44 protein-coding genes, 1 pseudogene and 2 riboswitches are annotated in these 57,671 nt (G+C 59.7%); of the genes and pseudogenes, 28 read left to right on the forward strand and 17 right to left on the reverse strand.

What is annotated here, in order from left to right; all coding sequences use genetic code 11:
* From L6966_RS04520 to L6966_RS04550, 7 genes and pseudogenes are all read left to right on the forward strand, one after another.
* Nucleotides 1–731, forward strand: a pseudogene (locus L6966_RS04520) (hypothetical protein); the annotation flags it as partial.
* A gap of 52 nt (nucleotides 732–783) precedes the next feature.
* The gene (gene recR / locus L6966_RS04525) at nucleotides 784–1,857 is read left to right on the forward strand and encodes a recombination mediator RecR (protein ID WP_237232943.1); all 1,074 of its coding nucleotides are present in this window, start codon (nucleotides 784–786) and stop codon (nucleotides 1,855–1,857) included.
* 119 nt (nucleotides 1,858–1,976) lie between these two features.
* Nucleotides 1,977–3,266 (forward strand): aspartate kinase, encoded by a 1,290-nt coding sequence (locus L6966_RS04530; protein ID WP_083090965.1) that lies wholly within the window; start codon nucleotides 1,977–1,979, stop codon nucleotides 3,264–3,266.
* 576 nt (nucleotides 3,267–3,842) lie between these two features.
* Entirely contained in the window at nucleotides 3,843–5,231 is a 1,389-nt protein-coding gene (locus tag L6966_RS04535; RefSeq protein ID WP_237232944.1) for a CoA transferase, read from the forward strand.
* Nucleotides 5,232–5,778: 547 nt separating this feature from the next.
* Nucleotides 5,779–6,702: a 3-methyladenine DNA glycosylase gene (locus tag L6966_RS04540; protein WP_237224265.1), complete on the forward strand. Its 924-nt coding sequence runs from the start codon at nucleotides 5,779–5,781 to the stop codon at nucleotides 6,700–6,702.
* Nucleotides 6,703–6,822: 120 nt separating this feature from the next.
* Nucleotides 6,823–7,953 (forward strand): C4-dicarboxylate ABC transporter substrate-binding protein, encoded by a 1,131-nt coding sequence (locus L6966_RS04545; RefSeq protein WP_237232945.1) that lies wholly within the window; start codon nucleotides 6,823–6,825, stop codon nucleotides 7,951–7,953.
* Between the two features lie 190 nt (nucleotides 7,954–8,143).
* Complete coding sequence (locus tag L6966_RS04550) at nucleotides 8,144–9,247, forward strand: zinc-dependent metalloprotease family protein (RefSeq protein ID WP_237232946.1); 1,104 nt, start codon at nucleotides 8,144–8,146, stop codon at nucleotides 9,245–9,247.
* 87 nt (nucleotides 9,248–9,334) lie between these two features.
* Here L6966_RS04550 and L6966_RS04555 read toward each other — a convergent pair whose 3' ends face one another.
* The 3 genes from L6966_RS04555 to L6966_RS04565 form a co-directional block, all read right to left on the reverse strand.
* Nucleotides 9,335–9,718 (reverse strand): DUF1304 domain-containing protein, encoded by a 384-nt coding sequence (locus tag L6966_RS04555; RefSeq protein WP_083092755.1) that lies wholly within the window; start codon nucleotides 9,716–9,718, stop codon nucleotides 9,335–9,337.
* 81 nt (nucleotides 9,719–9,799) lie between these two features.
* A complete protein-coding gene (locus L6966_RS04560) occupies nucleotides 9,800–11,194 on the reverse strand; it encodes a PepSY-associated TM helix domain-containing protein (RefSeq protein ID WP_237232947.1) in 1,395 nt (464 codons plus the stop codon).
* A gap of 50 nt (nucleotides 11,195–11,244) precedes the next feature.
* Complete coding sequence (locus L6966_RS04565) at nucleotides 11,245–11,628, reverse strand: DUF1304 domain-containing protein (RefSeq protein WP_083092753.1); 384 nt, start codon at nucleotides 11,626–11,628, stop codon at nucleotides 11,245–11,247.
* A 94-nt stretch (nucleotides 11,629–11,722) separates the two neighbouring features.
* Here L6966_RS04565 and L6966_RS04570 point away from each other — a divergent pair, with 94 nt between their 5' ends.
* From L6966_RS04570 to purL, 4 genes are all read left to right on the forward strand, one after another.
* Entirely contained in the window at nucleotides 11,723–12,289 is a 567-nt protein-coding gene (locus L6966_RS04570) for a TetR/AcrR family transcriptional regulator (protein WP_237232948.1), read from the forward strand.
* A 390-nt stretch (nucleotides 12,290–12,679) separates the two neighbouring features.
* Entirely contained in the window at nucleotides 12,680–12,931 is a 252-nt protein-coding gene (gene purS / locus L6966_RS04575; RefSeq protein ID WP_237224259.1) for a phosphoribosylformylglycinamidine synthase subunit PurS, read from the forward strand.
* Nucleotides 12,932–12,936: 5 nt separating this feature from the next.
* Nucleotides 12,937–13,746: a phosphoribosylformylglycinamidine synthase subunit PurQ gene (gene purQ, locus L6966_RS04580; protein WP_237232949.1), complete on the forward strand. Its 810-nt coding sequence runs from the start codon at nucleotides 12,937–12,939 to the stop codon at nucleotides 13,744–13,746.
* 26 nt (nucleotides 13,747–13,772) lie between these two features.
* Entirely contained in the window at nucleotides 13,773–16,097 is a 2,325-nt protein-coding gene (gene purL / locus L6966_RS04585; RefSeq protein WP_237232950.1) for a phosphoribosylformylglycinamidine synthase subunit PurL, read from the forward strand.
* A gap of 137 nt (nucleotides 16,098–16,234) precedes the next feature.
* On the opposite strand, the gene L6966_RS04590 is transcribed toward purL, so the two are convergent.
* Nucleotides 16,235–16,855: a TetR/AcrR family transcriptional regulator gene (locus L6966_RS04590; RefSeq protein ID WP_237224256.1), complete on the reverse strand. Its 621-nt coding sequence runs from the start codon at nucleotides 16,853–16,855 to the stop codon at nucleotides 16,235–16,237.
* Nucleotides 16,856–16,963: 108 nt separating this feature from the next.
* On the opposite strand from L6966_RS04590, the gene L6966_RS04595 reads away from it, so the two are divergent.
* On the forward strand, nucleotides 16,964–18,070 hold the full coding sequence (locus L6966_RS04595) for a YhgE/Pip domain-containing protein (protein ID WP_237224255.1): 1,107 nt from the start codon (nucleotides 16,964–16,966) through the stop codon (nucleotides 18,068–18,070).
* 188 nt (nucleotides 18,071–18,258) lie between these two features.
* Here L6966_RS04595 and L6966_RS04600 read toward each other — a convergent pair whose 3' ends face one another.
* Entirely contained in the window at nucleotides 18,259–18,930 is a 672-nt protein-coding gene (locus tag L6966_RS04600) for a biliverdin-producing heme oxygenase (RefSeq protein ID WP_237224254.1), read from the reverse strand.
* Between the two features lie 159 nt (nucleotides 18,931–19,089).
* Here L6966_RS04600 and L6966_RS04605 point away from each other — a divergent pair, with 159 nt between their 5' ends.
* From L6966_RS04605 to L6966_RS04630, 6 genes are all read left to right on the forward strand, one after another.
* Complete coding sequence (locus tag L6966_RS04605) at nucleotides 19,090–21,585, forward strand: HAD-IC family P-type ATPase (protein WP_237224253.1); 2,496 nt, start codon at nucleotides 19,090–19,092, stop codon at nucleotides 21,583–21,585.
* Nucleotides 21,586–21,924: 339 nt separating this feature from the next.
* The gene (locus L6966_RS04610) at nucleotides 21,925–24,045 is read left to right on the forward strand and encodes a glucose PTS transporter subunit IIA (protein ID WP_237232951.1); all 2,121 of its coding nucleotides are present in this window, start codon (nucleotides 21,925–21,927) and stop codon (nucleotides 24,043–24,045) included.
* A 148-nt stretch (nucleotides 24,046–24,193) separates the two neighbouring features.
* Nucleotides 24,194–24,673, forward strand: a complete 480-nt coding sequence (locus L6966_RS04615) for a GNAT family N-acetyltransferase (protein ID WP_237232952.1) — start codon at nucleotides 24,194–24,196, stop codon at nucleotides 24,671–24,673.
* A gap of 241 nt (nucleotides 24,674–24,914) precedes the next feature.
* Nucleotides 24,915–26,681 carry an ABC transporter family substrate-binding protein gene (locus L6966_RS04620; protein ID WP_237232953.1) on the forward strand — a complete coding sequence of 589 codons (1,767 nt, stop codon included), beginning with the start codon at nucleotides 24,915–24,917 and terminating at the stop codon, nucleotides 26,679–26,681.
* Between the two features lie 148 nt (nucleotides 26,682–26,829).
* Nucleotides 26,830–28,365 carry an ABC transporter permease subunit gene (locus L6966_RS04625; protein WP_237232954.1) on the forward strand — a complete coding sequence of 512 codons (1,536 nt, stop codon included), beginning with the start codon at nucleotides 26,830–26,832 and terminating at the stop codon, nucleotides 28,363–28,365.
* Complete coding sequence (locus tag L6966_RS04630) at nucleotides 28,362–29,588, forward strand: ABC transporter permease (protein WP_237232955.1); 1,227 nt, start codon at nucleotides 28,362–28,364, stop codon at nucleotides 29,586–29,588. The genes L6966_RS04625 and L6966_RS04630 overlap by 4 nt, the downstream gene beginning before the upstream one ends.
* 94 nt (nucleotides 29,589–29,682) lie before the next feature.
* Here L6966_RS04630 and L6966_RS04635 read toward each other — a convergent pair whose 3' ends face one another.
* Nucleotides 29,683–30,303 (reverse strand): PH domain-containing protein, encoded by a 621-nt coding sequence (locus tag L6966_RS04635; RefSeq protein WP_237224249.1) that lies wholly within the window; start codon nucleotides 30,301–30,303, stop codon nucleotides 29,683–29,685.
* An 18-nt stretch (nucleotides 30,304–30,321) separates the two neighbouring features.
* On the opposite strand from L6966_RS04635, the gene L6966_RS04640 reads away from it, so the two are divergent.
* Nucleotides 30,322–32,127 (forward strand): ABC transporter ATP-binding protein, encoded by a 1,806-nt coding sequence (locus L6966_RS04640; RefSeq protein ID WP_419721881.1) that lies wholly within the window; start codon nucleotides 30,322–30,324, stop codon nucleotides 32,125–32,127.
* Between the two features lie 187 nt (nucleotides 32,128–32,314).
* Nucleotides 32,315–33,544, forward strand: coding sequence for an MFS transporter (locus tag L6966_RS04645; protein WP_237224247.1), 1,230 nt, complete (start codon nucleotides 32,315–32,317; stop codon nucleotides 33,542–33,544).
* A 229-nt stretch (nucleotides 33,545–33,773) separates the two neighbouring features.
* Here L6966_RS04645 and L6966_RS04650 read toward each other — a convergent pair whose 3' ends face one another.
* Nucleotides 33,774–34,736 (reverse strand): NAD(P)-dependent oxidoreductase, encoded by a 963-nt coding sequence (locus L6966_RS04650; protein WP_237232956.1) that lies wholly within the window; start codon nucleotides 34,734–34,736, stop codon nucleotides 33,774–33,776.
* 114 nt (nucleotides 34,737–34,850) lie between these two features.
* A complete protein-coding gene (locus tag L6966_RS04655; protein ID WP_237232957.1) occupies nucleotides 34,851–35,507 on the reverse strand; it encodes a TetR/AcrR family transcriptional regulator in 657 nt (218 codons plus the stop codon).
* A 105-nt stretch (nucleotides 35,508–35,612) separates the two neighbouring features.
* Here L6966_RS04655 and cls point away from each other — a divergent pair, with 105 nt between their 5' ends.
* On the forward strand, nucleotides 35,613–37,115 hold the full coding sequence (cls, locus tag L6966_RS04660) for a cardiolipin synthase (protein WP_237232958.1): 1,503 nt from the start codon (nucleotides 35,613–35,615) through the stop codon (nucleotides 37,113–37,115).
* Here the strand turns inward: cls and L6966_RS04665 are convergent.
* From L6966_RS04665 to L6966_RS04680, 4 genes are all read right to left on the reverse strand, one after another.
* The gene (locus tag L6966_RS04665) at nucleotides 37,112–38,323 is read right to left on the reverse strand and encodes a glucose-1-phosphate adenylyltransferase family protein (protein WP_237232959.1); all 1,212 of its coding nucleotides are present in this window, start codon (nucleotides 38,321–38,323) and stop codon (nucleotides 37,112–37,114) included. The genes cls and L6966_RS04665 overlap by 4 nt on opposite strands.
* A gap of 2 nt (nucleotides 38,324–38,325) precedes the next feature.
* On the reverse strand, nucleotides 38,326–39,060 hold the full coding sequence (locus L6966_RS04670) for a hypothetical protein (RefSeq protein WP_237232960.1): 735 nt from the start codon (nucleotides 39,058–39,060) through the stop codon (nucleotides 38,326–38,328).
* Nucleotides 39,061–39,250: 190 nt separating this feature from the next.
* Nucleotides 39,251–40,678 carry an LLM class flavin-dependent oxidoreductase gene (locus L6966_RS04675; RefSeq protein WP_237233041.1) on the reverse strand — a complete coding sequence of 476 codons (1,428 nt, stop codon included), beginning with the start codon at nucleotides 40,676–40,678 and terminating at the stop codon, nucleotides 39,251–39,253.
* A 138-nt stretch (nucleotides 40,679–40,816) separates the two neighbouring features.
* A riboswitch (SAM riboswitch) is annotated at nucleotides 40,817–40,917 on the reverse strand.
* 100 nt (nucleotides 40,918–41,017) lie between these two features.
* Nucleotides 41,018–41,623, reverse strand: a complete 606-nt coding sequence (locus tag L6966_RS04680; RefSeq protein ID WP_237232961.1) for a hypothetical protein — start codon at nucleotides 41,621–41,623, stop codon at nucleotides 41,018–41,020.
* Nucleotides 41,624–41,792: 169 nt separating this feature from the next.
* A riboswitch (SAM riboswitch) is annotated at nucleotides 41,793–41,887 on the forward strand.
* 5 nt (nucleotides 41,888–41,892) lie between these two features.
* Between L6966_RS04680 and L6966_RS04685 the strand changes: the two genes are divergently transcribed.
* Genes L6966_RS04685 through L6966_RS04695 form a run of 3 tightly spaced genes read left to right on the forward strand, consistent with a single transcriptional unit; the run spans nucleotide 41,893 to nucleotide 44,608 of the window.
* Nucleotides 41,893–42,699 (forward strand): ABC transporter ATP-binding protein, encoded by an 807-nt coding sequence (locus L6966_RS04685; RefSeq protein ID WP_237232962.1) that lies wholly within the window; start codon nucleotides 41,893–41,895, stop codon nucleotides 42,697–42,699.
* 8 nt (nucleotides 42,700–42,707) lie between these two features.
* Nucleotides 42,708–43,748 carry an aliphatic sulfonate ABC transporter substrate-binding protein gene (locus L6966_RS04690; RefSeq protein WP_237232963.1) on the forward strand — a complete coding sequence of 347 codons (1,041 nt, stop codon included), beginning with the start codon at nucleotides 42,708–42,710 and terminating at the stop codon, nucleotides 43,746–43,748.
* A 2-nt stretch (nucleotides 43,749–43,750) separates the two neighbouring features.
* A complete protein-coding gene (locus tag L6966_RS04695; RefSeq protein ID WP_237232964.1) occupies nucleotides 43,751–44,608 on the forward strand; it encodes an ABC transporter permease in 858 nt (285 codons plus the stop codon).
* Nucleotides 44,609–44,734: 126 nt separating this feature from the next.
* Here L6966_RS04695 and L6966_RS04700 read toward each other — a convergent pair whose 3' ends face one another.
* The gene (locus L6966_RS04700) at nucleotides 44,735–45,319 is read right to left on the reverse strand and encodes a TetR/AcrR family transcriptional regulator (protein WP_237224239.1); all 585 of its coding nucleotides are present in this window, start codon (nucleotides 45,317–45,319) and stop codon (nucleotides 44,735–44,737) included.
* 89 nt (nucleotides 45,320–45,408) lie between these two features.
* Here L6966_RS04700 and L6966_RS04705 point away from each other — a divergent pair, with 89 nt between their 5' ends.
* From L6966_RS04705 to L6966_RS04715, 3 genes are all read left to right on the forward strand, one after another.
* On the forward strand, nucleotides 45,409–46,743 hold the full coding sequence (locus L6966_RS04705; protein ID WP_237232965.1) for an NtaA/DmoA family FMN-dependent monooxygenase: 1,335 nt from the start codon (nucleotides 45,409–45,411) through the stop codon (nucleotides 46,741–46,743).
* A 238-nt stretch (nucleotides 46,744–46,981) separates the two neighbouring features.
* Entirely contained in the window at nucleotides 46,982–47,878 is an 897-nt protein-coding gene (locus tag L6966_RS04710; protein ID WP_237232966.1) for a DUF559 domain-containing protein, read from the forward strand.
* A 424-nt stretch (nucleotides 47,879–48,302) separates the two neighbouring features.
* Nucleotides 48,303–50,411: an AMP-binding protein gene (locus L6966_RS04715; RefSeq protein ID WP_237232967.1), complete on the forward strand. Its 2,109-nt coding sequence runs from the start codon at nucleotides 48,303–48,305 to the stop codon at nucleotides 50,409–50,411.
* A gap of 488 nt (nucleotides 50,412–50,899) precedes the next feature.
* Here L6966_RS04715 and L6966_RS04720 read toward each other — a convergent pair whose 3' ends face one another.
* Nucleotides 50,900–52,255, reverse strand: a complete 1,356-nt coding sequence (locus L6966_RS04720) for an aminotransferase class III-fold pyridoxal phosphate-dependent enzyme (protein ID WP_237232968.1) — start codon at nucleotides 52,253–52,255, stop codon at nucleotides 50,900–50,902.
* Nucleotides 52,256–52,334: 79 nt separating this feature from the next.
* Between L6966_RS04720 and L6966_RS04725 the strand changes: the two genes are divergently transcribed.
* Complete coding sequence (locus L6966_RS04725; RefSeq protein ID WP_237224233.1) at nucleotides 52,335–53,834, forward strand: PucR family transcriptional regulator; 1,500 nt, start codon at nucleotides 52,335–52,337, stop codon at nucleotides 53,832–53,834.
* Here L6966_RS04725 and L6966_RS04730 read toward each other — a convergent pair.
* The 3 genes from L6966_RS04730 to L6966_RS04740 all read right to left on the reverse strand — a co-directional run bounded on the left by L6966_RS04730 (nucleotide 53,831) and on the right by L6966_RS04740 (nucleotide 57,506).
* Complete coding sequence (locus L6966_RS04730; RefSeq protein WP_237232969.1) at nucleotides 53,831–54,769, reverse strand: alpha/beta hydrolase; 939 nt, start codon at nucleotides 54,767–54,769, stop codon at nucleotides 53,831–53,833. The two genes, L6966_RS04725 and L6966_RS04730, sit on opposite strands and share 4 nt — an antisense overlap.
* A 106-nt stretch (nucleotides 54,770–54,875) precedes the next feature.
* Complete coding sequence (locus tag L6966_RS04735; protein WP_237232970.1) at nucleotides 54,876–56,333, reverse strand: flavin-containing monooxygenase; 1,458 nt, start codon at nucleotides 56,331–56,333, stop codon at nucleotides 54,876–54,878.
* Between the two features lie 36 nt (nucleotides 56,334–56,369).
* Entirely contained in the window at nucleotides 56,370–57,506 is a 1,137-nt protein-coding gene (locus tag L6966_RS04740) for a zinc-binding dehydrogenase (RefSeq protein WP_237232971.1), read from the reverse strand.
* Nucleotides 57,507–57,671 lie beyond the last annotated feature (165 nt).

Genomic DNA, 57,671 nt, shown 5'->3' on the forward strand with positions numbered 1-57,671 from the left:
CAGCTGTGTATAAGAGACAGCATCTACGCGTCATTGAAGGCGAGGCAGACCCGGTCGAAATCGCAAAGGCCCAGCACCCGTCCAGTGGCTCACAAGAGCAACAAAACATCTCGCTGGCCAGTGAACACCCCGAACAGGGGGGTAGCGCGGGCCAGCATGAGCAGAGCCCTCACGCGGTCTCACTAGAGCCTGTGCCCACCACGCAGGGCCTGGCCGAGCAGGGTCACAAAGGTGCCGACAACGCGGCAATTAACTCCGAGCATCAGGGAGGTGAGGCCTCCGGGCAGGCATCAGAAGAGACCGCAGAGAATTCCGCCACCGGCGGCACCACCGGACCAGCCTCTGAGTATGCCAACGGCGAGGGTGGCTACTTTGACGAGACCCCCGAGACTGCGCCCGAGCACCGTGCGGAGCCGGGTTCTGCATCACCCGAGCAGGAGGCACCGGCTGCGCTCCAACGTCCTAGTACCCCAGCAGACCCGGCCCCAGAAAAAAGTAAACCGGGCGGTAAACTGTCTTTCCGTGAACGCCACGCTGCACAGATTGCGGCAGGTCAACAGGCTGTACAGCGGGGCCAAGCCCCGGCCCCAGAAGCACCCGAGGCCCCCGAAGATTTCACCCCCAGCGACGACGATGCTGCCCTCGAATCGTCCGTACTCATCGGTCAGAAGGCCGTAGAAAAGATTCTGGGTGGCAAGGTCATTGACGAGCGGCCCCTCCACCAGGGCTAGTCAACAAAAAATAAGCACCGGCACCCAAACCTGCCGGGCTCAAGGAGTATAAGTGTACGAGAGCGCCGTCCAGAATCTCATCGACGAGCTAGGCCGCCTACCCGGAGTGGGTCCCAAGTCCGCCCAGCGCATCGCCTTCTACATTCTGAATTCTGAGCCCGATGAGATGACTAAACTGACGGACGCAATTGCCCGCGTGAAGAAGACCGTGAGCTTCTGTGAAATTTGCGGCAACGTGTCTGAGACCAAGCTGTGCGCAATTTGCCGTGACGAGCAACGCGACCCGTCGGTGCTGTGTGTGGTCGAGGAGTCTAAGGATGTAGTGGCTGTTGAACGCACTCGTTCTTTCACCGGCCGCTACCACGTGCTGGGCGGGTCCATCAATCCGCTGGGTGGTGTGGGCCCTGAGCAGCTACGCATCCGTGAACTGGTGGCCCGTCTGTCTGATGAGCGCATTACCGAGTTGATTCTGGCCATGGACCCCAACCTTGAAGGAGAAGCCACAGCCACCTACCTGTCGCGTCTGCTGGTGCCAATTGGTATCCGGGTGTCGCGCCTGGCTTCCGGCCTGCCTGTAGGTGGCGATCTGGAATACGCCGATGAGATTACCCTGGGGCGAGCGCTTGAGGGCCGCCGCGTGATTAGCGAGGGCACCCGCGCCGAGAGCGCCAACCCCGCTGCGGATTTCGAGGAGGCCGCCCGGGCAGAAGCACAGGAAAAGGCCCAGCAGGCTGCCGCGGACGAGGCGGCGCGGTCACCGCGCGCCCGCTGGTCTGGCTCCATGTTCGGCGAGATTGAGGGGCAGGACGCCACCCCCTCCCCTGCACCTAGCCAGGTAGCACCCGAGCAGGGCGACCTCAACGAGGAACTACTGAATCAAGAACTGGCCTCCCAAGAAAGCACCAGCATCCCCGGTGACCTTTCAGCCGAAGAGAGGGCCGAACAGGCTGCCGTTGCCGCCTTTGAAGCTGAGCAGCTAGACGAGAGCGAAACTGATTCCCAGGAGGGCGAGCGCCGCGAAGCCTACGAGAGCACTCTCAAAGAGCTGAAGAAGACCCCGCTACGCACGGTTGCTCCAGAGATTCCTCCGATTCCGGGTAAGACCTACGTCAACCCCTGGACGTAATACACGTTATATTCCCGTCATGTGAGCAAAAATCGTTCATAAAGGCGCGCCACCCCTACGATAGGTTTAGGCCGGCAAATGCCCGGCACCTTCAACACCTTTGTACTGGAGAAGTTTCAATGAGCCTGATTGTCCAAAAGTTCGGTGGGTCCTCGGTTTCTGATGCCGAGGGTATTAAGCGTGTGGCCCGCCGTATTGTGGACACGCAGAAGGCTGGCAACGAGGTCGTCGTGGTGGTCTCAGCAATGGGCGATACCACCGATGAACTGCTCGACCTTGCGGCTGAAGTAACCCCCAATGCCGGCCCCTCGCGTGAACTCGATATGTTGTTGAGCGCTGGCGAGCGAATCTCTATGGCCGTGTTGGCCCTGGCTATTAACAGCATGGGTGGCCGAGCCCAGTCCTTCACCGGCTCCCAGGCCGGCATGATTACCGACGGTGTGCACGGCTCTGCCCGCCTGGTTGAGGTCAAGCCTGACCGTATTCGCACCGCCCTTGATGAGGGCAATGTGGCGATTGTTGCGGGCTTTCAGGGGATGAACCGGCAGACCCGTGACATCACCACCCTGGGCCGTGGCGGCTCCGATACTACCGCCGTTGCCCTGGCTGCTGCGCTGGGTGCCGACGTCTGTGAGATTTACTCAGACGTCGACGGTGTGTTCACCGCTGACCCGCGTATCGTGCCGTCCGCCCACAAGCTCGATACCGTCACGAGCGAAGAAATGCTGGAGATGGCTGCTAACGGCGCCAAGATTCTTCACCTGCGCTCGGTGGAGTACGCGCGCCGTTTCAACCTGAAGCTGCATGTTCGCTCTTCGTTCTCACAGCTTGAAGGCACTCTCGTTATCCCCGACAATGAGGGTATGGAAACTAATTTGAAGGAGATCCCCTTGGAACAGCCCCTCGTCTCGGGCGTCGCCCACGACCGTAGCCAGGCTAAGGTCACCGTTATCGGTGTGCCCGATGTGCCCGGCTCTGCGGCCAAGGTGTTCGGTATTCTCAATGAGACCAACGTGAACCTCGACATGATTGTTCAGAACGTCTCAACCGACCGCCCCGACGTCACCGATATCTCCTTCACTCTGCCTCAGGATCAGGGCGCTGCCGCTCTGGCTGCCCTTGAGGCGAAAAAGGACGAGCTGGGCTTCGAAGAGGTGGAGTACAAGGAGCATATCGGTAAGCTGTCGCTGGTGGGTGCGGGTATGAAGTCCAACCCCGGTGTGTCCTTTAAGTTCTTTGACGCGCTGAGCACCGCCGGTGTGAACATCGAGATGATTTCTACCTCTGAGATCCGCATTTCGGTTATCACCGATATTGAGAAGCTTGATGAGGCTGTGCGCGCTGTGCACTCAGCTTTTGACCTTGATACCGAGGGTGAGGCTACCGTGTACGGTGGTACCGGCCGCTAGGTTGTGAACTAGGTTTTTCCGCGAGGACGCCCGGGCCCCGGGCTGGTAGCGCCACGCTGCTGGCCCGGGGCTTGGCTTTTGCTCATGTCAGTGAGCATCTGAAAAAAATTTAGGCAGCTTTTGGCACAGGGCCTTGACGAAAGGAATTGACCCGACATAATTTTGTTGTACGTCACATCTTCTTTACCCCCCCCCAAAAAAAATTCAGCCAACCGGCTGGTCAAGCACTAAAGGAGCATGCCGTGAACCCTTTGAACATTATTCTCACCAGCTGAGCTCCATCAGGTCCTTACGAATATGATCATCCTGGAGTTTGTAAGGGCCAATTTTGAATATATTACCTATTCATAATGTGTCCCAAGCAACACCTTGATGTAGAATCTAGCATACAGGGAGAGAACAGATTCTGGCCTGGCTTGCTATTACGTGAATATTACACTTATTACTCGCACACCAGGACACACAGCTTCACTAGTCTGATAGCTGGCGAGAATGACTTTAACAGGTTGGCTGAGATGACAGCTCATTTCGAGTAGTTCTTTCCTGTGTGTATCTAGCAACCGTTCGGATAGCTAGGTGCCTGAAGCTGAACTTACGGATTGGTTCCTTTTACAGGCAAGTCTGTTATTTGGGTTGGAAAGGTGGTATCAACTAGATATGCAGGTAGATTCTCATACGTATACATATCGATTTGATGAATGGCGACACTGCCCTTTGGATGTTTCGGCCCTGGCGCTGTACTCTGTGACATCAGCAGTAGAGGCTGCTCAGTGTCTTGCTGACGCAAGAGGCGTTGAGAGCACTTTTACGCTAGATATACCCCAAATACCATTTTCATTTTCCAGTTTAGAAAATCTAGAAGTCCAGAACCGAAAAACCGTACCATGGAGCCCTCTTTCAGGATTCTTTAAGACACTAGATGGGTGGGTCAGGCTACATGGCAATTACCCACATCACGCCAAAGCGTTAACAGAATGTTTTGGGACTAATGATAGAGAAAATTTAACCAAATTGTTTTTATCTTTGCCAAAACATGAAATTGAAGAATCAATAATTCTCAACGGCGGTATTGCGTCAGCAGTTCGAAGCTCAGATGAGTGGAATCAGACTGACCAATCTAAAGAAATGATTGAAACTGCCTGGATTAAAACGGAGGTATCACAAAAAGATAATGCACCACCTAATCTGACTGATTACTATCTACCTGCGTCAGGAATTAGAGTGCTTGATTTAACTAGAGTTGTTGCTGGCCCTACTTGTACTCAAATCCTCGCTTGTTTGGGCGCAGACGTTCTACGAATAGATCCACCTTCCATGCCTGAGTTAGAAGATCAATATATTTCAAATGGCATGGGTAAAAATACAGCTATTGTTGATTTTTCACATAATAAAAAAATGATCAATAGTCTTATCTCTCAAGCGCATGTTGTCATACTCGGGTATAGTCCACATTCCTTAGATAAATTTGGTCTCAGTCTTTCAAAATTGCGGAATAAATATCCAGACCTCCTTATCGCTAGTCTATCAGCCTGGGGAGAGTCGGGCCCTTGGGCTACGCGTGCAGGTTTTGATTCAATTGTGCAAGCCGCAACCGGTATATCTCACTTATGCAGTACGGTGAATTCAGATGGTGAGCTAGTCCCGGGAGCCCTTCCTGTCCAAGCTCTTGATCATTCCACCGGATTTATCTTAGCTGCACGTATTCTTGAATCACTTGCTTATAATCAGTCTGGTGTTGTGCATATTAGCCTTTTAGGTGCAGCCCAAGAGCTATTCAAAATTTCTAATACAAAAGACAGTGATAGAAAATATTCATATCTTGCAACGCATCATAATATTTCTAATGTTGATTCACCATACGGTCAAATATCAGTCCCTGCTATACCTATTAAAATTGACGGAATGCACTTAGAGGGAAAAATCAAAAGATACGGTACTAGTTATCCTAACTGGTTTAGTCTATAAAAATTACCTAATCTTAAGTGCAATTGCTTATAAGCAGCTTGTCGAAAATGGCGAAAGAGATAAGAAAAAAGACGGTGCCGATACGGCTCTTACCTGTGGAACTTGCAGGGGCAATGCCTGGCTAAAGCATACCTCGGGTGCAATTTCTTACCCTATTTTTGCGGCTCACCATGACCCTAAGGACTGCCCTGAATGCTCTATTGCTGCCCAGCGCCTTGATGGAGTTATTAATCGTGCCCGGATAGGGGCTGATGGTGTTGTAGGGGAAACTGAGGCTTATTCATAAGGGCAGAGGTGCCCCGGGCTCGCAGCGAAGCTGCTGGCTCGGTGGCTGGCGTGAATCGCCTTGTGAGCGAAGCGAACCGGGCGAGAGGGTCGGCAGCGAGTGCGAGCCCAGGGGTGCCTCGAGACAGACCTTATGAATAAGCCTCTATATTAGTTTCGAGAATATGGGGCCATTTCTCATGTGCAAGCCTTCAATTCATTTATGCCCTATGAGCTGGCCAGAAATCAGGTTAGCGTATGGGGGCGAGCTAGAATAGACCCCATGCCCCTCACCCTCCTTGCCCCGGACGATTGGCGCGCCCAAGCGTCCGCCCATAAACAGCGCTCCGGCCGCTACGCCCTGCCCTTTGCAGGGCGGCGCGAGCGCGGCCAGGCCCACCCCGTTGAGGACTTCCTCTTCACCTACTACACCCTCAAGCCCGGGCAGTTTATGCGCTGGCACCCCGGTGCGGGGGTCATTCTGCAGGACGCCGGTGAGCGGGCAGACTGGAAGTTCTACCGGGCCGCTACCCGGCAGGAGCTAGAAGAGGCAGGCCTGCCACCTGCCGAAGCCGCCGCGGCGGCGCAGGCGGGCACCAGCGTCCTTGTCGATACCGAAAAGTTTGCTGAGGACCGCGCGTCAGCCATTGATTTTGCGCGAATTATCCTGGGCAAAACCGCGGCCAAACCCGGTTTCTTTGGCTGCTTTGGCCTACACGAGTGGGCGATGACTTATAAGTCGGTGGAGAATAACATCCGCCACGACTACCTAGAACTGCGCCTAGGGGCTGAGGGTACCGACCGAGTGGTGGAGGGCCACAAGATTCACTGCACCCATTTTGATGCCTTCCGTTTCTTCATGCCGCAGGCGGTTCCCTTGAATGAGGTGCAGCCGACGCGGGAGCAACAGCGCAACCTGGAGCAGCCCGCCTGCCTGCATGCCAACATGGATATCTATAAGTGGGCCTACAAGCTTCTGCCCCTCATCCCGTCGAGCCTGGTCATGGACTGCTTCGAACTGGCTTGGGACGTGCGCGAACTCGATATGAAGGCTGCCCCCTACGACCTGCAAGACTGGGGTTACGAGCCGGTCAAGATCGAGACCCCCGAGGGTAAGGCCGAGTACGTGCGCCAGCAACGGGCCTTTGCTGGGCGCTCGGCGACTCTACGGCAGTGTTTGCTTGATGAACTTGATAAGACTCTCTAAACCGTGGCGAAGCCAAAAGAATATGTTCTAAGCCACACCTGCCTTTAGTATAGACCCAATCACCGCACCCGAGAGCCCCCGCGTAAAACCCCTTTTACACCTCTTTGGAACGGACTACACATGCGTTTTTTACGAAAGCTCGCCACCACAGCGGTGGCGGTTCTAGCCCTTACAGGCCTGGCAATACCTGCCGCAGAGGCCACCCCCTCTGACACCGACGGCGATAAGATTCTCGACGTTTGGGAGACCCAAGGCTACGACTTCGACGGGGACGGAACCATCGACATTGACTTCCCCGCGCTCGGTGCCAACCCCTATCAGAAGGATCTCTTTGTTGAGATGGACTATATGCCAGGTGAGCTCGCCACCGAAGCCGAGCTCGACGTCATCGTGCAGACCTTTGCCGATATGCCCGTCAAGAACCCTGATGGCACCACAGGCATTAACCTGCACCTTGACGCGGGCAGCATCTACCCTAAATACGACCTAGGTGGCGGTAACGAGATTCCCCACCAGGGCTTAGCTGAAGGCGCCTACGACGCCTGGCTCCTGCGCGGTGAGCACTCTGACCCCGCCCGTGAACCCATTTTTCATTACATGATTTGGGGCGACTACTACGGAGATACGGCTTCCTCCGGTCAAGGATATTACAACTGGCGCGTATTTATTGTGACCGTAGGTGATACCTACTGGGGCGAGGCCAGCAGCTCCATCCGTATTGGCGTGTTTATTCACGAGCTGGGGCATAACCTGGGTCTCGGCCACGGTGGAGCCGATGAAATCAACTACAAGCCCAACTATATGAGCGTGATGAATTACCTCTACACGCTGGATGGCATCAAGAAGACTGATGGAACAACCTCCTTTGGTTATTCCTACCGGGCGATTACCACCCTCAATGAGAAGGTCGTGATGGAGACAAAGGGCCTGAGCAAGAAAGCTCAGGGGTTCTTTGCCACCGTCAACGGCCAGCAGTGGGTTGCTGACCAGGGCATAGATTTCAACGGTGACGGCACGATTACCCACAAGCCGCAGACTATTGACGTGAACGGCGACGGGGTTATCGGCAAGCTGACTGCCCCAAATGACCTAGACCTGCTCAATTTCCAGGTGGAACCCCACCCTCTAGGCAGCAGTACCGAGGTGTCGCAAGCGCCCCAGCCCCGCCAGCCGGGCGCTCTGCCCGAGGTAGTTTCCAGCGAGCTGACTGCCGAGGTAGCACGCGATTTAGGCCATCTGCCCGCTGAGTAGTCACTCTATCTCGTGAGGTATTCACGCCGCCGGGTGCGGCCCGAGAAGCTTTATGCCGCGACACGCCCCTTGCACACCATCTTTTGAGTTGGTAGCGTGCTCGGATATCCCCTTATATAGAGATCAAGCGTCCCCCTATCAAGCGCCAACCATGACAACATCAACGCTTTATAGAACGGATTTATATCTCATGCATTTTTCTCGCAAATTAGCCACCATTGCCATTACCGCGCTAGCAGTCAGTGGTCTGCCACTACCAGCGGCCTCGGCCTCCGTGGATGCTGATGGAGACAAGCTTCTCGATACCTGGGAAACCGAAGGCTACGACTACAACAATGACGGAGTCATCGACATTGACTTCCCTGCCCTGGGCGCTGACCCCAACCACAAAGATATTTTCGTGGAAATGGACTACATGCCCGGTGAAATCGCAAGTGAGGCCGAGCTAGACACCATCGTCCAGACTTTCGCAGAACTCCCCCTTGATAACCCTGACGGCAGTAATGGTATCAACCTGCATCTCGACGCTGGCAGCATCTACCCCAAGTACGACCTTGGAGGCGGTAACGAGATTCCCCACAAGGCTTTAACCGGGGTAGACGAAGCGGTGACCCTGCGTGGCACCGAGTCAGACCCTGCCCGCACCAGCGTATTTCACTATATGATTTGGGGTGACTACTACGGTAACAGCAGCTCGTCAGGCCAGGGCTGGATCCACGGCCGGGAGTTCATCGTGACCGTTGGTCAGACCTACTGGGGCCAGGCCAACAGCGAAACTCGTATTGGCACCTTCATCCACGAGCTGGGTCACAACCTTGGCCTGCACCACGGCGGTACCGACGAGGTCAATTTCAAACCCAACTATCTAAGCATCATGAACTACAGCTACCAGCTGACCGGTCTCAAACGAACCGATGGTTCAACCTACTTCGGCTACTCCACCCGTACCGGTGACACTCTTGACGAGACCAATCTGGTCGAAGCTACCGGGCTCGGCCAGGCTGCTCAGGGCTTCTACGTCACCTACAACGACAAAGAGTGGGTGGCTAATGAAGGTATCGACTTCGACAATGACGGCTCGGTTGAAAGCCTCCCCCAGGCTATCGATATCAACGGGGACGGTTCCACCACTTCTTTAACCGCCCCCAATGACCTGGAGACCCTCACCTTCCAGGCAAGTTCGTCATCTTCGAACACCGCCACAAGCAGTCAAGAGACTGCCGAGCCTGTTGTTGAATCAAACGAACTCACCGCTGATATCGCCCGCGATTTAGGCTACCTACCCGCAGAGTAAGCCGAGAGGGGGCATAAGGGGATAGCCTCACCGGGGGTGTTTCTGCTAGCAAGAGCAGGGGCACCACCGGTGATTTTTGTGCTGGCATCACCGGGGGTTTGGGGAGCAGGCTCCCAGCAACTTTTCGCTTAGCCTGACAGGCAACTTTGAGATAGAGACACCGAGGGCAAGCAGCGCAAGAGCTAGGAAAAGGACGGCTGCCGCCGCCAGCATAGAGCCGGCTCCGGCAATGACCAGGGCTAGGCCAGCCTCGGATAAACCGGCCCAGTAGAGAATCACGCCTGCGGCCGCGATGAAACCGAGAAAGAGGTTGTAGAACCCCTGGTTGTAGACCATTTCCCGGGTCTGCTCGGCGCTTTCGCGGGTAAGGCCGAAGACGCTGAGCCCCCGGGGGGTGCTCCAGGCGAAGAATCCGATGTAAAAGATGAAGGCGTGCGGCGGTTCACCGGCGTCCTGCCCCCTCACACTCACGTGGCACTTCTTTTCGTCTGCACGAAATTTTTTCGTGCAGACGAAAAGAAGTGCCACACCTCAGCCAGACACGTTTCATCTTCACAGGCGTGAGCGCAACATAAGCCACCTGATAGCCTGCACCGCCAGGTCTGCTACCACAAAAACTAGCAGGCTCGCACCCAGCACCGGCAAAAAGAACCCAACTGCCAGTGTGCCAGAGAGCAGAAGAACCCAGACCCAAAACGGTACCTGCCGCACAGAGGCGAGGGTGGGGGCCGGGCCAACCTTACCTCCGCTGCGCGGGCGGCGCTGCCACCACATAACATACCCCCAGGCGCTCAAAGCCAGTGTTGCCAGAGCCAGCCCAAACATCACAAGCTGATTGACCCAACCAAGGTGAACACCCATGTGCAGGTCAATCCCCCAGCGGGTTAGCTTGGCGGCTAGCGGGTAGTCCGCAAAATCGGTGCGGTCTACCACCTTATAGGTGTAGGGGTTGATAGCTACCGAGTCCACTTGGGTTGGGTAGAAACGCTGGGTTTCTTGAACCACCCAGGCGGTTTCTGCGTCGGCGCCCGGGCGGATCTCAAGGTTTACCGAATCAATGTTCACTGCCCGGGCGGCGCTGAGAACCTTGGTGTAGGAGGTCACGGGCAGAGTAATAGGCGCCCCAGTGGAGCTTCCAGATGCAGGGGCAGCGTGGTCGGCTGAATCCGAAGAATCTGTTGCGGCCCCGGTGAGAGAAGTGCTGACAGAAGGGGTGGTCCAGCTGAGGGCTGCCCGCAGGTCACTCACGTTTGCTCCGGCGTAAGTTGACCAGGTCAAACCTGTTGCTGAGAGAAAGAGCAGGCCTAGCGCTACCCAAAAGCCCAAGGCACTGTGGCGGGAGAGGGTGCGCAGGTAGCCACGGAGCCCGCGGCGCGGCGCGAGGGCGTCCTTACCCCGGCTCAGCCTGCGGGCACGCAGACCCCACAACACCAGACCACTAATCGCAATCACCCAGAGCCAGGAGGCAGCCAGTTCGCTGTAGATTCGCCCCACCTCCCCCAGGTGCAGGTTGCGGTGCAGGCCGCTCACCCAGGTGCGGAAGGGCAGGGCACCGCTGGAGCCGTAGACCGGGTACTCACCCAGTACCTGCCCGGTGCCGGGGTCAAGGAAGATGGTGCGGGTGGTTGATTCGCCCAGGGTTTCGTCGGCGTACATAACGCGGGTGGTGGTGCCGGGAGCGACAGCCGGGCGGACGGCCACCGGCGACTCCTGCCCCGCATAGGCGTTGGCTGCAGCAACCTGCTCGTCGAGGTTGAGACGGGTTTCGGTGGCCGGAGCTGTGAGCACGTGGCTGTACGCCATTTTCTCAATCTGCGGGGCCAGGGCATAGAGAGCGCCGGAGGCAGCCGCTACCGCGATGAAGGGGGCCACCAAAATACCGGCGTAGAAGTGGATTCGGCGGGCTAGGGCGTGTAGCCAGGCAGATGAAGCAGAGGGTGTGCGCATAGGTAGCTATTGTAGGCTACGGCCAGCGGCGGGGCAGGGCGACGGGTTCCTTAGAGGGCTGCGCCCAGAGCGAGCGAAAGGACGGCGAGCAGCGGGAAGGCACCCTGCTTCATGGCGGCGGGGCGCTTATCCGGTGAGGTGATGAAGAGGACGGCTGCGGCGGCCAGCATTGACCCGGTACCGGCGAGCATGAGGGCCAGGCCCACGGCGGGGGCACCGGCAAGATGGGCTAGGACGCCGGCAGCGGCAATCAGGGCTAGAAAGAGATTGTAGAAACCCTGGTTGTAGGCCATTTCTTTGGTCTGTTCGGCTGATTCACGGCTCATGCCGAAGACGGGCAGGGCTCGGGTGGTCCAGGCGAAGGATTCAAGGTAGAAGATAAAAACGTGCAGGGCGACGGCGAGCAGTAGGGCGATGATACCGGCGACGGTCATGGGAAAATCCTCTCATAGGTTTTTGCAACGCTTATTCCAATATATACTAGAATGGTCAGTACAAAATTTTGTTAGCTATGAAACGAGGCACACCATGGGGCGCACAGCAACCTTCGACCGAGTGGACGCCGTCAGGGCAGCCCGCGGCATCTTTTGGGATCGGGGCTACGAGGCAACCTCAATCCCCGACCTCGAGCAAGCAACCGGCCTCAAGCGCTCCAGCCTCTACCACGCCTTCGAATCCAAAAAGGGCCTTTTTGACGAGGCGGTAGAGAACTACCTGGCAGAAAGCGTCCGCCCACTCCTTGCCCGCATTACCAGCGAGAGGGCGAAACCCGATGCCCTCACACAATACTTTGAGACCCTGGCTAACTCCATCAGCTCTGCTAGCAGCCACCCCGGCTGTCTGCTCATAGCGGCAGCCAACGCCCCGGTGGGCACCGACCCAGTGGTCAGCGCAGCCATCAGCGGCTACTACGACGAGCTGTTTGCTGCCTTCCGCGCAGGGCTGGGCAGGGCGCGTCCGCACCTCACCGCAGCCGAAGCGGACGGCCAGGCCCGCGCCCTGGTTGCCCTCACCATCTCAGCCCTAGCCCTAGCCCGAACCAACAAAACCCTCGCCCTAGCCAATCTGCACGCGGCGCAGGCGCTCCTCCGCTAACCCCTTGCCAGAATCGAGCGTGCGTCATATCGCTGAGCGTGCACCTGGCAGCCGCACGCTCAGCGATATGACGCACGCTCATCACAACCAGACGCCCCAGAAAAGCCCGGTGCCCGGCCCGCTGGTCAAACGCGTCCAGGGCATCGGTGAGGTCGGGGGCTGACCAGACTTTCTGATCCCTCACACTCACGTGGCACTTCTTTTCATCTGCACGAAATTTTTTCGTGCAGATGAAAAAAGGTGCCACACCTCAGCCAGGCACGCTTCACCTTCACAGGCGTGAGCGCAACATAAGCCACCCGCCATCTCAGCAGGGGGACGTAGCGGCACCCATCAGGTAAAATGAGACCTGGCTCTATATAGATTCCAGCACCCAAGGAGTGCCCATTCATGGCCCGTATTATTGTTGACGTGATGCTCAAACCCGAAATCCTCGACCCCCAGGGCAAGGCTATCGCTCACGAGCTTCCCCGCATCGGTCTGACCAACTTCACCGACGTCCGTCAGGGTAAGCGCTTTGAACTGACCGTGGAGGGCGAAGTCACCGAAGAACTGCTCGCGCAGGCCCGCCAGGCAGCTGAGGAGCTGCTGTCTAACCCCGTGATTGAAGACGTGGTCAACGTCGAAGCTCTGGAGGACTAAAAGACGTGGCAGAATCCCTCGCAGCAACCGAAGTGCCCCTGGTGGGCGACTTCTCCCAGACCATTCTCAACCCTGCCCTGGCCGATGTGCGCGTTGGCGTCATCACCTTCCCCGGCACCCTGGACGACCGCGACGCTTCCCGCGCCGTCCGCCTGGCAGGTGGCACCCCCGTACCGCTGTGGCACAATGAGGCAGCTCTACACGATGTAGATGCCGTGATCGTGCCCGGCGGTTTTTCATACGGTGACTACCTGCGCGCAGGCGCTATTGCCGCTAAGGCCCCGGTCATGAGCAAGGTCGTTGAGGCAGCCAGCGCTGCTGGCACCTCCGGCTCCGCCCCCCTGCCGGTGCTTGGCATCTGCAACGGTTTCCAGATTCTGACCGAAACCCACCTGCTGCCCGGCTCCATGATCAAGAACGACCACCGCAAGTTCATCTGCCGCGACCAGATCCTGCGCGTTGAAACCAACCAGACCTTCTGGACCAGTGACTTTGAAGCAGGCCAGAACATCGTGGTGCCCCTCAAGAACCAGGACGGCCAGTACGTTGCCGACACCAAGACCCTTGAGGCGCTTGAAGCTGAAGGCCGCGTCGTCTTCCGCTACGTGGATGTTAACCCCAACGGTTCCCGCAAGGACATCGCCGGCATCTCCAACGAGCGCGGCAACGTGGTTGGCCTCATGCCCCACCCCGAGCACGCCGTCGAACCCGGCTTCGGCCCCTCGTCCTCCGGTTTTGGCACCGTGGGTCTGCGCGGTGGCGCGGACGGTCTGGGCGTCTTCACCTCGGTACTGAACAAGCTGGTTTCGGCCTAAACGCCGCGTCATAAGGAAATCCAACATTGAGCGAAAAGAAGTTTAACCTCGACACCGTCGAGCACGCCGCTGCCACCCCCGACACCGAGCTGCCCTGGGCTGAGCTGGGTCTGAAGGAAAACGAGTTCGAGGACATCAAGAAGATTCTCGGCCGCCGCCCCACCGCAGCCGAGCTGGCCATGTACTCGGTCATGTGGTCAGAGCACTGCTCCTACAAGTCCTCCAAGGTGCACCTCAAGCAGTTTGGCTCTAAGGTGACCGACGAGATGAAGAAGGACCTCATGGTTGGTATCGGCGAGAACGCCGGTGTGACCAACATTGGCAAGGGCTGGGCTGTGACCTTCAAGATTGAGTCCCACAACCACCCCTCCTACGTTGAGCCCTACCAGGGTGCAGCAACCGGTGTGGGCGGTATCGTGCGTGACATCATCTCTATGGGTGCCCGCCCTGTGGCCGTCATGGATCCCCTGCGTTTCGGCGCCATTGACCACCCCGACACCGCCCGCGTCCTGCCCGGCGTTGTCTCCGGTGTGGGCGGCTACGGCAACTCCCTGGGCCTGCCCAACATCGGCGGCGAAGTTGAGTTCGACGAGTGCTACCAGGCCAACCCCCTGGTCAACGCCCTGGCTGTGGGCATCATGCGCCACGAGGACATCCGCACCGCAAACGCCTCAGGCACCGGCAACAAGGTCATCCTCTTCGGTGCCCGCACCGGTGGCGACGGCATTGGTGGCGCCTCCGTTCTGGCGTCAGAGTCCTTCGACGACACCAAGCCCTCCAAGCGCCCCGCCGTTCAGGTAGGCGACCCCTTCGCTGAGAAGGTGCTGATCGAGTGCTGCCTGGAGCTCTTCAAGAACTCCATTGTTGAGGGTATTCAGGATCTGGGTGCTGCGGGTATCTCCTGCGCCACCTCCGAGCTGGCCTCTAACGGTGACGGCGGTATGCACGTTGATTTGACCAAGGTTCTGCTACGCGACCCCACCCTGACCCCGGGTGAGATTCTCATGTCTGAGTCCCAGGAACGCATGATGGCGGTTGTGACCCCCGAGAACCTGAGCCGCTTCGAAGATATCATGGCCAAGTGGGATGTGGAGTACTCCATTCTGGGCGAGGTGACCGGCTCTGGCCGCCTGACCATCGAGTGGCAGGGCGAGATCATCGTGGACGTTGACCCCAAGACCGTCGCCCACGACGGCCCCACCTATGAGCGCCCCTACGCCCGCCCCGCCTGGCAGGATGAGCTACAGGCTAACCGTTTCACCGGCTCTGCTGCGGACGACGCCCGCCCCACCGGCGCTGAGCTGGGCGAGGCAATCAAGGCTTTCATGGCCTCCCCCAACATGTGCTCTAAAGCCTGGATTACCAACCAGTACGACCGCTACGTTCAGGGCAACACTGCCCTGTCCATGCCCGATGATTCTGGCGTAATTCGCGTGGACGAAGAGACCGGCCTGGGCGTTGCCCTGGCCACCGACTCTAACCCCCGCTTCACCAAGCTGGACCCCTACGAGGGCGCCAAGGCCTCCCTGGCTGAGGCCTACCGCAACGTAGCTACCGTGGGTGCCCGCCCTGTTGCGGTATCTGACTGCCTGAACTTCGGTTCCCCCGAGGACCCTGACGTCATGTGGCAGTTCGCTGAGGCTGTACGCGGTATCGCCGACGGCTGCATGGAACTGGGCGTTCCCGTGACCGGCGGTAACGTCTCTCTCTATAATCAAACCGGTGGCAAGGCTATTAACCCCACCCCCGTGGTGGCCATGATGGGCGTGATGGACGACGTCACCCGCCGCACCCCCTCCGGTTGGGCTCCTGAGCATGACGGCCAGGCCCTCTACCTGCTGGGCACTACCGGCGACGAGCTGGACGGCTCCGAGTGGGCCCGCTTCAAGGGCCACTTGGGCGGCCTGCCCCCCAAGGTTGATCTGGCTGCCGAGAAGCTGCTGGGCGACATGCTGGTAAACATGAGCCGCGACGGCATGATTGATGCTGCCCACGACGTCTCTGCCGGTGGCCTGGCTGCTGCCCTGGTTGAGGGTTGCCTGCGCTTTGGCGTCGGTGCCCGCCTTGGCCTGGGTGAGGTTGCTGAGCGCGACGGTATTGACCTCTTCACCCTGCTCTTCTCAGAGTCACTGGGCCGCGTGGTTGTCTCTGTGCCCCGCTCTGAGGAGGTCCGCTTCAAGGACATGTGCACCGCCCGCAACTACCCCTTCGCCCGCATCGGCGTGGTCGATGCTGCCTCTCACGCCCTGGATATTCAGGGTGAGGTCGCTATCGACCTGGACGAGCTGCGCCAAGCCCACGAGGGTACCCTGGCCCGCTACTTCGGTGAGGTTGCCCCAGCTAGTCTCTAGCTACTGTGTGTAAGGACGCCGCCGCGACCCCTGCCTTGCCTTCGGGCAGGCAGGGGTCGTGGCGGCGTCCTTCTGTCTTAGCCCTGTGCAGGGTTCTAGGTGCCGCTACTCCACAGACAGGCCAAGACACCTACCCCCTACTCCAACGCTTCGAGGGCGCTGGCAGGCAGGACGTCCGCGAGCACGCTCATCACCGTTGTGCTGTAGAGCTGGGAGAAACTATCAAGGCGCACAAAGAATTCATCCTCCCTCAAATCTGCCAGTGAAGCGATGGACCCTAATAATCCGTTTATCAGAAAAATGTGGGCAGCTAGAAGCAGGTCAGAGTCACCGCCATCACCGCGCAGAAACCCCTGCTCAATCCACATAGCGCGTACGGCGGCTCTGAACCTGTCAGAGGCTTCGCCCTGGGGGCTGCCAGCCAGCTGGCGGGCCAGCTGGCGGGCCAGGTAGCGGATAAGGTCAAGGTTTTCGTCGTAGAAGGCGCGCACTGCGCTACTGTTCACATCGCGGCTGATGACAAGCCGTGCAATACTTAGGAATTTGTCGGAGGTTAGCCGCTGCTTTTCGGCTTCGGCGCGCACCGCCGCGAGGTTTTCAAAGTGGTAATAGAAGGTGGTGCGGTTACACCCGGCGCGTTTGAGAATCTGGTCGACGGCGATGTCGGGGAAGGCTCGCTCGGCTGCCAGCGCCCAGTAGGCTTCGGTAATGCGCTGACGGGCGCCGGGTCGGGCTGAGTCCTTACGGGGGCGGGCCACGGTCTCCTCCTAGAAATACAACAAAGTGTTGTAATAAGTCTAATTTAGCCCTGGCAGGGTGATTTTAGGATTAAATACAACAAATTGTTGCATTAGAAAGGCATAGACATGGCAGGCTCAACGGTCGCCACTGACTCACACACCAAGACCCCCAGCGCCAGACGCTGGATCCTCCCCCTTCTCGCCCCGCTCATCGGCCTGCTCATCGCAGCGCTCATGGTCACCCCTATGCTGGGGGCTAAGGCAGAGAATCTGCCGGTAGCTATCGTCAATGCAGATTCCGGCGTCACTCTACCAACGGGCGAAACCATCAACGCCGGGGCGCAGGCAGTTGAAAACCTCACCTCCGCCGACCAGCAGGCCCTCGACTTCACTCTGATGACCAGCGGCCAGTCAACCGAGGAGCTCCTTGAGGACGAGGGCTACTACGCCGTTCTTGAAATTCCGGCTGACTTCTCCCAGGCCGCTGCTGCGGCGCAGGCCGGAACCGGCGAAGCCGCCGCCCTGACCGCGACCGTGGATCAGTCCAAGACCATGATGGGCGTGCAGACTGCAACCAACGCCCTGACCGCCATGGGTCAGAACTCGCCGGTGGCTATCAACGTGACCACCATAAACAAGATTCCCACCGAGTGGGGTTTTGCCGGTAGCTTCGCCCCCATGATGCTCTTTATTGGCACCTTTATCAGCTCACTCGTTTCGTCTGTTCTGCTCACCGGATCGCACTCTGTTTCTCAGACTCGCGGCACTACCGCCTGGGTGAACGCTGGTCTGCAGGTAGTCTACGGGGCTGTGGCGGCGCTGCTGGTTGGTTTCGGCACCACCTGGGTGGTACAGTCCATCACTGATTTCAGCCTGCCCTTCACCGAGCTAGCTCTCTTTTTAAGTGCCCTCTCGGCTGGGTACATTGCCCTGACCACAGGTTTTGTTAACCTGCTGGGCACCAAGGGTGTGGCCTTCTCAGCCCTGACCATGCTTTTGGGCACCGCAACTCTCAGCGTTCCCCGCCAGTTCCTGCCAAGCTTCTGGAGCGAATGGATTTACCCCTGGATCCCGGCCCGTTTCGCCGGTCAGGGCACCCGAGACATCCTCTACGCAGGCGAACCCTGGTTGAACCCCAACGTCGGTGCCTTCTTCTGGATGGTAGCTATCGGACTTGTTCTCATCGCAGTAGCAGCCCTGAAGAACCGTTCATCCAAGGAGGTAGCCGCCTAACCCGCATTTTCACCGCTGAGCAGCGCCTAGGGCGCACCTCAGGACGCCTGCCCCGGCTTGCGTAAGCCGGGGCAGGCGTCCTTCTGTCCCGGGTCTGCGCAGGGTTCTTAGTGCATGTGCAGAGAAAATCCTGCACATGCACGAAGAAACCTGCACAAAGCGTGGAGGGCACCGCCCTGACGATATCTTTATGGGGTTACGCACTCCCCCAGTTGGGCAAACACGCGGGTGTTGTGGTCGAAGCCAGTCAGGGCCTCATCCACCAGTGCGTCGCGCTGGGCTTCCGTGAGTGGGGCGGCATCGAGCAGGCCCCGGTAGGAATCTTTGAAGACCTTGGGCTTGGGTAGGGCTTCAAAACGGTACATGCTCAGCGCCTCGGCAGGCACACCGTAGTGCCGGGCAACCAGGGCAGCCACGGCCTGCCCACCAGAAAGGTCGCCCAGGTAGCGCAGGTAGTGGTGGGCCAAGAAGCGTTCGGGGGTGGATGCCGTGGCCCGGATAGCTGCGGCATAGTCGGCGGTTGCCAGTAGCGGCTGGTCATCGGTGGGGCCGCCCAGTTCAGCCAGGTCGGCCTCGATAGAGGCAAGCCGGTCGAGGCCCTCTAGCAGGAAGGGTTCGGTGATGGGGTTGGGGTGGGCGCGGAAGCCAGCAGCGACTCCTTCGAGGGCCTCATAAATATAGACATACTGGGTGAGCAGCTGCCGGTAGGCCTCAAGGTCGAGCTTGCCGCCCATCAGGTCGGCCATGAAGCTGGAGTGTTCGGCCTGCTCGTGGCGACTCGCGGTTTCTGCCTTGAGTCGGGCTGAGAAAGCAGGACGCTCGGTGCATAGATAAGGCACCTGGCTTCTGTGGGCACCCATGAGCTCCTCTGCACAGGTGCCCGCCCAGGGCATAGACCCAGGGCAGAGAAAGGTATAGCAGGATCTACCTGTTTTCATCCCTGAGACTGACGCGCGCCCACCCCTTGGCCTACTAGACTAGATACCACCCCGTCCAGCCTGATGCCTCAAGGAGCCCCCATGTCTCGCACCGCGCCTGCCCACCGCGTGAATGTGAGCACCCCTCCCGACGGCAGGCTCCTGGCGCAGGGGCTGACCCGAGAGCAGGTGGCTGAGAGGCAGCAGGCCGGGCTTGTCAATACGCAAAACACCACCACCTCACGCTCTACGGCCACCATTATTCGCACCCACCTCTTCACCATGTTCAATCTGGTGCTGGGGCTGTGCGGGCTGGCCGTCATTCTGGTGGGTTCCTGGCTCGATACGCTCTTTTTGCTGGCGGCTATCGCTAACGTGGTCATCGGTTTCACCCAGGAGTTTTCGGCCAAGAAGCAGCTTGACCGCATCGCCCTACTGCGCCGCGACCCGGTGACCGTGCTGCGCGGCGGCCAGCTGGCCGACGTGCACATGGAAGAGCTGGTACTCGACGATATTGTGCTCCTTAAGCGCGGCGACCAGGTGCCAGCCGACGCTCTGGTGCTGACCAGCAACGGGCTCGACCTCGATGAATCTCTGCTGACCGGTGAAAACGATCCCGTAGGCAAAAAGCCGGGGGATGCCGTACTTTCGGCCTCGTCGGTGATCGGTGGCTCAGGTAAGGTGCGGCTGACGGCGGTGGGGGCCTCCTCACGTGCAGCCAAGATTACCGCTGAGGCCCGCCAGTTCACCACCATCCACTCTGAACTGCGAGCCGGCATGGAACGCGTGGTCACCTGGATTACCTGGGCGCTCATTCCCATTATTGCGATTGTGCTCAACGGCCAGATGCAGGCAGCCGGGGGCTGGTCGTTTGCCCTGGAGTCTGGGGCCTGGCGCGATGCCCTCATCACCTCGGTGTCGTCGGTTGCCTCAATGATTCCGCAGGGCCTGGCACTCATGACCACCATTTCTTTTGCCGTGGCCTCGGTCAAGCTGGCCCGCACCGAGGTGCTCATTCAGGAGCAGCCCGCCGTTGAGGTGCTGGCCCGCGTTGATACGGTCTGCTTCGATAAGACCGGCACCCTGACCGAAGGCGGTGTGCGCTTTGACTCGGTGCGCACTCTGACCGGGCAGGTGCTTAAAGAACACCGGGACGATTCCCCCGGCTGGGACACTGCCCTGGGCTGGTTTGGCGCCGACGAGAACGCTAACCCCACGGCAGCTGCCCTGAAAGAACCGTTCGCGACGGCTGCTGCCCGGGCCTCCACCCAGGGCGCGGCGGCGTCCGCGCCCACGGGTCTCCTGCCTTTCTCATCGGCCCTGCGCTTTAGCGGGGTAGAATTTGCTGACTCAGGGGCCTGGCTCATTGGTGCTCCCGAGGCCCTGCTGCCAGCCGGTTCCGCTGCTGCCACCCTGGCCGGGGAACTGGCTGCAAGCGGCCTGCGCACCCTGGTTTTGGCCCACGCCCCGGCGCTCACCCGCGATGAAGCTGGCGCTGTGGTGGCGGCCGTCCCCGCCGGTCTTGAGCCCCAGCTGTTCGTGATTTTCCGTGAGCAGGTGCGGGCTGAGGCCCCCAGCACCCTGGCCTATTTTAGGAGCCAGGGCATTGACCTGAAAGTCTTCTCGGGCGATAATCCGCGCACCGTTGCGGCCGCAGCCCAGGCCGCTGGTATGGATGTTTCTGCCGGCGCCGTCGATGCCTCTGCCCTGCCTGAGGGTGGCCCCGAGCTGGTAGAAGCTGCCCGCACCCACGCCGTTTTTGGGCGCGTCTCACCCGAGCAGAAGAAAAACATGGTGCTGGGCCTGCGCGAGGCCGGTCACGTGGTGGCGATGACCGGTGACGGCATCAACGACGCCCTGGCCCTCAAGCACGCCGATTTGGGTATCGCCATGGGCAACGCGGCACCGGCCACCAAGGCTGTCTCGCGCCTGGTTCTGCTTGATGGCCGTTTTGACCGCCTGCCCGGTGTTCTGGCCGAAGGCCGCAAAATTATTGCCAACATCGAGCGGGTCACTAATCTCTTTCTCACCAAGACAGCCTTCGCTATCATGCTGGGGCTGACCATCGGTATTCTCTGCTGGAACTTCCCCTTTCTCCCCCGCCAGTACTCTACCGCCGACCTGCTGATTGTGGGCGGCCCGGCTTTCTTTCTGACCATGCTGCCTAATACCCGCCGCTACGTGAGCGGCTTTTTGGGCCGCGCCCTGCACTATGCCCTGCCAGCTGCCGTCATTATCACGGCGGTGCTGGTTTTCGTCAACGGCTACGGGCACAGGAGCGGGGTTGAAACGGCGCAACTGCAGACCGCCACCTTTATCGCCCTGGTGCTGATGGGTATCTACAACATCACCACGGTGGTACGCCCGGTGCGCGGGGTGCGCCTGGTGATTGTCGCTACCATGTATGCGGGGCTGATCCTAGCACTCGTCCTGCCCCCCTCACTCTGGTACCACCAGTTCACCGCACCCTCGGGCACCTACCTGCCTGCCACCCTGATTGCCGCCGCAATAGGCTGCCTGGCCCTGGAGATTAACCTGCGCCTACACACCGCCTGGCTCAAAGCTAAGCACCCGGACGCCATCGCAGCAGCTTCGTAGGAGCGGTCAGGGGCGTGGGTAGCACAAAACCTGCAGGAGTGAACCTACAGGTCAGGCTCTTTTTCTGTTAAACCACTTGCATAGCCAGCTGTAGCGGAGTAGTCTGGGCACGAACGGGGGTTTACACCCCTTGACCATAGTCAATCATCAGGATTGTTACTGGCTTGGCAGGCAAGACCTGAGTTGCTATCGGCTCTGACCCAGAGCAGGCGTGTAACCGCACCCGGCTCTAAAAATCAGGGCATCGCTCTACCCGCACGGGTGGGCAAGACGATAGGCAACTCGGGTCTTTTTCGTCTTAAAAGCCGGAGCGATTCCACACACCGGTAAGGTTCACTCATGAACAACTCACAGATGGGCGAGCAGATACTTGAGGGCCTGGGCGGCCCCGAGAACATCTCGCACTTTACCCACTGCGCCACCCGCCTGCGCGTAACACCCAAGTCCAACTCAGCAATCGACCGCACCAAGATTGAGAACGTCCCAGGCGTGCTCTCCATCATCGAGCAGTCCGGCCAAACCCAGGTCGTCCTCGGCGACAAGGTCGAATCGGTCTACAACGAGATGCTCAAGCTCCCCGGCATGAGCAACGTTGGTGATAACGCCAGCAAGAATGCAGCCGAAGGCGAGAAGAAGGCCGGCGTGCTGACCCGCGTCTTCGACGTGCTTTCAGACTCCTTCCGCCCCATCCTGTGGGCACTGCTGGGCACCTCCATGATTCTGACCCTGATCGTCTTCCTACAGCAGCTGGGCTACTTCGGTCAGTACACCGACCTGACGGGCCAGACCGTCAACATCGATATCGTCAACGGCCCCCGCCTAGCCGATGCTGACACCGCAGCTGCCATGCTCAACGAGTGGCGAGCAGCCTTCCCCTTCTGGTTCCTCATGCTGGCCGCTGCGCTCTCTGTTCTGAACTTCATGCCCATCATGATTGGTGCCACCGCAGCTAAGCGCCTGGGCGCTAACATGTGGGTCGGCGCGGCTATCCCCGCTGCTCTCATGACCAGCACCTTCCAGGGCTTCTCCGATATTGCCGTGGACGGCGCCGTCAACGTACCCTTCTTGGGTCTGAACCTACCCCTGTACGTCATGAACTACACCGGCCAGATCTTCCCTCCCCTTTTCGCAGCCGCCCTGCTGGCTCCTCTGGAACGCCTCTTGAAGAAAATTATTCCCACCATGCTGCACATGGTCTTCGTGCCCATGATTTCTGTTATGGTTCTGGTTCCCCTGACCGCCTTCGTCATCGGCCCCATCGGCATCAACTTTGCTCTGGCTATCTCTGACTTCATCGGCGGTGTCAACGAATCCCTTCCCTGGCTGGTCGGCGGCCTGATTGCTGGCCTCTACCTCTTTATGGTTCCCCTGGGTCTGCACTGGCCTCTGAACGCGGTCATGATTAACAACCTACAGACCGACGGCGTTGACTTTATCCAGTCCCCCATGGGTGCCTACAACTTCGCTGTCTTCGGTGTTGTCACCGGTGTTGCTATTGCCGCCCGCCGCAACAAGGAGCTACGTCAGACCGCAGTGGGTGCGGCTGCCTCCGGCCTGCTCGGCGGTATCTCTGAGCCCTCCCTCTACGGCGTTGTGCTACGCTACAAGCGCGTCTTCCCCCTGATTCTGGTTCCCGCCGTTATCGGTGGTGCCACCATCTCGGCTCTGGGAGTGCAGTCCCACGCCTTCGCCTTCACCTCCCTACTTTCTATTCCCGCTATGCAGCCCTCCCACCTCTACATGATTGGCCTGGCTATCGCCTACTTTGGTGCTCTAGCTGGTGTGCTCATCTTCGGCTATGAGTCCAAGGATCAGAAGGCAGAAGCCGTAGCTGTGGCAGAGACCGGCATCGGCGAATCAGAGGCTGAGGCCACCACCCCCGGCACCGCTGAGAAGCGCACCGCAGCTGGTGCTGCCAGCGCAGCTGCGGCTCCCGTAGCTGTTGCTCAGAAGCAGGACGCCGCGCCCTGGTCCACCGAAGAAACCTCGGCTCCCACGCCCGGCAGCGTCCTCACCATCGCTTCCCCTCTCGAAGGCCAGGCCGTGCCCCTGGCTGAGACTCCCGACCCCATCTTTGCCGCTGAGAAGCTCGGTAAGGGTGCGGCGATTGATCCGACCGGCAACACCGTGGTAGCACCTGCCGCCGGTAAGGTCTCCGTCACCATGCCCTCGGGCCACGCCATTGGCCTCAAGCTTGACTCCGGTGTAGAACTGTTGATTCACGTGGGCATTGACACCGTCAATCTCAACGGTAAAGGCTTCGACGTGAAGGTAGAGAAGGGCCAGCGCGTCGCTACCGGCGACCTCCTGATGACTTTCGACCCCGAGATTATCAAGAATGCCGGTTACTCACTGGTCACCCCCGTGCTGGTCACCAACACCGGTCGCTTCGCCAAGGTTGAGGGCGCCGTCGGCGAGGCCCTGCCCGGCTCTGAGCTGATTAAGGTCACCACCAAGTAAGACCCTCTGCTACAGGCCGCTTCTAGACTCTGCCCTGCCCCGTCGGCCGACGGGGCAGGGCAGAGTGTCTACCGGGGGTGCCGACAACCGCAGGCTTTCCCCTTAATTACTTACCAGTAACATGTTTTTGGGAGCTTAGGATAGTTTCATGTTTACCGTCAAATCCTTTTATGAGCTGACGCTCGATGAACTCAATGAGATTTACCTGCTCCGCGGGCTCGTTTTTGTGGTCGGCCAGAAAATTACCGAAGAAAACGAGATTGACCGGGCCGACCGCCAGGCCCTGCACTTTTTCCACGCCAACGAGAGAGGGGAGGTGCTGGCCTACCTCCGACTCTTTGACCTAGCAACCTTCTCAGATGAAGCCCACCCGGCTGACCCTGGGGCCTGGACTCTCGGCCGGGTGGCTGTTCACCCGGACGCCCGCGGCACCGGCCTGGGGCGCAAGCTGCTCAAGGCCGCTCTGACCTGGATTTACGAGAACACGAAGGCCGAACGTGTGTCTATCAGCGCCCAGTCCTACCTCAAAGAGGGCTACTACGAAAAAGCCGGCTTTAAGCAGGTGGGGGAGCCTTACATAGAGGCAGGTCTTGAACATGTGCACATGGTCTGCCCCCTTGAGCGCTGAGGCCAGCGGCAGGGGCAGATACCCTAAATCGGTAGTGCGGTTATGACGTGGTTACGATGCAGTAACAAAACTTTTCAACTTTAAAAAACGTGCCGAAATAAGTGTTTTGGCAACCTTTTGCTACATCAGTGCCCTAGTATATACATTATGTGATTCACCCCACCATAGAGGTCGAGTTGGCCTACCTGTCCGGCGGTGAACATGAACCCACACGTTTCCCCTTTTTAGCAAGGAGATACCGATGCGCAAGACCCGCATTTCAACAATTTTGAGCCTTTCGGCTGTTACGGCGCTGGCCCTGTCAGCCTGTGCCAGCTCATCCACCGGCTCTTCGAGCTCGGATTCGTCTGCTTCTTCAGACAAGTCAGTTTCCATTGCCCTCACCAACGTTTTCTCCTCACTCAACGTGGGCACCTCTAAGAGCAACTCAGATACCAACGGCATCATCAACCAGATGACCAGCCGCGGCTTCTACACCGTTACCAACACCTTTGAGGTCCGCCACAATGACTGGTTCGGCTCCTACGAGATGACCGAAGAAGGCGAAGGCATCAAGGTCGACTACAAGGTCAACGACGACCAGAAGTGGTCAGATGGCGACGAGATTGACAAGGGCGACCTACTTCTGGCTTGGGCTGTGCAGTCCGGCTACTTCGACGGTGAAGGGGAAGGTGGCGTCAAGTACTTCGACTGGGCCGGTGAGACCGTCGGGCTGGTCGGTGCAGACAGGCCCACCACAAGCGAAGATGGACGCTCCATCTCTTTCACCTACCCCCAGGCCTTTGCTGACTGGGAGATTGCCTACGACGTTGCTGGCAACAGCTACGGCACCCCCGCCCACGTGGTCGCTGAGCTAGCCGGTATGACCGAAGAAGAGCTCGTCGAGGCTATTGAGTCAGCCACCCCCGGCGAAGAAAACGAGCAGCTCCGCAAGATCGCTGACGCCTGGAACACCGGCTTTGACACCACCACCATGCCCTCCAACGAGGCCCTGACCGTGGGTAACGGCCCCTACCTGGTCACCGGCGTTGAAGAGAACCAGTCGGTAACCCTCACCGCCAACCCCAACTACCAGGGCGATGTCAAACCCAAGATTGGCGAAGTCGTACTGAAGATACAGGGCGACGTTGCAACCCAGATTCAGGCCCTGCAGAACGGGGAGGTTGACGCCGTTGCGCCCCAGCCCTCCATCGATACGGTCTCCCAGCTTGAGGCCCTGAGCGGCGTTGTGACCAACAAGCAACCTGACCAGGCCTACGACCACCTGGATCTGAACATGAAGGAAGGCTCCCCCTTCGCTGATGAAAATGTGCGCAAGGCCTTCCTGCTGACCGTTCCCCGCCAGGATATTGTCGATAAGCTCATTAAGCCCATGGACTCAGAAGCTGCCGTTTTGAACTCTCAGCTCTACGTTGCCTCAGATGGGGAGAACTACTCCAAGACCCTGGAGTCCAACAACTCCAGCGACTACCCCTCAGATGATATGGAGGCCAATATCGAGCAGGCCAAGGAACTGCTCGGCGGCCAGACCCCCACCATCCGCATCCTTTACAACAACAAGAACTCTAACCGCATCAACTCCTTCCAGATGATTAAGGAGTCCGCTGAGAAGGCTGGCTTCATCGTTGAAGATTCCGGTACCGAGCAGTGGTCATCTCTGCTGGCCGGTGGCGACTACGAGGCCTCCATCTATGGCTGGGTCTCCTCAGGTGTAGGTAACGTCTCCCTGGGCCAGATTTTCAAGACCGGTTCCTCCTCCAACTTCACCGGCTACTCCAACGCAACCGTTGACGCAGCAGCCGATGAAATCATGGCCACCACCGATACCGCCCGTATCGAGGAGCTGAAGATGCAGGCAGACGGCGAAATCTTCAAGGACGCCTACGGCCTGCCCCTCTTCCAGTCCATCGCCGTAGCCTCCTACAGCGATACCCTCACCGGAGTGGTACCCAAGCCCGGTCAGCAGCCTCTGACCTGGAACATCGAAGAGTGGGACATCGCAGAGTAGCCCTGCAGGCTCTCGTCACACTCCAGATACAGGCTCCGTACCTGTACCCTCCCTGTGGCGCGGGCGCTCACCAGCGTCCGCGCCATCTGGCTGTTACTGGGCACCCTCCTACTCCCCGGGTGCGCCCACCTAACCATCAGGATTCATCATGCTCATGTATTCCGTGAGGCGATTAATCACCGCAGTTGTCATCCTCTTCGGTGCTTCATTCCTCATCTACAACCTCGTTGCCATCGCGGGTGACCCCCTCGAAGATCTCCGAGTCTCTACCTCGCCCAATAAAGAAGCCCTCATCGCCCAGCGTATTGAGGCCCTCGACCTCAACACCCCTGCCCCGCTCCGCTACTTCTCCTGGCTTGGCGGTGTGCTCGGCTGCTTTGCAGGTAAGTGCGACTTTGGCCAGAACCTGGCAGGCACACCCGTCACCCAGCTACTCTCCAACGCGGTTGCACAAACCCTTACCCTGGTCGTAGCGGCCACCGTGCTCTCCATCCTGATCGGTGTCAGCCTGGGTATCATCTCGGCCCTACGCCAGTACTCCGGCTTGGACTACACCGTCACCTTCGCCAGCTTTCTCTTCTTCTCCCTGCCCTCCTTCTGGATCGCGGTCCTGCTCAAAGAGTTCGTGGCCATCGGTTTCAACGACTTCTTGCGCGACCCAGTCATATCGATACCGACCACGCTTCTCATCGCCGTCGTTGCGGGTGCCTTCTGGTACTCAGCCTCTTTCGGCAGGCAGAAGACCCGCTACCTCATGGGCGTCCTTGGCTTCGTGCTCACCGCGGGCGCTATCGTCTTCGTTTCCACCACCGAGTGGTTCTCCCGGCCCTTCCTAGGCCTGCCCTTCATCATCCCCCTGGGCCTGGCCGCAGCGCTCATCTTCACCATCCTGGTATCTGGCCTGCGTAACCGCCGAGCCCTGAGCGCTGGCCTGGCCCTGGTGGTCGTGGGATCTGCCGCCTACTTCCCCATCCAAGGCCTGCTCAGCCAGGCGACCCTGCTGATGCTCGTCCTCATCACGCTAGCCTTCATGGCTCTGGGCGTGGCGGCCGGCCTAATCGCCGGTGGTTACGATAAGGGCCAGGGTGCCCGCGTGGGTATGCTCACCGGCCTGACCATGGCCCTGCTGATTATCGTCGACCGTTTCATGCAGGCCTGGCCCGCCTACGTAGCCAACGGCCGCATCAAGGGTCGGCCCATCCCCACCGCCAACGCCTCAACCCCCAACCTGCAGGGTGACTTCTGGATTCTGAGCACAGATACCCTCACCCACATCCTGCTCCCCACCATCGCCCTGACCCTGATTTCGCTGGCCTCCTACTCCCGCTACTCACGGGCCTCCATGCTCGAAATCATGAACCAGGACTACATCCGCACGGCCCGCGCCAAGGGTGTTTCTGAGCGCTCCGTGGTGATGAAGCACGCCTTCCGCAACGCGCTGATTCCCCTGGCCACCATCATTGCCATGGATATCGGTGCCATCATCGGCGGCGCAGCAATCACCGAGCGTATCTTCGCCTTCAAGGGTATGGGTACCCTCTTCCTTGACTCGCTGGCGCACACCGACCCCAACCCCGTCATGGGCGTCTTCCTGCTCACCGGCATTATGGCACTTGTCTTTAACCTTGTGGCTGACCTCCTCTACTCAGCCCTCGATCCGCGCGTGAGGGTGAAAGCATCATGAGCATCAACGGTAAGAACCCCACCTCAGGCTCCGCCCCCGAGCCGACCACCGAAACCGCCGCCCTCCGCTCGCTGGAAACCAACGTCGACATCCGTGCCCAAGATTCGGTCGGTAAAACCCAGGGGCAGATTGTGCGCAAGCGCTTCCGCCAGAACACCGGGGCGGTCATTTCACTCGTTACCCTGGTGCTGATTTTGCTCCTGGCCCTCACCTCCATCGGTGTGGGACCCATCCCCGGCTGGTGGGGCTACAACTACACCCAGATGCAGCCCATCGTCAACGGTGCCGCCCCCAACGCCCAGCACTGGTTTGGCCAGGACGCCACCGGTCGAGACCTCTTCGCCATGACCATGCGCGGGGTGCAGAACACCTTCCTGGTGGTCTTTCTGATTACCTCAATCGCAGGTTTTCTGGGTGTGCTCTTCGGCGGCCTAGCAGGCTACTACCGGGGCTGGGTTGAGGCGGTTATCATGCGCTTTACCGACATGGTCATCATCATCCCCCTCATACTGCTGACCGCTGTGCTGGGTAAGCTGGCCGGTAGCTACTTCCACGGCGTCTGGAACACCATCATGTTCGGTGTGGTCGTGGGCCTGCTCTTCTGGTCCTCCCTGGCCCGTCTGGTCCGCGCGGAGTTCCTCTCCCTGCGCGAACGCGAGTTTGTGGATGCTGCCCGCCTGGCTGGCGCATCTGATTTGCGCATCATTTTCAAGCACATCCTGCCTAACGCCATCGGCGTGGTCACCGTGAATGTGTCTTTGATGATGAGCACCGCCATTCTGACCGAGACCGCCCTCTCCTACCTGGGCTTCGGCATCAAGGCCCCCGACTGGTCACTGGGCTCCCTGATCTCAGCCAACCAGTCAGCCTTCTCAACCCGCCCCTGGCTCTTCTGGTTCCCCGGCCTCTTCATCCTGGTTATCTCACTGGCCGTCAACTTTGTGGGCGATGGCCTGCGCGATGCCTTTGATCCCCGCCAGAAGAAGTTCAACCCTAAGAAAGCCACCGAGCGTACCGCCCATTCCGCTGAGAACGGCGTAGGCGTTAGCGGTCACTCAGCGCCGGGTGGCTCCCCGGCGGTGGGGGCGGTGGCAGCGGGGGGCGCAACCGTCACGGTGCACACCTCCATCGCCTCAGAGGTAGAAACTCCGCACAGTAGCCGCACCTCAGATTCCCTTAATCAGAATCTGGACGGTACGGCAGGGTCACCTACCGACCAATAGTCTCATCTGAAACCGAGGTGGCGGTGAGCCCGCCGGTTCACCGCCACCGCTTGATAATCGCATAGAGAAGCAGAACGCTCCGGCACCCAGTGCACTAGATGGTGAGCCCCACAACTGCGGCGCAAGCCAGCAGGGCAAAGAGAGCAATGCCGCCTACGTCCGCGTCCACCGTCTGCGTGGGCTCGGAGCCCTCGAGGGCCCCGGCCTCCACCAGCTCCTGCCAGTAGCCGCGGAGTACCAGCGCCACGGCGCCCGCCGACGAGTTCGGTAAATCAGAGGTGCGCAGGGTCTTTTCGGCCCCGTAGGTAATGGTCGGCAGGTTGCGTAGCTCCTGCCGGTGTGCGGTCAGCGAGGCCACCATACCACCTGCCGGGAGCCCAAAGGCCTGAATCGAACGGGTGGGAGTCACCAGGGTCAGGTGGTAGCGGGTCGAAACATCGACCAGCGCCGCATAGCCCACCCGGTGGGTAGCGAAGGGGTTCATAACCGTGACCTCGTCACGATCCACCACAATGCAGGGTCTCCCCAGCAGGTACCACACCGCGTAAGCCACAAAGAGAACAGCCCAGCCCCGGGTCAGCAGGGCCTGGGGCCCACCCTTGATGGCTAGAGCCACCAGCACAATCACCGCCACGAGCACAGCAAGACCCGTGTACACATGGGCGGTCTTATCTCGGTAGGTCACCGGAGGGTTCTGCAAAAACTGAGACTTCATAGTCTTTAATTCTTTCAGATGAGACAGCTCCATCAAGCTAGACTCCACAGAAACAACCAAGAGTTGGGAAAACCAGTGAACACACCAACCACTCAGCCCACCGGCCAGCCGGTGCTCGAAGTTCGCAACCTCAGCGTTGACTTCGGCGTCGAACGCACCTGGGTTCCCGCCGCCATGGACCTCAACTACGAGGTGCACGCCGGTGAGGTACTCGCCATCGTGGGTGAATCCGGCTCCGGTAAGTCCGTTTCGTCCATGGGAACGATCGGCCTGCTGCCCAAGAATGCCCGCGTCACCGGCTCCGTCAAACTCAACGGGCGCGAGCTCGTTGGCCTGAGCAACGCCGAGCTACTCGGCGTGCGCGGGGAGGACGTAGCCGTCATCTTCCAAGAACCTATGACCGCCATGAACCCGGTCATGACCGTGGGAGACCAGATTGTTGAAACCTTGCGGTTGCACAAGAACATCTCCCCGGCAGAGGCCAAAGAAGAGGCCATCAAAATGCTCGAGATGGTTGAAATGCCCGACCCCGTCAAGGCTTTCAACTCCTACCCCCACCAGATGTCGGGCGGTCAGCGCCAGCGCGCCATGATTGCCCAGTCGCTCTCTACCAACCCCCGGCTATTGATTGCAGACGAGCCCACCACGGCACTCGATGTGACCGTACAGGCTGAAATCCTGGAGCTCATGCGCACCCTGCAGAAAAAGCTCAACTCGGCCATCATTCTCATCACCCACGACATGGGTGTGGTAGCCGATCTGGCCGACCGGGTTGCCGTGATGCGCCGCGGCGTCATCGTTGAAACCGGTGAAATTCACGAAGTTTTCAACAATCCCCAGCACGAGTACACCCGGGCCCTGCTCGGTGCCGTACTCCACCTGGGCGGCGACAAAATCGATGTGAACGCCGCCATTGACGACGCAGCCGAGAACCAGCGCCCTGAAACTGCCCTACTCGACCAGATCGCCCCGGAACGGACCGGCAACGTCATCCTGTCGCTCAAGGACGTAGCCCTCGAGTACCCCAAGCAGGGGCGCGTTGGCCCCTTCCGGGCCGTCACCGGAGCCACCCTCGAAATCCGGGCCGGTGAGGTGCTGGGTCTGGTCGGTGAATCCGGTTCCGGTAAATCCACTATCGGCCGCGCCAGCGTGGGCTTCTTGCAGGTTGCCGAGGGTGAGCTGAACGTCTGCGGCGTAGATATGCGCAAGCCCAGCCGCAAGGATTTAGCCGAGGTACGCAAGCACGTGGGTATGGTCTTCCAGGACCCTTCGTCCTCCCTCAACCCCCGCCTGCCCATCGGTGAATCCATCGGTGAGCCCATGATGCTGGCCGGTGTGGCCAAGGGCGCTGAGCTACAGAAGCGTATTGAAGAACTGCTTGACCGCGTAGAGCTGCCCCGCTCCTACCGCAACCGCTACCCGCACGAGCTCTCCGGCGGCCAGAAACAGCGCGTGGGCATCGCCCGGGCGCTCTCCCTCAAGCCCAAGCTCCTCATTGCCGACGAACCTACCTCGGCACTCGACGTATCTGTGCAGGCCCGCGTGCTGGAGCTCTTTCAGGAACTCCAGAAAGAAATGGGCTTCGCCTGCCTCTTTGTCACCCACGACCTGGCCGTCATTGACGCCCTGGCAGACCGTATTGCGGTCATGCGCCGCGGCGAGATTGTTGAGCAGGGGCCGCGCGAGCAGATTCTGCGCCACCCCCGCGAGGTCTACACCCAGCGTCTGCTGGCCGCTGTTCCGCTGCCTGACCCGGCCGCCCAGGCTGAGCGGCGCGAACTGCGCGCCAAGCTCCTGGACGAAACCGGCCACGTCGTCAGCTAGACTTAGTTATCTCTTTCATAAAAGGTAGGGCGGTGAGCGATGGTATCTTCGTTCATCGCACCTATCTCTTCAGTATTACTTGAGATTATTTATAGAAATATGGTGCTTTGATCTTCAGTAAAGCCACTATCTATTCTCCAAACTTACCCTATACAAGCGAGGCTCCACCTATGCAACTAGAAATAAAATGAACCCTACTAAAGAATCGAATTATTCAGCTCCCATGCGAGCCTATTTATTCTCTCAGGCGGTTTCACTTATCGGAACTCGCATGAGTTACGTAGTACTTCCTTTTGCTCTTATTCATTTAGAATTTTCACCTCAAGAAATCGCCTTTATTCTAGGCATAAAGATAGCCGGAACTGCATTTGGGGCACTCCTAGCAGGGGTGATTGCGGATAGATTTAATCCGCTAACTATTATGCGGGTTGCCGACTTATCAAGGTTTACTCTTCAAGCATTACTTGCAGTAATCATATTACACGATTTAAAATCTCTTCTTCTAATATCTTTAGTGCAGATATTTTTTGGAATTTCAGATTCTGCATTCAACCCAGCCTCTAATAAATTTATAGTTAACTCCTTTTCTGAAGATAAGTATATAAAATTAAATTCTGCCGTAAGTCTACTGGGGCAGATTGCAATGATCATAGGGCCCATAGCTGGAGGAATCCTAGCCGCCACCTACCATCCATCACTGGCGCTATTTATAGACTCTTTTAGTTTTTTTGCAAGTTTCCTCTTCTTGCTTGTAGCAAGCAACAAAACCACACAGCCAGAAAATGAAATGCGAAACCCCACACAAGAGGTACTCTCTGGCTTTACCTACCTACTGAAATCACCCAGTATTTTACGCCTTTTTATTGCATCATCAATATTTCATTTATCCGCACTGGCTGCATTATATTCACTGGGTCCAGTTTACGCGGAACACAATTTAAATGGCTCCGAAACCTGGGGGCTCCTTGTCGCAACCTTTGGCGCAGGAGGAATACTGGGAGCTATCGTCTTACCCAAAGTGAAGTCATTTAAAATAAATGAGTTGAATATAATAATTTCCCTGCTTGTAATATCAACTCAGCCCCTAGTAATCTCCTCAAGCTTGCCCATTTATATAATATTTTTACTCCAATTCATCAATGGAATATTCCTTTCGGTCTTCTCAATATATTTCTCTTCTTTTCTGCAAAAGAATGTGAACCCTAAATTGCTGGGAAAAATCAGCTCATTCGATGATCTACTAACCAGTCTCTCGGTCCCACTAGGCTACTGGATTATTGGATTACTTGCTGAAATTTTGGGAGTCCAAACTGTAATGTCCGGCGCATCGATTCTATCGATAGCTGTTTGCTGCGGCATCATCCTATTTCTATCTCGAAATAAAATTTTCACTAATTTTAACCGCAAAAAATACTAATTCTTTGACCCTGAAGACCACACGCGGCGCCAGCTATTGCTATTCCGCTGCATATTTCAGTCGCTCAGGATGAATACCACACTTCTGGATAAAACCGACCATACCGTCAGCTAGACACAACTAAAAGGAGCTCCACCAGATTATGGTGGAGCTCCTTTTCTGTACCTAATATATGTCGCGGTGGAAGGTCATGCACAGGACGTGCTAGCGCCAGCTGGCTGGGCAATAATTAGTTCATCTTGTTGCGCCAGTTGGCGTCCTTACCCGCGCGGGCATCACGCAGGGCCTGCAAGTTCTGCTTGATCAGGGCCTCGGGCTCAACGGGGCGGCCGCCCGCTGAGTGAGGGGTGATAATGATGTTCTTGGCGTCCCAGAGGGGGTCGCTGGAGGGCAGGGGCTCTTCGACCACAACGTCAACGGCGGCACCGGCGATGCTCCCTGAGTTGAGGGCCTCAATCAGGTCAGCTTCGTTGACGGTGGGGCCGCGGCCCACGTTGATGACGTAGGCCCGCTGGGGCAGCTTGGCCAGACGAGCTGCGTTCAGGGAGTTCTTGGTTTCCTCGGAGTTGGGCAGAATCATGACCAGAATGTCGGTGGTTTCTAGCACTGAGTCGATGTCGTCGGTTGCTACCACGGGGAAGCCCGCACGTTCACCGGCGGAGCGGGCGATACCGGTAACCTCGGCGCCGAAGGCGTCAAAGAGGCGGGCAGTTGCCTGGCCGATGGAGCCAAAACCCCAGATGGTGACCTTAGCGCCGAGCAGGGTAGTAACCTGGTCTGCCGGGTGCAGTTCCTGGGGGCCGCCCAGCTCGGTGGCCCAGTTCTTCTGTGCCTGGTGCTCGGCCAGAGTGGGCAGAAAGCGCACAAAGTTCAGGGCCAGGGCCAGGGTGTGCTCTGCAACGGTCTTAGAGTGCAGGCCGCTGCCTGAGGCGATGACGGCCTCGGGGCGGAAGCCCGCGGCGCGAGCCTGGTCAGGGCCAGCCAGCAGGGCCTGAACCAGCTCTACCTGCTCAAGGTGGGTGGCGGCGTCCTTGAGCTGGTCATTGGTGTTACCCCAGGCCACTAGCACATCGGCGTCGTGGTGTTCAGGGGCGATGTTGACGGCCGGGTCATAGCTCACCAGCTCGTCATTGAGCTCTGCGCCCAGGGCACTCTGGTCAAGAGTGATTGATGTGGGCAGAAGAATCTTCATGGTCTACTCCTTTGTTCCAAGTTTCAGGCACGGGGGGGGCACCCGCTAGCCACTTTACTCTTTTCTCACCGGTTTCAGACCACCCCGTGACACCGCATGACGGATGGCGAATTTCTAGTCTTCGCGTAGCAGGTGGCGAAAGGTCTGCACGGCTTCGCGAATCACTTGGTCGCGTTCAGCTTCTTCGGGTACGCCACGGGTGTAGTCCAGGTAGCGGAGCAGGGCCGAGGTGATGCACAGAGCCGCGCGCAGGCGGGGCTCTGAGGTGCTCGCGTCCGCCTCAGTAGCCGGCAAGTAGGGCCAGGGGCCGCGGCGTCCGCTGGCGCTGAACTCCACCCAGTTGACAGTGCGGAGCAGGTCAGCCAGAGTTTTTTCGCACTCAATGTGGTGGGTTTTGATACGGTAGCGTAGCTCAGGGTATTCCTGCACGAGAGGACGCACCCGGGGGAAAGTGGGGCCGGTGACCGCGGCAACGATGATGTCGAGCATCAGATGGGCGACGCGTTCAAAGATATAGAGGTCCTGGCGGGCGGCATCCTTTTGCAGGATATCATCGGTGATGGTGGGGGCACGTAAGCCCAGTACCGCATCCTCTTTACTGGCGAAATAGTTAAAGAGGGTACGGGGGCTGACCCCGGCCGCTTCAGCAATCTCGTCTGTGGTAGTAGCTTTGAGGCCCTTTTCTTGCACCAGCGTGAGGGCTGCCTCGTGGATCGCGGTGTGGGTTCGCTCGCGGCGCTGCTGACGCGCAGACTTCTCGGGTTTCTTCACACCACCAGTCTATTGCAGAAGTGCATCGGCCCCTAGCTACCCGGCCCTATCTTACACATCGGGAACCCCTCCCCGGGCTACTACAACTCCCGGTAGACTGAAAGAGTGAATTTTGGCTTGCTTCCTTTCATTGACCTGACGAATCTTCCAGGGTGGGTCTCTATCACGCTCATCGTGGTTGACGTTCTCATCCGACTCACCGTGATTTTCTGGTTGCCCTACAACCGTAAACCCGTGGTGGCGCTGGGGTGGCTGATGGCTATCTTCTTCATCCCTTTCGTGGGTCTCATAGCCTTCTTGATTTTCGGTTCCAACCTGGTGCCCAAGCACCGCCGTAGCCGCCAGCGCACCATGAATCAAATCATCAAAGACGCTATCAGGGGTGATGAGGCTGTGCTGGGTAACCCGGTGCTCTCTGAGCCCGCCCGTGTTGCAGCCAATCTGAACTATAAGCTAGGAGCCCTGCCTCTCATCGGCGGGAACAGCTTTGAGCTCCGCCACGACAACAACGCGGCCCTGCAAGAAATCGCCGAGAAAATCGACCAAGCCCAGAAATACGTTCACTTCGAGTTTTATATCACCGCCCTTGACTCAACGACCGAGCCGCTCTGGGATTCTCTCATCCGCGCCCACCAGCGCGGTGTAGCCGTGCACGTCCTCATTGACCACATCGGCTCCCGCAAGTACCCGCGCTGGGCGGAGCTACAGCACAAGCTCAACGGGGCCGGAGTACCCTGGCGGCTCATGCTCCCCCTCAAGCCCTGGAAGGGGCAGTGGCAGCGCCCCGACCTGCGCAATCACCGCAAGATTGTGGTCATCGACGGCGAGTTAGCCTTCTCAGGCTCCCAAAACGCCATTGACTGCACCTACAACCTCAAGGGAAACATCAAGAAGGGTCTTGAATGGAAAGATCTCTCCTTCTTCTGCACCGGCCCCGTCGTGCACGAACTCAACGCGGTGTTCGTCTCTGACTGGTACGCAGAGACCAGGGAGCTCCTCCTTGACGAAATCGATGCAGACATCGATGCCCACGACGAGGCAGGGACGGAGGGCCAGCTCCCCCTGGCCCAGATTGTTCCCTCAGGCCCCGGGTTCGAGACCGAAAATAACCTGCGCCTCATCAACCATCTGCTCTATAACGCAGAAGACCGCATTATTGTTTGCTCCCCCTACTTCGTACCCGAAGAGACCCTGCTGCAGGCCCTGACCAATATGGCACTCTCAGGTATCGATGTGACCTTGATTGTCTGTGAAAAGGGCGACCAGTTCCTGCCGATTATGGGCCAGCGCTCCTACTATGAACAGCTGCTCAACGCTGGTGTGGTGATTCAGCAATACCCCGGGCCCACCGTCTTGCACTCCAAGTTCATGATTGTGGATGACGAGCTGACCTTTATCGGTTCCTCCAACATGGATCCCCGTTCTTTTGCCCTCAACTTTGAGGTCTCAACCTTCATCGTGGGCAAGCGCATGGTCAAGGAGCTCGAGGAGGTAGCCAACGACTACATCTCCCGCTGCAAGCGCCTGCGCTATGACGAGTGGATGAACCGCCCCAACAGCCAGAAGGTGATGGAGAACTTCTGCCGCCTCTGGAGCGCTCTGCTCTAGGCTCCAGCCACTGCTTCTCCATCGTGGCGGTGGCCCCGGCCGCTGGCGGTACTAGCAATAACGGTGATATTGCCCGGGCCAGGTTTGGTCTGCCCTACGGCTTCGGCAGGGACGCTCGCGCCCACGTCAACAACGACCGACTGTAGGTGCGCGCCCGCAGGTACCACGGTATCGCCCATGAGGATGGAACGCTCTACCCTAGCCCCGGCTTCAAGGGTCACACCGGGGCCGATGACGCTGGTTTCTACCTGCCCGTGCACGCGGGCTCCGTGGGCGACCATAGAGCCGGTGACCTGTGAGGACGGCGCCAGGTAGGCCGGGGCGTAGGGGTCCGAATGGGGCAGAATAGCCCAACCGGGAGCGTCCAGTTCCAGGCCCTTCCCCTCGAGCAGGTCCATGTGGGCGCGGTAGTAGGCATCGATAGTGCCAACGTCCCTCCAGTAGCCCTCATACACAAACTCGTGCACCACACTGTCAGCAACCATGTGCGGGATGATGGTCTCCCCGTAGTCACCGAGAACCTCCCCCACCGCCTCCGTGTCAGAGCGGTCAACCCCCTCCAACAGGGCATCCAGGGTTCGCCTCAGGGCTGCTACCCTAAAAACGAAAATTTCGGTCGCTACCTTCTGGCTGGCGGGCCGATCAGGTTTGTAGTCGTAGCGGGTAACTTTCTTACCCGTGCCGGTGCGCACCACCCCGTAGCGGGAAGCGTCCTCGTCAATTTCTGTGGTGACGACGGTAAGATCTGACCCGAGTTCACGGTGCTGGGCGAGTACCTCACGCACGTCAAGCTGGTAGAGGTGGTCAGCGCTCATCACAATGACGTTGTGCGCACCCACCGATTCGAGCAGGGGGAGCTGCTGGAAGAGGGCGTGACCGTTGCCAGCTGCGAAACCGTCTTCGGGGCGGCCCTCGATGGGCGCGAGTATGCGCAGTCCGTCGCGGGTGCCATCGAGATCCCAAGGCCGCCCGCCCGCTAGATGCTGGTTGAGGGTGAAGGGTTGGTACTGCTCCACCACCCACACGTGCCTGATGCCCGAGTGCGCCAGGTTAGACAGCGGCACATCGATCATGCGGTAGATGCCAGCAAAGGGAATTGCGGGCTTGGAGCGGTGGTCGGTGAGAGGGGATAACCTGCTCCCTCGCCCTCCCGCCAGAATCAGGGCGATAGTGGGCGGCTCTTGGGCATGGGGAAACGGGTCTGACACGGCTACTGGATGCCTGAGAGGATGGCCTGGTCGAGGCTCTTCAGGTAGGAGGCAGCGTCAATCTTCCATTCACCGTTTTCAAACTTAAGCTCGGTACCGTCAAGCATGGCACCGGGGCCCTCTCTGAAGGGGTTCCCCTGGGTATCCGCCGAATCTGAGGGGTCAGATGAGGCGCTACCCCCGATTGAGAAGGCATCTGCTGACAGGGTGGCGGTATCTTCGGTGAAGGTGACCTTGTCAGTGTCCACGGTAAGGGTCTCGATGGCGTTCTGGTCATCAGTGGTAGCAACATCCCCCATGCTGATGGCCATGAGACTCAGCACGATGGACTGTTCGACGCTGATACCCGAGCGGTCGACAAAGTCGTAGGTGGGGTCAAGACCCTTGAAGTAGTCCTCAAGTTTCTGCTTCTCTTCATCGCTCAAAGACGAGAGAGCTGAGGCTGTGCCCTCCAGGGACTCAAAGTCAGTGCCGGTTTCAACATTAGAGAGAATTTCTTGGATATCTGCAGGGGGCTCAGAGGGCAGCTCTGCGGTAGCGAGAGTCGTAAAGTAGTCCTTGAGAGTGGTCTCAATCTGGCCCTTCTGCTCGTCGGTGAGCCCCTGGGATGCGGAGGCCGACTCAGCTGCGTTAGAGGCCGAATCTGCGGCATCATTTGCCGCGCCGCAGCCAGCGAAAGCAAGGGCGCCGATGAGGAAGGCAGAGGTCAGAGCGGTCTTTGAGCGGTAGGTAGCCATGAGGTGTTTCTCCCTGTGAATGTGAACAGCGTGCCCTCAGTCTACCTAACTCTCCCGCTGGGAGATGATTTATATTGCCCGTGTTACGCCCCTATCAAGCAGAAATACCCGCCCTAACACAAGGACGCCGCCCCGCACTTCCCTGCCCTGTGGCAGGAAGGCGCGCGGCGGCGTCCCGGTATGTGCAGAACTAGTGGCCTGCGGCCTCAGCCTTCTCGGCCTGCTCAATCGCTAGCTTGAGGAAGTCGCGGGCCGGAGTGTCAGCAGCGGAGGGCTTACCCACGTAAGCTCCGCGGTACTTGGCAGCCGGGTGGCGCTCGTCCACGTACTTGTTGCCCTCACCGAAGAGGCTCTCGCGCAGGGTAGAACCCTCATAAGCGGTGCGGTAGCGGCCGCGCTTCTGCAGCTCGGGAACCACGAACTCAACGAAGTCCTCAAAGGAACCGGGGGAAACATGGTAAGCCAGGTTGATGCCGTCCAGGCCACCCTCGTCAATCCACTTCTCCAGCTCATCGGCAACGGTCTGGGGGGAGCCCACCAGAACCGCACCCATACCGCCGGTAGCGCAGTGCTCAGCGATGTCCTTACGGGTCCACTCCTTCTCCTTATCCTGCAGGGTGAAGGGGGTCAGGAAGGACTGGATGGACTCGGTCTCAACATACTTGAGGGCCTCGTCCTCATCGAACTGATCCAGGTCAAGGCCGCTCCAGCCGCCAATGATGCCCTGAGAGGATTCAATATTCTGGTACTTGAGGTACTCGGCGTACTTGGCTTGGGCCTTCTCGTCCGTCTCATCCACAACAACCGAGAGCATGGCCAGGATCTTGACGTCATCGCGCTTGCGACCAGCCTTCTCAGCCTCTTTACGGATCCGCTCGGTCAGCACCTTGGTTAGGTGGGGGCGCAGGGCGGTAATAAAAATAGCCTCAGCGTGCTGGCCCGAGAAAGCCTGCCCACGAGATGAGGCACCGGCCTGGAAAATCACGGGGGTACGCTGGGGTGAAGGCTCGCTCAGGGCAATACCGGGAACCTGGAAGTACTTGCCCTTGTGCAGGATGGGGTGCACCTTCGAGGGGTCAGCGAAGATACCCTTCTCGCGGTCGCGGGGTACCGAGCCGTCCTCCCAGGAGCCCTCCCAGAGCTTGTAACAGACATCGAGGAACTCTTCGGCAATCTCGTAGCGCTCATCGTGCTCAATCTGCCCGGGCAGGCCCTGGTTCTCAGCAGCAGACTGCAGGTAGGAGGTCACCACGTTGAAGCCCACACGGCCGCCGGTCAGGTGATCCAGGGTGGAGTAGGAACGGGCCAGGGTGTAGGGCTGGTTGTAGGTGACAGCGGCGGTCACACCAAAGCCCAGGTGCTCGGTCACAGCGGCCATAGCAGAAATCTGTAGGAAGGGGTCGCCCACCGGAACCTGGGCACCATCCTTGAGCACGGGGGCTACTGAATCCTTATAAACATCGTAAACACCCACCACATCTGCGATGAATACCGCATCAAACAGGCCCTTCTCGCACACCTTAGCCAGGTCGGTCCAGTACTTGATGGTGTTGTACTCGTCCGCCCGGTTGCGGGGGTGGCGCCAGAGGCCAAAGCTCTGGTGGCTGGTGGTGGTCATATCGAAGGCGTTGACGACAATGCGCTTCTTCTCGCTCACTGCTGGGCCCTTTCGGTGGTATTTAACCCTCCGCGCCCCGTGCAACCCTGCGCCTCACATAGTAAGGGCGCCTAGCCTCTCGCGAAGGTGGCGCCGTGTGCGCCGTACTTGCATTCCTGCCTGATCCTCATCTGGGGCACCCCACTACGGGAGAGGGTTGCCGCCCAACCAGCCAGAGCTTAACGTTGGGACTCATGATCAACTGTCATCTAGACTACGGGCCGCTGCCTACTCAAACAACCTATGACACATGCTTAACTTTTATGACGGCGTGTGAAGCAGCTGGCGGTGCGCTGACGGCTAAGCATAGCTGACGTTCAGCGGCGCGGGGAAGCTGAGGGTGCGGCCCACCTCAGCGATAGCAGGCCTAGCCGACCCAAAATCACCCAGGGTAAAAACGTACTGCCACGCGGGCTCCGACCCCGTGGGTGAAGAATCCAGGGTAATAACAGCCCCCTCTGGAACCCCGCGGGTAATCTTGGCGGAAAAGGGGCACGGACCGCACGACATGAGATGGTAATCAAAGTACATGGCTGTTACCGACTGGCTGATTACAATCTCGTAGGTGCCGTCCTCCTGTGGGGTTGACGCGCAACGCACACCAGATGTGCCCAACATACCATTGCAGGGGTTGGCGATTGTGAGCAGGCCGCCGGTGGGGCACTCGGTCTGCGACCGATACCGCATAGTGACGGCCAGCTCACTAGATTCATTGGGGTAGCTGCCACCAAACGAAATTGACAGGGGGTAACGGTTTGCCTCACCATCGTAGGCACCAACAGTCAGGGTGCTACATACCTCCGGCCCAGAGGAGGTTGACGCGGCGTAGGCAGGCAGGACTGAGGTTGCGACGATAGAGGGAACCGCCCAGGCAGTCCCTTTCACAACCGAACGCCGGTTGACCATAAATTGTCCTCATTTTAGTATCTAGATATTCAGTGAACTATCTTATACTAAGCTTTAACAGTTCTTCAAAGATGGGCAAAATAGCCCACATCGTCACAGTCGTAACCGGGCGACATAGCCCGTCATAATCTTGCGTGAAGACGGCGGGCACTTCTAGCGTTGAAAACGTCAACCATCCAGAGCGACCGAGAGACTTGGCTCAACGACGTCGCAGCAACCTCCCGCATTACAGGGGTCGGTGCTAACGCCAAGAGACGATGGAGAAAAGCATGAGCGCACCCACGCTAGAACGCACCCCCACCACCCTCACCGCCTGCGACATTGACTTCAAGGCGGTCGGCAAAACCTTCATCGGCGAGCGCGGCGAGACCCGCACCGTCCTTGAAAACGTCTCCTTCACCGCCTACCCCGGAGAGATTATCTCTATTATCGGCTCCTCGGGCTGCGGCAAGTCTACCCTCTTGCGGGCTGCTGCCGGTCTGGGCACCGCGACCGCCGGTACCGTCACCATCGATGGCAGCCCGGTGCGCGGCCTGGACTCCCGAGTGGCAATTGGCTTCCAGGAACCCCGCCTGCTGCCCTGGCGTACCGTTGAGAAGAATGTTGCCTTGGGTTTGCCCAAGGGAACGCCCAAGGACGCCGCCCGTGAGCAGGTTGCCCGGCTTCTAGATCTCGTGGGGTTGGCAGACTATGCCCAACACCGCCCCCGTGAGATTTCCGGTGGCATGGCTCAGCGCGCTTCACTGGCCCGGGCGCTGGCGCGGAACCCCGGCGTCCTTCTGCTGGATGAGCCCTTCGGTGCCCTGGACGCCCTAACCCGCATCAAGATGCAGGACCTACTGCTCGATATCCACGCCCAGGACCCGGCCACTATTCTGCTGGTCACCCACGACGTAGAAGAAGCCCTCTACCTCTCAGACCGGGTGATTGTGTTGGGTAGGCCCTCCCCCGGTGCACCTGCCACTATCACCCGTGTGGTGGATGTGCCCGACCACCACCCCCGCGACCGCGGCAACCCGGCGCTTGCCACCTTGCGTAAAGAACTTTTGGCCGAACTCGGCGTCGAAGAACACTAGGAACACACATGTCACTCTTTTCTCGTCTCACCACCAGCTCAGCCCTACTCGCCACCGGCGCCCTGCTGCTCACCGGCTGCCTGGCTGGGGAAAACGCTTCTACCGCTGACACTTCTGCCGCTGCGGGCGACACCACCGTCACCATCGACTACGCCACCTACAACCCGCTCTCTCTGATTATCAGGGAAAAGGGTTGGCTAGAGACCGCCCTGCAAGAGCAGGGTAAGGAGGTGGAATGGGTTCAATCAGCCGGATCCAACAAGGCCAATGAGGCCCTGCGTTCTGGGGCCATCGACGTGGGTTCCACCGCAGGTTCAGCTGCCCTGCTGGCCCGTTCTAACGGCTCACCCATCCAGGTGATTGACCTCTACTCCCAGCCCGAGTGGTCAGCCCTGGTCACTACCAGCGACTCGGGTATCAACTCGGTGGCTGATTTAGCCGGTAAAAAGGTAGCCGTCACCAAGGGCACCGATCCCTACTTCTTCCTGCTCCAGGCCCTGGAAGAAGCCGGTGTATCGCCCGATGAGATCACCATTGAACAGCTGCAGCACGCCGACGGCCGCACCGCCCTCAACCATGGCACCGTCGACGCCTGGAGCGGCCTTGACCCCATCATGGCCAGTGCCGAAATTGAGGACGGCAACACCCTCTTCTACCGCAACGTCGACTTCAACACCTACGGCTTCTTGAACGCCACCGAGAGCTTTATTGAAGAAGACCCCGAAGCCGCCCAGGCCGTGGTTGACGTCTACGAGTACGCCCGTGAATGGGCTCTAGCCAATGAAGAAGAGGCCGTGCAGATCCTGGCAGACAGCGCAGGTATCGAGCTTGAAACCGCCCAGGTCGTCTGGGACCGCACCTACCTGGACATCGATTCCGTGCCCGGTGACGCGCAGCTCTCCGTTCTCGAAAAGGTTGGCCCCTACCTGGTTGAATCTGGCGACGTCGCCTCACAAGGCGAAGTGGATACTGCCCTGGGCAGCATCGTCAACGACACCTTTGCCGCTAAGGCTGATCCGGCTCGAGTCTCTGTTCTGGTGGCTGAGTAGACATGTCAGTTACCTCTGATCTCGGAACCCGGTCGGTAACCCGCCGCCGTCTAGCGCGAACCGAAACACCGGCGTCCGCGCGCCCGCCCCGCCGCCCCCTGCTGACCCGCAGGTGGGCACCCTGGCTGGGTGCCCTGCTGCCCCTGCTTCTGCTGGCGCTCTGGCAGTACCTGAGCACCGCCGGGGTCTTCAGCGCGGTGCAGCTCCCCGCCCCCTCCAAGGTGGTTGCCGCCGCCCTTGATTTGGCAGGACGCGGCCAGCTCGGCCTGCACATCGCAATCTCAACCCAGCGCGTGGTGCTGGGCTTCAGCATCGGCGCCATCCTGGGGCTAGTGCTCGGAGCCTGGGTAGGGCTCTCCCGCTGGGCCCAGGTACTCGCAGCCCCCACCATCGGAGCCCTGCGCGCTGTACCCTCGCTGGCCTGGGTGCCCCTGCTGCTGCTCTGGATTGGCATCGGCGAGAACTCCAAGGTCACCCTCATCGCTATCGGTGCCTTCTTCCCGGTCTACACCACCGTCTCAGCTGCCCTGGCCCACGTTGACCCCAAACTGGTTGAGGCGGCCCGCACCTTCGGCGTCCGCGGTGTCAGCCTCTTCACCACCGTGCAGCTGCCTGCGGTTCTGCCTGCTGTGGTCTCGGGTCTGCGACTGGCTCTAGCGCAGGCCTGGCTCTTCCTGGTCGCCGCTGAGCTGCTGGGGGCGTCCATGGGCCTGGGCTTCCTGCTGACCGACTCCCAAAACAACGGCCGCACCGACCGCCTGCTGTTGGCTATCGTCCTGCTGGCGATCCTGGGCAAGATAACCGATGCCCTACTGGGTGTCTTCGAACGCTGGGTCAAGGCCCGGTTCCCCAGCAACTAGGAGCGGGGGTAAGGGCAGGTGCAGGTCTTCTCTGCCAGCCCGGCAACTGCTCCGACCAATGTAATCGAAAGCTTCATCTGCGTGTTCTTTGAACGCGCAGATGAAGCTTTCGATTACTTTCGGCAGCTAGTTCTCGGCGGAAAGGGTCAGCCAACCCCGAGCCAGCAGGTCATAGAGGGCATCGGGATTATCTGAGTGCTGAGCCGCCCAGGCCATGCCCAGGGTTGCCAGATAGAGATCGCGCCCCGTAACGCCGGGGCGGACGTTCCCCTCCTGCTGGGCAGCCGCCAGTAGCTGGTCTAACTGAGCAATCACGTTGTGGCAGGCCATGCCCAGGGGGCTTGTCGCTTCTTCTACAGCCTGCCGCATGGGGTCGGTCAGGCCCTCGTAGGTCTGGAACCACTTGGCTGTTGCATCGAGCCAGGCCCGCAGAGCCTCCAGGGCGCTCTCCCCGCGAGCCAGCGAATCGGCAGCAGACTCAGGGGCCTGCACGCCCCGCGTCTCAAGCACCGCCGCGATCAGGGCCGACCGGTTGGGGAAGTTGCGGTAGAGGGTACCGGCCCCCACCCCCGCCTGCCGGGCGATAGCGTCCATAGAGATATTGACTCCGTCTTGCTCGAAGGCGGCGCTGGCTACCTCCAGGATTTTTTCTCGATTGCGGACGGCATCGGCGCGGGGTTTGCGGGCGGCGGTGGGGGTCTTTTCGGTCATGGTGTCCATCCTACACTTGCTAAGTGGAGAATACCTCCGTATAGTTTTGCCCATAAACGGAAAATATCTCCACTTAGAAAGAAAGCATCATGGCACACAAGAAAATGCTCATCGGCATGCAGCTGGGCAACGGCTACGGCGCCCAGGTCACAGCATGGAACTTCCCCGGCGTAGACCCCCACAACTACGCCAACATCGACTCCCACGTACGCTACGCCCAAAAGGCTGAACGCGGCCTCTTCCAGTTCCTCTTCTTCCCCGACTTCCCCAATGAATCCCAGGCCTCAGACCAGGTCGCCCCGCAGCTTACCCTCGACCCCATCGTCACCATGGCCGCCATCGCCCGGGACACCAGCCGCATCGGGCTAGCAGCAACCGCCCCTACCCAGTGGAACGAACCCTACAACCTGGCCCGCCAGTTCAAGGCCCTGGACGTCATGAGCGGCGGCCGTATCGGCTGGAACGCCGTGACCGGCTCAGACCCCCGCGGCGCCGCCAACTTTGGGCAAGACATGAAGTCCTCCGCAGAACGCTACGGGCGGGCCCACGAGGTAGTGCAGACCGTCCAGGCCCTCTGGGGCTCCTGGGGCAAGGACGCCTGGGTCGCCGACCGCGAGACCGGCGTCTTTGCCCACCGCAGCAAGATTAAGCCAATCAACGCGCAAGGCCGCTACGTGGCGTCCGCAGGCCCCCTGCCGATCCCGCCCTCCAAGCAGGGCCAGCCCGTCATCTTCCAGGCAGGCGGCTCCCCCAACGGCCTGGCCATGGCCGGGCTCTACGCCAACGCCGTCATTGGCTCAACCTTCACCATCGAAGACTCAATTCAGCAGCGCCAGGCAGTGCGAGACGCCGCCGAAAGAGCAGGGCGCAACCCCGATGAGATCAAGTTCTTCGCCGGTATCATGCCCACCATTGCCCCCACCAAGCGCGAGGCTCTCGACCGGCGCGGCCTGTTGGTGGAGCCCCAGATCCACCAGCGCGTAGGCTACCTGGGCATGATGCTGGGCATTCCGCTCAGCAGCTCAGACCTGGACCAGCCCATTGACCCCGGCGTCCTGACCTACGCCCAGCCCAACCCCGGCGACCCGCGCTCAGCCAAGGCCCTAGAGATCGCCCGCGAGGGCTGGACCGTGCGCGACATCCTCTACCACGGCATCATCGACTACCACCCGGCCCCCATGGGCCCGGCCAAGGTAACCGCCGATCACATGACCGAGTGGTTCGAAGCCGGGGCCGTCGATGGTTTCTGGTTCTCACCCGATGTCTACGAGGACGGCATTGACGCCTTCGTCGACGGGGTTGTGCCCATTTTGCAGGAGCGCGGCCTCTTCCACACCGAATACGAGGGCGAGACCCTACGCGAACACCTGGGTGCCCCAGACCAGTACGGCCTGGCGGAGCACCTGCTAGAGGCTCGTAGCTAAGCCTCTCACCGTTGAGAGTAATGCTCATTGCCATCAGCGCGAACGATTCTCGTGCTAATGGCAATGAGCGTTACCTTCACGAACGCTACCACCGCTAAAGCCCCACAACCGCACACCCGCGTCACCTTCACGACACATTAATCGCTTGCAGCAAATACTCACTGGTTTAGGCGAAAAGTTATCCACAGATTGCTCAAGGCTCTTGCCATGTCAGCTTTCCAGGGCAAAAGTCTCTCCCATGGAACAGTTTTTCAACGACATCAAAACCTCCCACGAGCTAAGGCACGAGGGTATCAGCCCCTCTACTGTCCGTCGACGCTGCGCTCAAGGCAGACTAATCCGCATTATGCCCAACGCCTATGTTGACGCCCACCAATGGGTGCAATGGGACGAGGAAACCCGCGTCAAAGCCCGCCACGCTAGCTTCATCAAAACGCACCAACACTACGTGCTCAGCCATGTATCCGCAGCGCTTTGGTGGAGCGCGCCCCTACTGCGGCTTCCGCGCAAAATTTGGGTGAGCCACCCTGCCCCCACGGTACGATCACGGCCGCAGGTGCACGTCAGTAGAGGGCGTGAAGATATATGCGCTAAAAGCACCTTCCACCGAGGAGCCTTCGTTACTTCTCCGCTACAGACGGTGCTCGACTGCGCCATGACGCTCCCCTGCCTTGATGCCCTGTGCGTTGCTGATTATTTTCTGAACCGGGGGCTGGTCTCCATGAAAGAGGTACGGGAAGGGATCTCACTTCTGAAGGGCAAGGGCGTGTGTACTGCCCGCGCGGTAGCCGCGCTGATGAGTGATAAAGCTGAATCTCCCGCAGAAACTATTGCCCGCTACCGCATTGTGACGTGGGGATTCACCCCGCCTCAGGAGCAGGTAAGTATCCGAGTGGGCAGTTCTCTTTACCGTCCTGATTTTCTGTGGGAGGAGTTTAGGGTCATTGTGGAGGTTGATGGCAACGTGAAATACGACGGCAGTCATGGAAACCCGGTTCAGGTAATTCGCCGCGAGAAGCAGCGCCAGCGGGATCTTGAGCAACTCGGGTACCGGGTGTTACGCGTGACCTGGGACGATATTATGCGGTCGCCCGAGAACTTCCGTGCGCTGTTGATCAATGCTGGGGTTCGCTAGGAGTACGGCGTGAGACTTGTGCTGCAACGGACTGAGTGTGGCGGTAATTGCCATCAGCGCGAACGATTCTCGTGCAGATGGCAATTGCCGCTACATTCAAGAACAGGCAGGACGGACGGGCGCGTCACGAGGCGTCACACAGGTCAAAGAGTGGGAAGGGTTTGGCGGCAGAAGGAAGAAGCCCTTAACCTAAAAGAGATTTTGTCCATCACGAGCGATACGAGAGACCTGGCTCTACGACGATCGCAGCAACCACGCAGAGAAGCCGAACCCGCGCGTCCGCATGCACCAGCTGCTCGCCCCTAAGGGGCCGCAGAGCACTCAGCTGGGGCACAGCGCGGTCACCCCATTCGACTGTTATCGAAGGGTTACAGGTTCACATCTCGGCGCCGGTGCTACAGCCAGCTACCGATGGGAGATACCCTTGGGCGCACCTGCCACCTTTGTTTACACCGACCCTTCCACCCCAACTCCCAACCCGGCCCTGATTTCAGATGAGGCCCGCGTGCAGTTCTGGGCAGACCAGGCCAAGTCCCGCCTGACTTGGGGCGAACTCTTCGATGAGGCCAACCCCCACACCTTCGCCAAGCCCCAGAGCCTGGGTTTTGACGAGGAGGGTATCGAGCAGTTCACCGTGCCCGAGATTAAGTGGTTCGAAGGTGGCAAGTTGAACGTTGCCTACAACTGCGTAGACCGCCACGTCGAAGCGGGTAAGGGCGATAAGGTGGCCCTCTACTTTGAGGGTGAGCCCGGTGACCGTCAGGCTATCACCTACGCTGAATTGCAGCGCCGTATCGCCAAGGCTGCCCACGGCCTGGAGAAGCTGGGCGTCACCCAGGGTGACCGCGTGGTCATCTACCTGCCGGTGATCCCTGAAACCATTATCTTTACCCTGGCCTGCGCCCGTATTGGTGCTATCCACTCCCTGGTCTTTGGCGGTTTCTCCGCCGAGGCCCTCAAGTTCCGGGTAGAAGATACCGGGGCTAAGGTGCTCATCACCACCGACGGTCAGAACCGCCGTGGCACCGTCGTGCCGGTTAAGGCTACCGCTGATGAGGCCTGCTCGGGTGAAAACCAGATCGAGCACGTCATCGTCATCGACCGCACCGCAGGCACCCCCGAAGCCCACGCCGCCGTGCCCTGGACTGAGGGCCGCGACATCTGGTACCACGACCTGGTCGATGACCTGCCTGACACCCACGACTACCAGCTCTTTGACGCTGAGACCCCCCTCTTTATCATTTACACCTCCGGCACGACCGGTAAGCCCAAGGGCCTGGTGCACACGTCCGCTGGCTACCTGACCCAGGTGGCCTACACCCACGCCCTGCTCTTCGACCTGCTCCCCGAGATTGAGGACGAGCAGGGCCAGCGCCGCGTGGACGAGCTGGCAACCGTCAACGACCCCGCCAAGGTTGAGAATACCGTTCACTGGTGTACCGCCGACCTGGCCTGGGTCACCGCCCACACCTACGAAATCTACGGGCCCCTGCTCAACGGCGTCAGCCAGGTCATTTACGAGGGCACTCCCAACACCCCCACCTTTGAACGCCACTTCGAGGTAATTGAACGCTACGGGGTCACCAACTATTACACCGCTCCTACGCTGATTCGCTCCCTCATGGGAGCCTTCCCCGACGGCCCGCCGGCGAGCAAGTACGACCTCTCATCGGTGCGCCTGCTGGGGTCGGTGGGTGAGTCCATCAACCCCGAGGCCTGGCGTTGGCTGCGCGCGCACGTGGGCGGGGGCACCGCGTCCTTCATCGATACCTGGTGGCAGTCTGAGACCGGCTCAACCGTGTGCTCGCCGCGTCCGCACGACCCCCAGTTTGCGCCCGCTGGCACCTTTGCGGACGACGCCCCCCGCACCGGCTCCAAGCCCGGCTGTGCGACCCGGGCGGTTCCGGGTATCTCAACCCGCGTGGTCGATGAGCAGGGGAACCAGGTTGAGCCTGGCGTCCAGGGCTTTATCGTGGTCGATAAGATTGGCCCCTCCATGGCCCGCACGGTCTGGGGCAACCCACAGCGCTACCTGGATTCCTACTGGCGCCACTACGGCGAGCGCGGCTGGTTCCTGGCTGGGGACGGCGCTAAGGTCGATGAGGAGGGCGATGTCTACATTCTGGGCCGTATCGACGATGTTATTAACATTTCGGGCCACCGCCTGTCGACCATTGAGATTGAGTCTGCCCTGGTCACCCATGAGGCTGTGGTGGAGGCAGGGGTCTGCCCGGTGGAGGACGAGCTGACCGGCCACCAGGCGGTTGCCTACGTGACTCTCTCTGAGGCCGGCCGGGCGCTGAGTGCCGAGGAGTTGAAGAAGGCCCTGACCGAGCATATCCGCCACGAGATTGGGCCGATTGCCAAGCCCAAGGACGTCATTGCGGTGGCCGATATCCCCAAGACCCGGTCGGGTAAGATTACCCGCCGCCTGCTCGGTGAGCTCTACCAGGGCCGGGCGCTAGGCGACACCTCATCCCTGCAGAATGAGGAGGCCCTGGAGACTATCGCGCAGGTGCTAGCTACCCGCTAACCTGTACAGGCTATACGGCGGACTGCCTACCTTTCCTTTGTATATCCGCATATCGTATGGATATACAAAGGAGGGGTGGGCAATCATTTAAGCAGGTCCACACAACTCGTGTCGTACTACGTTAGACGTCGTACGCTGATAGCCATACAGCAAGGGACACCGTGATTGGTGCAGACGCCACCCATGGCCACATCGATCTCATCGTGCTGGCAATCCTCGAAAAAGAACCCTCTACACTGCCGTCAAGCGGCTAGAAAGGCAGGGAGCTCTCACCAGCAAACAAATTGTGTCTGAGTTTCACCCAGGCCCGCGCTGACCTGAGACCCAGGCCGGTGGCCAGGTCATTGCCACTTTCGGCTCTCTCGATGAGGTCGCTGAAGGGCTCAGCCTCACCACAGACCTTCTTGCTTCACACCCCAGCCCGAGCTACCACGCCCCTCCCCTTGAGCAGGCCCACGAGAGAAACAATAGGGTGAAGGCCTATCTACTTACCTGTTAGTAGCAAGAATTGCCTCGCGCAGCACGTTCAGCCCGTCACGCAGCAACTCCTCACCAATCACCAGCGGAGGTAGCAGGCGCAGGACGTTGCCGTGGGTGCCACAGGTGAGAGTGATGACGCCCTGGTTGTGGCAGGCGGCAGAGACCGCCTTAGTCAGCTCGGGCAGGGGCTCTAGCGAGGCGTCCGCAAATTCAATCGCCAGCATGGCGCCGCGCCCGCGCACCTGGGCTACGATACCGGTCTCGTCAACGAGCGGTTCAAGAACCTCTCGGGCTACCCGCTCAATCATGCGAGCGTTCTCAAGCACAGCACCGTCCTCAAGCTGCTCAAAAACGGCCAGCGCAGCCTCACAGGCAAGCGGGTTGCCGGCGTAGGTGCCGCCCAGGCCACCGGCGTGCGGGGCGTTCATAATCTCAGCCCGGCCGGTAACAGCTGAGAGGGGCACACCATTGGCCAGGGCCTTGGCAGAGAGCACCAGGTCGCCAGCCACCCCTTCGTGCTCTGCGGCAAAGAGGGTGCCGGTGCGGCCCATGCCGGCCTGAATCTCGTCGATAACCAGAACAATGCCGTACTGATCGGCTAAGGCTCGCAGGCCGGGCAAAAAGCCCTTGGCAGGAACGATGAAGCCACCCTCGCCCTGGATGGGTTCAATGACCATAGCGGCGAAGGTCTCGGGGCCGCGTTCTGTCAGGGTTTTTTCAACAGCGGCAAGTGCGTTGGCGGTGATTTCTTCGTCGGTGGTTCCCCCGGCCGCAGGGCGCAGGGGGTTAGCAGATGCCGCGCGCACAACCTCACCGGGCAGGGGGCCAAAGTTTAGGCGGTAGGGGTTTTCTTTGGCGGTCATAGCCATGGTGAGCAGGGAACGGCCGTGGTAGGCCTCGTCAAAGACAAGGACGTTGGGGCGACCGGTGTAGGCACGGGCAATTTTTACGGCGTTTTCTACCGCTTCGGCGCCGGTAGAGAAAAGGCCGGTGCGCTTGTCGAAGTCACCGGGGGTGTGTGCATTGAGCCACTGGCAGACCCGGGTAAAGGAGTCGTACTCGGTGACCATGAAACAGGTGTGGGTGAACTTTTCGGCTTGAGCGGCAACGCGCTGGGCCACTTTCTGGTTGGAGGCACCCAGGCTGGTGACGGCGATACCCGAGGCGAAGTCGATGAGGCGGTTGCCGTCGACGTCCTCAATAATTCCGCCGTCAGCGCGCTCAACGAAGACGGGCAGGGCGACGCCGAAGCCGCCGGAGACGTGCTGTAGACGCTGGGTGTGGAGTTCGGTGGAGCGGGGGCCGGGAATCTCGGTTTCGAGGTGGCGGCTTTGGGGTAGGGCTGTGTTTGAGGTTTCGTTCATAGGCTCATCGTAGAAATGGGGGCTCGCCCAAGAGTGTGCAGTTTTGCCGGTGGCCCCCTTATCACTGGATAATATGACCATGGTCTCACTTCACGATCTTCATCAGGAACTACCCGCCGAGCTGGTACCCGTACACCGGGGTGCTCAGGTACCCGTTCGTGCTCTGAACGGTGTGCACCTCTCTGAGCTGCTTGACCCAACCCCCTACCTCAACGGCGGGGAGCTGCTCCTCACGACCGGTATGGCCTTTAAACATTCCTCAGAACCCCTTTCTGACTATGTACAACGGCTGGTGGCCCGGCAGGTAGGTGCCCTCGGCTTTGGTATCGGCCCGGTTTTCTCGGAGGTTCCCGTTGAGCTTGAGTCTGAATGCACCCGGCAGGGCCTCGAACTGCTGGTCGTGCCTGAGCAGGCAACCTTCCAGCAGATTACCCGCACCTACTGGCGCCTAGCTGGTGAGGGTGGGCAGGCAGAGCTCAAGCGCACCCTGGGGTTGCAGACGGCCCTGGTGCGTGAGGTAGTGCGCCCGGACGGGGTCGTGGCAGTTCTGCGCCGGCTGGGCCAGTTTATCGGGGGCTGGGCGGCTTACATCCCCGCCACGGCCGGGCCCGACGTCATGTGGCCCGAAACTGCCGAGGTCTATGTGAAGAAATTTAAGCAGATTGGGGGCCGCACACAGCGGGTGAACGTGAACGCGCCGGTGACCTATGAGCTCAATGGGCAGGTCGTTCTCAAATACCCGGTCGCTTCGGGAGAGAAGAACTACGGGCAGCTGATGGTAGGGTCACCCCGCAAGCTTACCGCCGCTGATGCGCAGGTTGTGGCCACGGTCTGTATGCTCCTGCTCATGAAAATCCGCCAGCGGGAGAGCTACGCCGCCGGTATTGCCACGCTGGGCTCAGCTGTGGTGCGTCTGCTCACGCACGGGCACGCGGACGCCGCGCGGCTACTTGCTGAGAACGTCGGTATCGGGGAGCTTCCGGCTCGTATGCATGTTGTGGGTGTAAGGGGCGATATCGGTGAAGATTCGGCTGAGTGGTTACGGCTCGTGCCCCTGCTGGAGAGGGCCTCGGGCGTCCCGGTGCTAGATTCCGCTCTTGAGGAGACCCAGCTACGCATGTACGAGGGCGGTGTTCTCTACCTGCTGGTTGCTGAGAAGGCTGCGGCAACCGCTCATAAACGGGCCGCTACCGCTGAATGGAGCAGGGCTTCTTCGCTGACAGCCGTGATGGGCGAGGCGGTGCTCTTGCACGAGATACCGGCAGCTATGGACGCCGTGAGGAGGGGCCTGCGCCGGGGCGAGCCCGGGGTCTTCGCGCGGGCAGGGAACCAGGATCGCACACGGGCCGAGGAGTGGGTCGCCACCTTAGAGAGCTATGACCGCTCTGATCTTTTAGGAACGGTTGCCTCGTATGTGCGTAATCGGGGTCAGTGGGAGCCTACCTCCCGCGAGCTAGGCGTGCACCGCAACTCGGTGCGGCACCGGATTGACATCGCGCAGAGCCTCTTGGGGATTGATTTGAATGACCCAGATGTTTTTGCCCCGCTCTGGCTGGCTCTGCGTGACCGCGTGGATTAGTGGGAGGCGTAGGCTCGTTCCCGGATGAAGGCGGCTGCGGCTCTAATCTCGTCGCGCCCCGCAGGCAGGATTCCCGCAGAGGTGAAGAGCCCGTGGGCGTAGCCCGGCAGGTGGTGATTGTTCACCTCGATGCCGGCGCGGGCGAGTTTGGCCGCATAGTCGATGCCTTCGTCCGCTAGCGGGTCGTGCCCTACCGTCACAATGTACGCGGGGGCCAGGCCCTGAGGCACCTCGGCCAGGGCCGGGCTGAGCTCGGGGCTGGCAAGGTCGTAGTCCTCTGGCACGTAGGCTACGGTAAAGTGCCGCATGGTCTCTGCAACAAGAGGGTAACCCTCGGTGACCCGCTGGTAGGAGTCACTGCTCATGGTCAGATCTAGCACCGGGTAGAGCAGAATCTGGGCCAGAACCGGAGTGGCTGCCGCAGTGTTTTCCCGGGCCAGGACGGCTGCCAGGTGGCCGCCCGCGCTGTCGCCTGCCAGGACTACCCCGCTGACGGCCAGCCCGTGCTCACTGCTACCGGTCAGCCAGGCGAGAGCCGCGCGGCAGTCGTCGTGGCCTGCCGGGTAGAGGTGTTCAGGGGCAAGCCTGTAGTCTACGGCAACCAGGGGGATCCCGGCGTCCGCGGCGAGAGCCCGGCAGAGCCCGTCGTGGGTATCCAGGTCGCCGATGCCCCAGCAGCCTCCGTGGAAGAAGAGGATGACCGGGGTCGGCCCGGCAACCTCACCGGGCACGTAGAGACGCACCGAGAAGTCCCCCAGATCAAAGTCTCTCACCTGAGCCATCTGCTCAGCCGGGATTCCGTTCTTGGCGCAGGAGGCCCGGTAGTTTGTGCGGGCGGTCTCAAGCTCTAGGGTGTGGAAGGAAGGCGAACCGGCAGCTCGAAAGGCCTCAATCAGAGCTGCCGCATCGCGGGCTAGCGGCGGGTAGGTGGTCATGGTTTTCTCCCTTCGTTAGGGTCAGGGCACCGGTGGGTGGCGCCGGGGTGTACAGAAGACCGGGCGGGGCAGGTAAGCCCCGCCCGGCGTCCTGCCAGAGCACGTTTTAGGCGGTCAAGCCGTAGTCTTCGAGGTTGAGGGTTTCGGTGAGTTCAACGAACTCGTTGACGGTTCCGCCCCAGTTATTGATCACACGGCCAGCTGCGTTTTTGTACCAGCTGGAGCAGTCTGATGAGAAGGCTGAGCCGGCCAGGGTTGCCTGCAGTTCGTCATTGAAGCGGTTGATGACTTCTTCTCGCACGTCAAGCGGCTGGTCGGGGTTCTTTTGCAGGTGCTTGATGGCCTGGACGACGTACTTCTGGGCGGGCTCCAGCATGGAGACCACTGAGTTGTGGTTGAGGTTGGTGTTGGGCCCGTACATCATAAAGAAGTTGGGGAAGTGGTCTACGGCCATACCCAGGTAGGCTTCGGGGGTATCTCCCCAGCGCTCGTCCAGGGTCAGGCCGCCGGTACCGGTGATGACGGTACTGCGGCCGAAGGCCTGGGACTTGAAGCCGGTGGCGTAGATGATCACGTCGAAGTCACGCTCTACGCCGTCGCTGGTCTTGATGCCGGTAGGGGTAATCTCTGAGATTCCCTCGGTGACCAGCTCAACGTTGTTGCGGGTCAGGGCCGGGTAGAACTCGTCTGAGCGCAGGATGCGCTTGCAGCCATAGTCGTAGTCAGGGGTCAGTTTCTCGCGCAGAACCGGGTCGCTAATCTGCTTCTCGAGGTGCTCGCGGGCCAGGGCCACACCCTCGGCTGAGGCCTCGGTGCCACGGCGGGTACGCTCAAAACCTGCCTCTCGGAAATCGTGGATTTCCTGGCGGATCTTGCGGTAGGAGTCGGGGTTCTCAACGAATTCAGCGGTCTCTTCTGCGGTGAAGATGTGCTGGTCGCGGGGCAGGATGTAGTTGGCGGAGCGCTGGAAAACGGTCACCTGGGCCGCTACCTTGGCTATTTCGGGTACATACTGTACCGCTGTGGCAGCGTTGCCGATGGAGGCAACACGCTTGCCGGTCAAATCAAGGTCGTGACGCCAGTGGGCGGAGTGGAAGCGTTCCCCTTCGAAGGTCTCGGTGCCGGGGAAATCAGGAATATTGGGCTCTGAAAGCTGGCCCCAGGCGGCAACGAGAGTGCGGGCCAGCAGTTCTTCACCCGTATCGGTCTTAATCACCCAGAGCTTACGCTCCTCGTCCCAGGTGGCGCTGGTGACCTCGGTGTTAAAGCGGATGCGCTCATCAAGGCCAAATTCAGTGGCTAGCTCTTTCAGGTAGTTCTGCAGCTCCTGTTGCCCCGCGTACATGCGGCTGACTTTCAGATTCAGAAAGTAGGAGTAGCAGTAGATGACGGCCTGCGTGTCGCAGGCTGCGCCGGGGTAGGTGTTTTCGCGCCAGACACCGCCCACCTGGTCAGCCTTCTCGAGAATCAGAAAGTCAGTGATGCCGTCCTGCATGAGCTGGGCACCTTGGCCCAGGCCGCCGTAACCAGCGCCGATGATGATTGCGTCGTAGATATGTGACATGGGGTGTTGTTCCTTTAGGGTTGTGTCTTTGAACGGTTAGAAAGTAATAATCTGGCGTAGAGCCTGGCCCGTGTGGAGAGCGTCCATGGCCTCATTGATTTGGTCCAGCTCAATATGAGCTGATATCAGACCCTCTACGTTGAGCTTGCCTTCGCGCCAGAGCTGCTCATAAATCGGAATATCGTGGGAGGGCACCGAGGTGCCCAGGTAGCTACCGGCGATGGTGCGAGCCTCAGCGGTCAGCACCAGCGGGTCAATGACAGTTTCAGACCCGGGAGCTGGCAGGCCCACGGTGACGGTGATGCCGCCGGGCGCGGTAATTTTGATAGCCGTTTCGAGAGCCTTAGGGTGACCCGCCGCCTCAATCACCGCATCGAACTTGCGCCCATCAGCAGCCGCAGCGAGGGCGTCCGGGCTGGTGACCGCGTCCGTGGCGCCCAGCTTCTTGGCCATCTCAAGCTTGTCGGGCTGCATGTCTACGCCCACGACCTCTTCAACGCCCAGGGCGCGGGCCACGATGAGGGCTGCCATGCCCACGCCCCCTAGGCCTACCACAGCTACACGGGAGGTTTTCTCAGGCTTAGCCACATTGAGTAGGGCGCCGCCACCGGTCAGCAGGGCGCACCCGAGCAGGGCGGCAACGTCGGCGGGAACGTCGCTGCCCACGGGGACCACGGATCGCTGGTCAACCACAGTGTAGGTTGCGAACCCTGAGACCCCCAGGTGGTGCTGCACGTCCTGGCCTCCGCGGTGCAGGCGGCGGGCCCCGGAGAGGAGGGTTCCAGCGGTGTTGGAGGCGGTGCCGGGGATGCAGGGGGTCTTGCCGTTCGAAGCGCAGCCGGAGCATTCGCCGCAGCGGGGTAGAAAGGTCATAACGACGCGCTGGCCAACGGCGTAGTCGGTGACACCCTCCCCCACTTCTTCGATGATGCCCGCTGACTCGTGCCCCAGAAGCATGGGGACGGGGCGGGGGCGATTGCCGTTGACCACCGACAGGTCTGAATGGCAGAGACCGGCGGCTTCGATGCGAACGAGTAGCTCGCCGGGGCCGGGCGGATCTAGCTGGATATCTGAGATGGTGATGGGTTTGGAGCTAGCGTAGGGTTCGGCTGCGCCGATTTCTTCTAGGACGGCGCCGCGAATCGTGCGCTGCCCGGTGGAGGTGGCAGTCATTGCCTCATCCTTTCCGCGTGTATCGTTTACCGCACCTCGCTGTGGTGCGCCCTTCTTGCTTTCGATACTAGAAAGAGGAGAGCCCACGCTTATAGATAGAATGACCTGCGACACAGTGAGCTTGGGTGAAAGTGTCTAAGTCAGGGTGGTTGGTGTAGGCGCTCC

This window comes from Rothia nasisuis, from assembly GCF_928381405.1.
GTDB lineage: Bacteria > Actinomycetota > Actinomycetes > Actinomycetales > Micrococcaceae > Rothia > Rothia nasisuis.

Coding starts and splice junctions, on each gene's coding strand:
- L6966_RS04530 (WP_083090965.1), top strand. CDS start 1,977: ATGAGCCTGATTGTCCAAAAGTTCGGTGGGTCCTCGGTTTCTGATGCC.
- L6966_RS04540 (WP_237224265.1), top strand. CDS start 5,779: ATGCCCCTCACCCTCCTTGCCCCGGACGATTGGCGCGCCCAAGCGTCC.
- L6966_RS04545 (WP_237232945.1), top strand. CDS start 6,823: ATGCGTTTTTTACGAAAGCTCGCCACCACAGCGGTGGCGGTTCTAGCC.
- L6966_RS04550 (WP_237232946.1), top strand. CDS start 8,144: ATGCATTTTTCTCGCAAATTAGCCACCATTGCCATTACCGCGCTAGCA.
- L6966_RS04560 (WP_237232947.1), bottom strand. CDS start 11,194: ATGCGCACACCCTCTGCTTCATCTGCCTGGCTACACGCCCTAGCCCGC.
- L6966_RS04565 (WP_083092753.1), bottom strand. CDS start 11,628: ATGACCGTCGCCGGTATCATCGCCCTACTGCTCGCCGTCGCCCTGCAC.
- L6966_RS04570 (WP_237232948.1), top strand. CDS start 11,723: ATGGGGCGCACAGCAACCTTCGACCGAGTGGACGCCGTCAGGGCAGCC.
- purS (WP_237224259.1), top strand. CDS start 12,680: ATGGCCCGTATTATTGTTGACGTGATGCTCAAACCCGAAATCCTCGAC.
- L6966_RS04595 (WP_237224255.1), top strand. CDS start 16,964: ATGGCAGGCTCAACGGTCGCCACTGACTCACACACCAAGACCCCCAGC.
- L6966_RS04600 (WP_237224254.1), bottom strand. CDS start 18,930: ATGGGTGCCCACAGAAGCCAGGTGCCTTATCTATGCACCGAGCGTCCT.
- L6966_RS04605 (WP_237224253.1), top strand. CDS start 19,090: ATGTCTCGCACCGCGCCTGCCCACCGCGTGAATGTGAGCACCCCTCCC.
- L6966_RS04610 (WP_237232951.1), top strand. CDS start 21,925: ATGAACAACTCACAGATGGGCGAGCAGATACTTGAGGGCCTGGGCGGC.
- L6966_RS04615 (WP_237232952.1), top strand. CDS start 24,194: ATGTTTACCGTCAAATCCTTTTATGAGCTGACGCTCGATGAACTCAAT.
- L6966_RS04620 (WP_237232953.1), top strand. CDS start 24,915: ATGCGCAAGACCCGCATTTCAACAATTTTGAGCCTTTCGGCTGTTACG.
- L6966_RS04625 (WP_237232954.1), top strand. CDS start 26,830: ATGCTCATGTATTCCGTGAGGCGATTAATCACCGCAGTTGTCATCCTC.
- L6966_RS04630 (WP_237232955.1), top strand. CDS start 28,362: ATGAGCATCAACGGTAAGAACCCCACCTCAGGCTCCGCCCCCGAGCCG.
- L6966_RS04635 (WP_237224249.1), bottom strand. CDS start 30,303: ATGAAGTCTCAGTTTTTGCAGAACCCTCCGGTGACCTACCGAGATAAG.
- L6966_RS04640 (WP_419721881.1), top strand. CDS start 30,322: ATGAGACAGCTCCATCAAGCTAGACTCCACAGAAACAACCAAGAGTTG.
- L6966_RS04645 (WP_237224247.1), top strand. CDS start 32,315: ATGAACCCTACTAAAGAATCGAATTATTCAGCTCCCATGCGAGCCTAT.
- L6966_RS04650 (WP_237232956.1), bottom strand. CDS start 34,736: ATGAAGATTCTTCTGCCCACATCAATCACTCTTGACCAGAGTGCCCTG.
- L6966_RS04670 (WP_237232960.1), bottom strand. CDS start 39,060: ATGGCTACCTACCGCTCAAAGACCGCTCTGACCTCTGCCTTCCTCATC.
- L6966_RS04675 (WP_237233041.1), bottom strand. CDS start 40,678: ATGACCACCACCAGCCACCAGAGCTTTGGCCTCTGGCGCCACCCCCGC.
- L6966_RS04680 (WP_237232961.1), bottom strand. CDS start 41,623: ATGGTCAACCGGCGTTCGGTTGTGAAAGGGACTGCCTGGGCGGTTCCC.
- L6966_RS04685 (WP_237232962.1), top strand. CDS start 41,893: ATGAGCGCACCCACGCTAGAACGCACCCCCACCACCCTCACCGCCTGC.
- L6966_RS04690 (WP_237232963.1), top strand. CDS start 42,708: ATGTCACTCTTTTCTCGTCTCACCACCAGCTCAGCCCTACTCGCCACC.
- L6966_RS04695 (WP_237232964.1), top strand. CDS start 43,751: ATGTCAGTTACCTCTGATCTCGGAACCCGGTCGGTAACCCGCCGCCGT.
- L6966_RS04700 (WP_237224239.1), bottom strand. CDS start 45,319: ATGACCGAAAAGACCCCCACCGCCGCCCGCAAACCCCGCGCCGATGCC.
- L6966_RS04705 (WP_237232965.1), top strand. CDS start 45,409: ATGGCACACAAGAAAATGCTCATCGGCATGCAGCTGGGCAACGGCTAC.
- L6966_RS04710 (WP_237232966.1), top strand. CDS start 46,982: ATGGAACAGTTTTTCAACGACATCAAAACCTCCCACGAGCTAAGGCAC.
- L6966_RS04720 (WP_237232968.1), bottom strand. CDS start 52,255: ATGAACGAAACCTCAAACACAGCCCTACCCCAAAGCCGCCACCTCGAA.
- L6966_RS04725 (WP_237224233.1), top strand. CDS start 52,335: ATGGTCTCACTTCACGATCTTCATCAGGAACTACCCGCCGAGCTGGTA.
- L6966_RS04730 (WP_237232969.1), bottom strand. CDS start 54,769: ATGACCACCTACCCGCCGCTAGCCCGCGATGCGGCAGCTCTGATTGAG.
- L6966_RS04735 (WP_237232970.1), bottom strand. CDS start 56,333: ATGTCACATATCTACGACGCAATCATCATCGGCGCTGGTTACGGCGGC.
- L6966_RS04740 (WP_237232971.1), bottom strand. CDS start 57,506: ATGACTGCCACCTCCACCGGGCAGCGCACGATTCGCGGCGCCGTCCTA.